Raw genomic sequence first — 56,547 nt, 5'->3', positions numbered from 1 at the left:
AGGGACGATGCGGGTCAGCCAGAGGGCGCTCATCGCCTGCTCCCTTCGCCGGTGGGCAGGGCCTGTTCCAGGTAGGCGGCCAGGCTGGTGAGGTAGTCGGTGCCGAGTCCGCCCCACTGTCCGGAGGGCGGGGTGAAGGTGCGCCGGTACAGGGGCCGTGCCTGATAGGTGCGCAGACGTGGGTGGAAAGTGGTGGGCTGATCGTTGATGCGTGCTGTCGGGTGGGCCGCCTCGGCCGGGTCGGAGGCGGCGGTGTCGGCAGGCAGGGGGAGCCTGTCGAGCGGCTGGTCGGCCAGGAACTCCACAACACGGGTGGGGCCGCCGGGGCGGGGGGCGGTGGCGGCGACAGGGAGCCGTACCAGGTGGTGGAGGGCGTCGTCGAAGAAGCTCAGCAGCAGGGGGCCGGTCGGGGGACAGGCGCGTCGGCCGAGGTAGAGCGGCCAACGCGGAGCACGTAAGGCTTCTGCGCACTCCTGGAGGAGGCCGACATGTGCGGGGGTGTCCGGCGAGGGCGTGAGGGCGACGGTGAACGCGGCGTCGGCGAGGTAGTGGCGGTGGGAGAGCAGAGTGGTGGTGTCTCCGGAGCGTTTTTTGCCCTGGGCCGTGGTCACGGTCCCGGAGGGCGGCAGGCCGCCGCCGACGGTGTGCAGGTCGCGCAGGACAACGCCCGGGCGGTCCACGCGGACGGTGATCCGCAGGTGGGCGAGACCGTCGATCGGCTCGGTCCGGCTGTGGCCCAGGGCCGCGGCAAGGAGGCCGATGATGCCGGAGCGGGTCGGGAACGCTGCGGTGTCACGCTGATTGAAGTGACTGTGGTGGCCCCAGGACTGCAACGGGCCGCTGCAGTGGAGCAGCAGCCCGGGGGCTGCGGCGGCGGGCTCGGCGTTCACTCGGCGGCCCCGGAGTCGCCGACGACGAACGCCGTCTCGATGGCGGCGGTGACCAGGGCGTTGAGGGCGGTATGACGGTCACCGAGGCCGGTGTGGTCCTTTGCGTCCAGGCCGGTCCAGCCGGCCAGCAGAATGCCGTCATCGCCCATGAACGTGTTTACGGCGTCCGCGTACTGGGCGAGAGCGTCGCGGGAGGCGGCGGCATATCCGCCGTCCTGGGCCATCTGGACGGGCTTCTCGAAGGCCGCGGCGAGGGAGAGCGGCCGGTCGGCGCGGACGGTGAGATGGATGAGGTCCGGCACGGTGTTGGGGGCGGTGGAGTTCTTCTTGGCCTGTGGCAGTGACGTGACGAAGGAGTGGAGGAAGGCTTCGGCCAGTTCCCGAGCCGCCTTCGTGTCCGCGCCGAGGTTGTCGGCGAGTTCTTCCAGGTCGATGGTGGCGTAGCGGTAGAACGTGCCGGCGCTGAACTCGGCGTGGCCCATGTGGCCGCTGCCGGTCGAGTCGTTCCAGTCGTCGGTGACGTCGTCGACGGCGGAGAAATAGTCGATTTCGATGTCGGTGGCGTGGGTGGTCATGACGTGGGCGACCTGGACGGCACCGTCGACGCCCGCGTTGTCGACCTCGGCGAGCATCCTTCCGAAGACGCTGATCACGCCGTTGCGGGTCCGCAGGACGGCGGTCACCCGATCCTTGGGCAGGATGCTCTTGTCGTTGGACTTCTTGATGTCCTTGGCCTTCTCCAGATCCGCCCGGTGCTCCTCTGCCAGGTCGGCGAGTTCGTCGACAGCGGTCTGCGGCACATACACCAGCGCGTTGCCGATGACCTTGTTGACCTGGACCTGCTTCTCCTTCTCCTCCAGTTCGAACTTGATCCCGCTGGCGACGGCCAAGTGCGCGCCGGCCCTGGCGGCCAGGTCCTCGGGCCAGCCGCGTTCTTCGGTCAGCAGGCGGGAAACACGCTCGCCGATCCGTCGGGTGCGCAGCGCGGTCTGCCCGATGCGCTGCTGGAAGTCGGTCCGCACCGCTCGCTTCCAGCACTGGCTGGAGACACGGGTGCGTAGGACGCCTCCGTACTGGACGGTCTTGACGGAGTTGGTGTCGTCGCGGTTGAGGTTGGCGAACGGCACGGTCTGCAGAACGTGGGCGCAGAGGAAACGGGCGGAAGGCTTCGCGGTCATGAGTGCTCCTTGCTGGACAACGCGGGTGGGTACCGGTGTGTGCGCCGCCATGTGCGGGGCGGGGCGAACAGGTCAGGCGTCAGTGGCGTCCGTCGGCTTGTGGGTGTCGTTCCTGTTTGCTTCGCGGCGGGCATCCTCCTGGCAGCGGCGATAGAAGTCCTGCAGCCAGCGGCGCGTGACGTGTCCGGAGCGCCGGTGCCAGTCGTCGAGGTCCTGGAGGAGCCGCGCCCAGTCGACGAGAACGTCCAGGGACCGCAGGTAGCGAACGGAGGCGGGGAGGTGTCGATGCAGGCCCGTGGTGCCCTGCTTGCAGAGGATGTTCAGACGGCTCTCCGCCGTGCCGCGCCGCATCTGGCGTTCCCGTCCGGGACTGTCGACTACGGCCAGGGCGAAGGAAGCTCCGAGGCTCGTGCCGTACTCTCGTACGCCGTCGTCGTTCTTCCCGGTGGGCGTCGGCGCTTTTGCCGGGGTCTCCTCGCCGCTGGGCTCGACAGCTTCGCTGCAGGTATCGTCGGCCGTTTCGTTGGTGGTGCCCCTTCTGCGGGCCTGTTCGGCGATCATGGCTGCGACGGCGTAGTACGCCCTCTCCGTAGCCGCACCGGCGTTCGCCGGGACAAGGTGGGCGATGATGCGGTGCATGCGCGGTACCGCATCGAGGTTCTTGCCCACGCCGGAGCGCAGAGCGGCGCGGGCACCCGGGTCGCTCTCGCACGTGCGCAGAACCGCAGCCGTGAACTTCTGGTAGTCGGCGAGCCGGGCGGTGGTACCAGCGGACCGCTGGGCGGGGACGGTCGCGGTCGGGTGTGAAACGGTGGTCACCGGTGAGTCTCCTTCGCTGTTGTGCAGCCTTATGCGGCGTCGGGGCGGACGGGCTTGCTACGGCGGTCGCCGAACAGTTCTATGCGGGCTTCCTCCACCGCTTTCGCGCCCCGCTGGGTACGGGCGGCTGAGGCCGTGACGTCGTCGAAGGCGCGCACGGCCAGCCGGAGGAACGCCGTCCGGGCTGCCGTAGCGTCGAGGCCGCCGTCGAGCGCGGTCCCTGTCCGGTCCAGCAGGCCGAACCGATCCCAGAACTCTCGTTCGGCGGCGGGCCAGTACCGGCCGGCTCCCTCCTGGGCCCAGGCGTGCGCGCTGTCCTTCGGATCATTCACATAGGTCCGCCAGGCCCGGCGCAGAGCCCGGTCCAGTCGGCTGCCGAACCGCTCTCCCAGCGCCCGCAGGCGTCCCACGGCGGGCTGAGTGCGAGCCGAGCGCTTTTCCACGAAGCCGAGCACAGGCGGCGTGACAGCGTCCACGAACTGGGTGTCCTTGGCCTGCCCGTCCTGCTCGAAGCCCAAGGCGTGAACCCGCAGTTCGGCCGAGACCTCGACGGCCCACTCGAAGACGGTGGGTCGCCGTGGCTGCGCGACGCCGGGCGGATCGATCAGCAGCAGTGCGTCCAGGTCCCGCCACAGCGCCCGGCCGGAGTCGGCGGGCCGAGGGTAGGCGTTGCCCTGCTTGCTGATCTGCCAGATCAGATAGTCGTCGTCCGGCCGGGTCTGACGCCCGGTGCGGTAGGCCCAGGTGATGTAAGCGTCCCGTACCCCCTCGCCGTCCTCCTCGGGGACGAGCAACAGGGCGTGCATGGAACCGGCCGTCAGCCGCGAGCACGGGCCCGTCAGGACGGGCGGGGGTCCATCAGGGTCGGGCAGGTCGTCCCACTCCCACGGACACAGGTCGCGCTCCGCGGCCACGTCACGCGTCGGCGGGACGAGGCCGGCCAGCAGGGTTTCGAAGAGCGTGTCCCCCTCCGGGTGATACGAGAGACTGGTACGCAGGGGTCCGGCCTTGGCGCTGGCAGTGGTGACGCCGTTCACCGTGCGGGACGAGCAACGGCCCGACGGCCCGTAGTAGTGCCATGTCAACAGGTTGAGAACGGCCTCCGACGCCGTCGACGCATCGGGGGAAGCGTCGCGGACGTGCCTGAACCAGGAGTGGTTGTTGCCCGAGGGCCGCGTCACCACCAGCTTGTTCACCCCGGCCGTGCTGGTCGGGTCGCACTGGTCGCTCAATCGTGGATCCTGCATCCAGGGCCGGCCGCCCGGTTCCGGATCGAACAGGAAGAAGCGCTCCCGGTGGCGGGCGAAATAGCGCTCGATGCCCTTCCAGGGAAGACAGCCGTCTGCCAGAACCTCATCACGCAGCAACTGCCAGTCGTCGGGGCCCTCCAGCGCCTCGTCCAGGCCGGTCACCCGTGCGGTCAGCGCGTACAGGATGCGAAGCAGAGCGGAATGCGCGGGTGCGTCCGGGACGGCGAGGCCCTCGATCTCGTGACTGCGCAGTAGCAGGTCGAGCAGGCCCACACGGGCTGACGGGCCGTCGGCGTGGTGCTCAGCCACCGGTGACCAGCTCACGGGAAACAGCGGTTCATAGAGGATGTTCACGGTGGCGGGCATGGATCTCCCGAGGAGGTACACAATGAATACGGGGTCCCTGCGTGAGCGGGGGTGTACCGGCTGCCGTTGTGAAATGGCCCAGGCAACCGACCCCCTGCCTGCGAAAGCAGGCGGTACTCCTCAAGTCCCCCCGGACTGGGTGTAGTTGCAAGCTAACAAAGGCTGCTGTTGTACAAATCGCATTTCGAGAAAACGGTCAAAATTGCTCAAGACCGACCTCAGATGTGACGATCATCCGATCACCGCAGCGACAGTTCCACCGGCCGTCGCCAGCCCTGGTCATCGACAGCACCACCAGATCCCGAAGCGCGGACTTCTTATCCCAGGCGGCAGGGGGCTCGCTTGTCCGGCTGTTTCTGACCCACTTGCCGGGGACTGGTGCCACACGGGCGACGATCCGGGCCACGGCGTCTTGGTTCAAGGGCTGTCCATCGGCACCGGGCAGGGGGAGAGAACCGACTGCGTCGAGAGTTTGCCGTCCGTCGCCCTGGACGTACACGCAGAGCACACGGCCCGTATCCGCGCCCAGCCGGGTGGTGAGCAGTTCCTCGGTGACGCCTTCGAGTTGTCGGCTGATGAGGTGCAGGTTGCCCTGGACGTCACCAGGTCCCTTGATCCCGACCATGTCGGCCAGGCTCGTCTCCGCCATGGTCGATGCCAGGCGCTCACCGTCCAGCAGCCGCAACTCCTGTTCGACGGCAGTATCGAGCCCGTCGACGAAATCGGGAGCGTAGACAGCGTCCACGAGCTCCTGCACGCCGTTCGGCACGACGATCCCGCTTTCGACATGCTCCTCCAGCAGGAGCGAGGTACGGATCAGCAGGCTGGTGTCGTAAACCGACCCCCAGCTGTGCGGCTTGTCCGCCTTCTGCGGACGCTGGAACGGATCGAGGACGACCAGCCTCGGCCGGTTCTCCGCCCGCGCCCACGCCGGACGCCCGCCCAGCCCCCTACGGTGGCGGCGGCCACGACCTGCACGCTGCAGCAGCTGCGCCAGCGGCGCGAGATCGCTGACGACCAGGTCGAAGTCGAGATCGAGGGATTGCTCGACCACTTGCGTGGCGACCAGGACCGACGCCTCACGCAGCCTCACGGGCTCCCCCTCTTGGGGCTTCCCGTACGCGGCCTCGCACTCCGCGGTGATCCGTTGCCGGGTCTCGGCAGGAAAACGGGAGTGCAGGAGACGTACCCCGCCGTCCCGGGCCGCCAGCTCGGGGAACGCGGCGCGCAGGTCACGGAAGGTGCTCTGCGCTTCGGTGACCGTTGTACAACACACCAGCGCCGTACCTCCCTCCTCCACCACGGGCCGCAGCTCCTCCCTCAGCACGGCCCGCCGCCCCCCAGGGCTCACAGCTGTCCCGGGGTCCGCCGACAGCACGTCCCACGCCACACGGCGCACGGCGACGTCCAGTGTGCGAGGCCGGCCGGTACTGGTCGTCCGCGGCAGTGACACCTCACCGTTTTCTGCGCTCGCATACAGCCAGCCCGGATAGCGGGGTGCGATGACGGCCGGCGCCACGAACCCGGCACCACGGCGGTAGGCGTTGACCAGGGACGCAGCGGTACTGCCGGTCAGCGTGGCCGACAACAGCGCCACCGGGGCGCGAAAGGCGCCGAGCCACTCCAACAGGGTCAACAACAGCTTGTGCATCCACGGCCCATAGGCGTGGGCCTCGTCGACCACGAAAACCTTCTCGAACAGGCCGAACAGGCGCAGCACGTTGTAGCGCAGTGGCAGGACGCCGCTCAGCACCTGGTCGATCGTGCCCACCGACAGCGGGGCGAGGAAACCGCGCTTCGGCCCGCGCAGCCAGGCGTCCGCCTCCACTGCCGTCACACCGTCAGTGCTGATCCCCGTCGTCGGCTGTTGCGGTTCGCCGTACGAGACTTCCTCCACGGACTGCCCGTACAGGGGATTGAGCCATGACATGGAGTGCAGCAGGGTCAGCGCACGTTCGCCGCCGAGAGCACGAGAGGCATACGTCCGGACCCGCCCGAACATCGCGTCCGCGGTCGCCATGGTCGGCAACGCCACATACACACCGCGTGTGCCGGCCGCCCTGCCGAGCACGGATGCCGCATACAGCGCGGCCTCCGTCTTCCCGTCCCCCGTCGGTGCCGTCACCAGCACGAGGCCTGGGCCATGCTCGGCCACCAGCCCAGGAAGATGTGCCACCACATCCGCCTGTAGCGGATTGGGTTCGAACGGGAACATCTCAGCGAAGTCCCCGGCCTCGAACCTGGCCCGTCCGAGCCGGGCCGCCGCCACCAGCCCCGGCGCGGCAGCCTGAGCGCGCTCGAAATGCGCGTCGATCTCCCCGGTTCTGCCCTGCCACGTGGTCGGGGGACGCACCCCCACAATCGCGTGCGTCTGGCTCGCCAGCCAGTCCGCAGTGATCACCAGCCCTGCCAGAACCACCGCAAGATCAGCGGACAGAGCACCCGTCGGCACCGCGCAGCCGCCTGTCACACGTCGCAGTTGCTCGAAGTGGACGCGACGCTGCTCATTCCACCCGTCCTCGCCGAGGCCCGCCTGGTACCGGTTCGGTTGGCGCATGTGAGAAACCGACAGTGCTGTCCCGAACAAGCCGTGATGACCACCGAGAAGCTGCGCCACCCAGTGCGCCAGAGGCGCTCCGGAGCCGCCCGACGACGACTTGATCCGCCGGTTCGGATACCCAACACCGGTCAGCAGCCCGGTAAGCGCCCAGTGCGTCGCCATCTCATGCCGAAATCCCCGGTCCCGCTCCGCCCCCGGCGCGAACACGTACGCGGGCTCGTCGCGCACCGCGTCGAACAGTTTGGGAATCTGAGCCTGGAATGCCGGTGTGATTTTTCCCAAGTCATGCAGCCCCGCCCAGAGGGACAAGACCGACCGGCAATCTTCCCCGTGCAGACCCAGCTGCTTGGCGAAACGCAGACGCGTCCGCTCGCCCAGCAACTCGTCCCATAGCGTCGTGAACGCCGCTGCCACATCCAGCAGGTGACACATCACTGGGTAGGGCTGGCTCAGCCCATGCTCCTTCCCCCACAGCCGAGGGTCAGGGCACGCGGGGACCGAGGGCACGCCTTGAGCTTCCGTCATGCACCCACTTGCTATCAGCAGCCACTGACAATGCCCCTGAACAGCAAGAACACCAACCGAATCGCAAGCGGGCGCCTTACACTGACCGCAAGAGCTAACCACCCGGGAAGTGTTGATGCCTGCCGTTGGCACGAGTAAAGAATTGGCAATGCCCCTATAGCAGTGCAGGTCGCAAAGGGTCCTCTCCGCGCGAGCGGAGGTGAACCGCCAGCCAGTGCTTGAGGACGGGGGCGGTGCGCGTCCTCTCCGCGCGAGCGGAGGTGAACCGAAGGGGGAGATCTGGCTGGTCGGCCACGGCCGGTCCTCTCCGCGCGAGCGGAGGTGAACCGTCCTCCACGTGAGTCTTCGGGATGACCAGCGTGTCCTCTCCGCGCGAGCGGAGGTGAACCGGTGTACAGCCCCGGCAGCAACTCCGGACGCCCGTCCTCTCCGCGCGAGCGGAGGTGAACCGTCTTCGACGTCAAAGAGTCGGTCGATGAGGCAGTCCTCTCCGCGCGAGCGGAGGTGAACCGGTCCGTCATCACCTGCCGTAGTTCCCGGGCGGGTCCTCTCCGCGCGAGCGGAGGTGAACCGCCACAGACGCGCGCGGGTGAGGCAGCGAAAGAGTCCTCTCCGCGCGAGCGGAGGTGAACCGAACTGGGCCGTCGTCGCCCGCATGGCACAGGGGTCCTCTCCGCGCGAGCGGAGGTGAACCGCAGGTGGCGGCATGAGCGCCCGCCCGCACGGTGTCCTCTCCGCGCGAGCGGAGGTGAACCGGAGGTGCGGGCGCCCGTCCGCGTGCAGGAGCTGTCCTCTCCGCGCGAGCGGAGGTGAACCGTTCTGCCGGGCTATCAGCGCGGTCGCGAAGAGGTCCTCTCAGCGCGAGCGGAGGTGAATTGGTGACGGTCTGGAAGCGCGAAGTGGATCAGCCTCGGAGTCTGGCGGAGTCTGTGCTGGTGGGGTGAGTTTTCAGGGCCTCGACGAAGGTGGTGAAAGCTCTGGTCGGGAAGGAGAGGGTTGCCTTGGCCAGAGCCTTGGAGTCGCGTATGGATACGTGGGTGGGTGACTTGGCGATCTCCACACAGTCGTTGCCGTCGCCGGGGCCCGAGTAGGAGGACTTTCGCCAGTTGCTGGGGGTGGCCATGGTCATGACGCCTCATAATTCCTTCGCCAGCCTGTGGATGAAGTCACGGGACTGGTCGGGTGGGAGCGATACGGCTTCCACTTTACGGAAGAGCGTTCGAAAGGCGTCCAGTTGATCCTCTGAGTCGATGAACGCGGTGCCGTGGGGTGCGTCTCGAACCACCGTGTCGAGCCTGGGCATCGCGCCGCCCGCGTATTTCATCGTGCTGGTGGCTCCGGCGAAGCCGTCCAGATCGAAGGGGATGACGCGCAGGGTGATGTGTTGTTCTTCGGAGAGTTCCAGGAGGCCGGCAAGCTGGGCCCGGGAGGTATTGCGGTCGCTGACTCTGATCCGCAGGGCCGTTTCGTGGATCACTGCTTCATAGGGAACTGGGGTAGGTTCCTTGAGGATCACCTTTCGCTGCATCCGGTGACGGACGCGCAACTCAAGCTCTGGCTTGGGGAGTTCGGGAACCCTGAAGGAGTAGACCGCGCGGGCGTAGTCCTCCGTCTGAAGCAAGCCGGGGATGTAGGGCAGTGCGACTTCTTGTAGGAACGTGGCGTGGTGTTCCAGCTCGGCGAGGTCGAGGAACGGCGCGGGCAGCAGCGTTCGGTACCCCGCCCACCAACCGCGTGTCCGGTCGGTCGCCATTGCTGCCAAGGCATCGATGAACGCGTCGTCCGTGCAGGCATAGTGCGCCGCAAGTCGGCGCAGCCGCTGCTCGCTCACGCCTGAGATGGCGGATTCGATTTGGCTCATCTGGACGGAACTCGCGCCGAGCAGGCTCGCAACCTCGGTCGCCTTGAGTCCTGCGGCCTCACGCAGCTTCCGCAGTTCAGTACCCAGGCGTCCCTGACGTGCGGTGGGGTGCCGTCTTGCTGGCACGGCGTCCTTCTTTCCTTCAACGTCCTTGCTCGGGCAACTCGTTCGGGGCCAGGTTATGGGATCAGCTTGCACGGACTGAAATTTATGGCCTACTTTCAGTGACGGAACAGGCACGGTACGAAAGTGCGCTGCTCCGTCTTGTTTCGACGGCTGTGGCGATGCCGCCGCGTGTCCGTAGCCTCCCACCTCGCTCGAACGGAGCTGACGCATGTCCGAAGACGTGAACGAACCTTGGGAGTACTGCCTCTACATTCCCAATGACCTTCGCGCGGTCACCATCAGCCGACGGACCCTCCGCCTCATCCTCGCCATGCACGGACTGACTTGCCTGGCTGATACCGCCGAACTGCTCGCTACTGAGCTGATCTCCAACGCCGTACGTCACACCAAGGGGCCAGCCGCGCTGCGCGTGCGCTGGTCGGCAGGGGTGCTGCGGATCGGAGCCTGGGACGCCGACCCCGAACCGCCGCAGCCGCCAGTGCCACCCGAGCGGGTCGCCGACGCGGAGGAGGGGCGGGGGCTCGGGCTGGTCCGGGCGTGCGCCGATCTGTGGGGTTGGCAGCCCTTGGCGAGAGGCGGAAATCGAGGGAAGGTCGTGTGGTGTGAGTTGGTCTCCGCTTGACTCCGGGTGTGATGGACGGAGGTGCTCCAGTGGCTGGGTGTAGGACTGGGCTTGGGGTTTGTCCGAAGGTGTGAGAGGGATTCTGCCGACCACCGATCGATGGCGGCTCCGTGGGGACTGGAGCGGTCGGAGGGAACAGTGGTGCCCGGGGAATCGAAAGGGTGGACGGAAACCCCACGAAGGAGTGAAGTAACGCAGGATTGCTGACCGTTCACTCTGGGTGCGTAATTCTTGCCGGGTCCCAAGCATTCCTTCTGGGGGTCCCACTTGAACGGCAACAACTTCCGTATGTCCGCGCGCCGTTGCGCCGCCGTCGCGCTGGCCGCCGGTCCGGTGACGCTGGCCGGCGCGGGCTCCGCGCAGGCGAGCGGTGCGCATGAGGGCCGAGCGAGCGCCTCCGTGCTGCGCACCGGGCTCGATGTGTCCCTGCTCAACAAGACCGTGAACGTCCCGCTCGCGGTCTCCCTCAACGAGGTCCAGGCGCCGCGGAGCGCCCACCAGACCGCGCTCAGTGCCCGCCTCGACGGTGTCGACCACGGGCGGCCCTTCAGCGTGCTCGCCGCGGACGTGGCCAAGGCCGACGCCACGACCTCGGAGGACAAGTCCGAGGGCACGGTCGAGCTGGCCCACGCCCGGATCCATGTCCCCGGCCTGCCCCTGCTGTCCCTGATCGAGGTCGAGCAGGTCACCTCCACCGCCACCTGCGAGGCGGGCGAGGCCCCGGTCGCCACCTCCAACGTCCTGGGCTCGGTGAAGGTGCTCGGCAAGCGGGTGTCGCTCACCGCCGGCGGCACCACCGACGTCAAGGTCCCGGGCGTCGGCGAGGTCCGGCTGGATCTGTCCAAGCGCGAGACCACGTCCACCACGGCCGCCGCCAGCGCCCTGGAGCTCAAGGTCTCCGTCAACCCGCTGAAGCTCAATGTGGCCGAGGTCGAGGGCACGGTGACCCTGGCCAGGGCGACCTGCGAGTCCCCGGCGGCCCCGACCACACCGGCGGACCAGGAGTCCCCGGAGGAGTCCGCGCCCGCCGCGCCCGCCGACGACACCCCGGCCGACACCGCGCCCAAGACCGAGGCGAAGGCCCAGGGTGCCCACGCGGAGTCCAACCTCGCGGAGACCGGGGGCAGTTCCCTGACGCCGTACATCGCGGCCGGCTCGGTGGTCCTGCTGGGAGCGGGCGGCGGAGCGCTGGTCCTGGCCCGACGGCGCCGGGGCTGACGCCCTCCCGCAGGAGACACGAAGGGGCCCAGGCCGGTGTGTGACCGGCCTGGGCCCCTGGTGGTGGGGAGTGACGGTTCAGGGCCGGACCGTCGCCTCGGGGTGGGTGCCGGTGACCGTGGGGGGCTTCCGGTAGCCGAGCCTGCCGCGGGTGGCGGTCAGGACGACGGCGGCCACGACGAGGGAGGCGACCAGGAAGGCCTGCACGGTGTCCTGCTGGGTCAGTTCGGGGAACATGCCCGCCGCGGCGAAGGAGAAGAAGTTGTTGACGCCGGTGTGCAGCAGCATCGCCAGCGGCAGGCTCTCGCCGGTGCGGTTGAACACCCAGGTCATCACGAAGCTGAAGGCGATCGCGGTGAGGATGAACTCCACCGGCTGCTCCCAGGTCACATGTGGGCCGCCCCACTCGGTCCAGAACAGCGGAAGGTGCCAGGCGCCCCACAGCGGGCCGACGATCAGGGTGCCGGCCAGCGGGCCGTAACGGCGCTGCACGATGGGCATGACGAAGTCGCGCCAGCCGGGCTCCTCGGCGATGCCGGTGGTGACCATCTGAAGGATCAGACCGGGCAGGAACGCGGCCAGCAGGGCGGCGCTCGGCGCGGCGGGGACGCTGCCGCCCAGCGCGGTCAGCGAGAGGGTGAGCACGGCTGGCACCCCGACGATGACCGCGACGTACCAGCGCCAGCTGACCCGCCACTTGGCCAGGCGGCCGGCCCACGCGCGGAGTCCGGGCCGGCCCTGGGCCGTCGCGGTCACCAGGAACGCGGAGAAGATCGGGCCGAGATAGGCGCCGGGCAGCACGCCCAGCAGCTGGGTGGTGCCCAGCAGGGAGGGGAAGCCGAAGTGCAGGATGCCCAGGCCGTTGTCGGACAGCACGTACGGGGTCCATGCCGCCCAGCTGAGCACATAGGCCAGGACGAAGAACCAGGTCAGCGGGCGGCGGCGGATACCGGCGCGCAGGCCGGTCGGTGCCGTCCGGTCGGTGGGGGCCGCCTGCGCGGTGTGCCGCGCCGGAGCGGTGTGGTCCTGCGGCGTGGTGCCGGTGCTGAGGGGGGAGTGCGGACTCACCGCGATGTCCCTTCGGTGGTGGCTGGTGGGATGTCTCGATCTCACCAGCCACGGCGCTCGGGATCATTGCCGCGCACACCCCGACCCCGGGTACAGCAGGCTGTACCGGATCCCCCCGACAGGCCCTACTGCCATGGGGGTTGATGCACGTCGGTGCGGATGGACACGCCGGGGGTACAGCCTCCTGTACCTCGAACCGGGCCGCTGACGGGATGGGGCGGAAGCGGCCCGCCCCCTAGCGTCTACGACAACAGCCCAGGCCGGGCGGCCAGTCGACCGCTACCGGCGAACCGAGTGGAGGACCTGCCCCATGACGAACTCCCGCACCACCGTCGCCCCCGCGTCCGCCGACGCCACCGCCTTCAGCGCTCCGGCCGCCGCCGGTGCCGTCGGCTCGTACGGGGAGCAGGCCCCGGCCGGCCGCACCGACGTCCTGCGCATCGTGCTGTGGACGGTGCTGGGCCTCAGCGCCACCGGCAATCTGGTGGCGTCGATCACCGGTGCCGGCACCGGACCCCACCTGCTCTTCGGCGTGGTCTCCGCACTGAGCGGAGTCACCCTGGGCGTCCGCTTCCTGCGGGCCCATCGGTAAGAGGTCGGGGTGTCTCCCGGTGCTCCCATCCCTCGGACGGGCCAAGCGGTGTGGCCAGCGCCGCCTCCAGCGCCGTCAGGAACCCCTCCGTGGTCTCCGGTCCCCGCACCGCCACCCGCAGCCATGCGTCCCCCAGCCCCGGGAACGTGTCCCCGCGCCGCACCGCATGGCCCAGGTCGCGCAACCGCCGCCGTATCCGGGCCGCCCCCTCCACCCGCAGCAGGACGAAGGGAGCCTCGGCCGGTCCGGCCACCCGCACCCCGGCCCCCGCGAAGGAGGCGAGGCCCGTCACCAGACGCGCCCGGTCCACGGCGATCCGCCGGGCAGCCGCCTCCGCCTCCGCCAGCGCCCGCGGCTCCATGCAGGCGACCGCCGCCGCCAGCGCGGGAGTGGACACCGGCCACAGCGGCTGGGCCCGCTCCAACTCGGCGATCACCTCGGGGGAGGAGAGCACATAGCCGATGCGCAGCCCCGCCAGCCCCCAGGTCTTGGTCAGGCTGCGCAGCACCACCAGGCCCGGCACATCCGTCCGCCCCGCCAGCGCCTCCCGCTCACCGGGCACCGCGTCCATGAAGGCCTCGTCGACCACCAGGGTCCGCCCTGGCCGGGCGAGCCGGCTGAGCACGGCGGCCGGATGCAGCACGGACGTCGGGTTGGTCGGATTGCCGACCACCACCAGGTCCGCGTCCTCGGGGACGGCCGCCGGGTCCAGCCGGAAGCCGTCCTCCTCCCGCAGCAGCACCCGGTCCACCGTGTGCCCGGCGTCCCGCAGCGCCGCCTCCGGCTCGGTGAACTGCGGATGCACCACGACCGGACGACGCACCTTCAGCGCCCGCGCCAGCAGCACGAACGCCTCCGCGGCGCCGGCCGTCAGCAGTACCCGTTCCACCGGCAGCCCATGGCGCGCGGCCACCGCCGCCCGCGCGGCCCGCCCGTCCGGGTAGGCCGCCAGAGCCCCGAGCGAGGCGGCGATCCGCTCCCGCAGCCACGGAGGCGGGGTGTCCTGCCGTACGTTCACGGCGAGATCCACCAGCGCCGCACCGCCGTCCCGCACCTCGGCGTCCCCGTGGTGCCGCAGATCGTGCGGTCCGCCGTCGGGTTCAGTGCGCATGGGAGTGCGCGTGCCCGCCGTGGTGATGACCGTGGTGGTGGTCGTCGTCGTCCGGGTGGAAGTGCGGTTGCTGCGGCAGCCCCACCTTGTCCTCGAAGCCGGGCAGCGCGATCCGGTACACACAGGAGTCGCAGTTCATCCGCAGATCGCCCTTGACGGCCTCCTCGTACCGCTCCATCACCAGGTCCAGCAGCTCCGGCTCAGGACCGATGACCTCCGCCGACCGCACCTCGGTCTCCGGGTGCGCCGCCGCCCAGTCCTCGGTCTGCCGCCGCACCCGCTCCGGCAGGATCCCCGTGAACAGGAAGTACGGCAGCACCACGATCCGGCGCGCCCCCAGCCTGACGCAGCGGTCGAGGCCGCTCGGCACATCGGGCGCCGCCAGCGACACGAACGCCGTCTCCACGCCCGCATACCCGCGGCCCTCCCACAGCAGCCGTGCCGCCCGGTGCACCTCGGCATTGGCGTCCGGGTCGGTCGAACCGCGCCCCACCAGCAGCACCGTCACCTCGGACCGGTCCACGGGCACACCGTCCGGCCCCGCCGCCCCCAGCGCCTCGTCCAGGCGCCGCTCCAGCACCCTCAGCAGCGCCGGGTGCGGGCCCAGCGGACGCCCATAGGCGTAGGAGATCCCCGGGTGCCGCTCCTTCTCCCGGGCCAGCGCCGCCGGGATGTCGCCCTTGGCGTGCCCGGCGGACACCAGCATCAGCGGGACGGCGGCGAAACGGCGCACACCGCGCTCCACCAGTTCGGCCACCGCCTCGCCCAGCGGCGGCGGTGACAGCTCGATGAAGCCGCCCGCGACGGGCAGTTCGGGGTGGCGGCGGCCCAACTCCCGTACGAAGTCGCGGAACGCCTCGGCTCCGGCCTCGTCCCGGGTGCCATGGCCGGCGATGAGCAGGGCGGGCGGCGGGGTGGTCACGCGGTCTCCTTCGAAGTGGGGTGGTACAGCAGGGCGTTGAGGGCGGCGGCGGCGACCGCCGAACCGCCCTTCTCGGACACGTTGCTCACGGCGGGCAGTCCGCTCTCGCGCAGCGCGGCCTTGGACTCGGCCGCGCCGACGAAGCCGACGGGCACACCGATCACCAGCGCGGGCGAGGCGTCCAGGGTCAGCAGTTCCTCCAGGGCGGTCGGGGCGCAGCCGATCACCCAGAGCGCGCCGGGGCCCACCTCCTGGTGGGCGAGCCGGACCGCCTGCGCGGAACGCGTCAGCCCGGGCCCTGATCCGGCGTCCTTCAGACGGCAGACCGTGGGGTGCCGGGTGATGCCGGCGGCCACCATCTCGACGTCCACGACCACCGGGGCCCCGGCGTGCAGCGCGGTGTGGGCCCGCTCCAGCTCGGCCTCGTCCATGACGAGGTCGTCCGCGTAGCCGAGGTCGGCGGAGGAGTGGACGACCCGCTCCACCACCGCCCGGGTCAGCGGGGGGAGACGCGAGGTGTCCAGACGGGCGCGCAGCCGCCGGAAGGACTCCTGCTCGATCGGATGGACCACACGGTTCACCGGGTCTCCTCCTGCCAGCGGTAGCCGCGCGGGGTCACCATGCGCCCCGCGATCTCACGGGTCGCCGTGTTGCCCACGGTCACCACCGTCATCATGTCCACCGTCGCCGGGTCCAGCGCGGCCAGTGCCGTCACCCGGCTGGACTCGTCGGGCCGGGACGCGTTGCGTACGACACCGACCGGCGTCGTCGGCTCCCGGTGTTCGGCGAGGATCGCGAGCGCCTTCGGCAGCTGCCAGTCCCGGCCCCGGCTGCGCGGGTTGTAGAAGGTCACCACGAGGTCCGCCTCGGCCGCGGCCCGCACCCGCCGCTCGATGACCTCCCAGGGGGTGTGCAGATCGGAGAGGCTGATCGAGACATGGTCATGGCCCAGGGGAGCGCCCAGCAGGGCACCCGCGGCGAGCGCGGCGGTGACCCCGGGGACCCCCACGACGTCGATGTCGTCCGAGGCCTCGGCCAGCGCGGGCGACGCCATGGCGTAGACACCGGCGTCCCCGCTGCCGATCAGCGCGACGGCGTGTCCGGCGCGCGCCTCGGCGACCGCGGTGCGGGCCCGCTCCTCCTCCGCGCCGAGCCCGGACTGAAGGATCCGGGTGCCGGGCCGCAGCAGATCCCGGATCTGGTCGACGTACTGGTCAAGGCCGACCAGCACGGAGGCGCGCCGCAGCTCCGCCTCGGCGCGCGGAGTCAGCAGGTCCCGGGCGCCGGGACCCAGCCCGACGACCGCGAGCCGCCCGCGCCCGGGACGGCGTACGACGGCACAGGTCGCCATCGCCGGACGCGCGGCCGACTTGCGCTTGGGCACCAGGAGTTCGCCCCCGCGCACCAGCGCCGCGGCCTCCGCCACGGACGGGGTGCCGACGGCGGCGAGCGGCGCCTCGGACGGGTTCGGTACCTCGATGCCCGCCAACTCCTCGGCGGAGTACGTCACCAGGGGCACCCCGAGCCGCTCCGCCGCCTCGACGATGCCCGGCTCACCGGCCTTGGCGTCCACGGTGGCCAGCTCGGCGAGCGACCGCACGGACAGTCCGGCGTCCGCCAGCGCGCCCTCCACCAGCCCGAGGATCTCCTCGGTCGGGGCGCCCCGGGAGGCGCCCACCCCGACCACCAGCGACGGCGGCCGCAGCACGGCCTCCCGCTCGGCGGGCTCGACCAGGGCGTCGGTGACCCGGAGGGTGTGGCGGCCCTCGCCGGTGACCTTCAGCGGCGGCAGCGGCCAGCTCACCTCCGCCTGCAGCGCGACCGGCTCCCCGTCCAGCAGCGCCCGCGACACCCCGGCGACATCGCCCTCCACGGGCAGCCCCAGCATGTCGAGGCCCGGCAGTCCCACGGAGTCCGTCGCGGTGGTCACCACGGGCTCCGCGCCCAGCACCTCGGCCACCGCGCGGGCGAGTTCATTGGCCCCGCCCGCGTGCCCGCCCACCAGGGACACCGCGAACCGCCCGCCCTCGTCGACACAGACCACACCGGGGTCGGACGCCTTGTCCCTCAGCAGCGGGGCCAGCAGCCGTACGACCGCGCCCGTCGCCAGAAAGCACACCAGCTGTTCGCACTCCGCGAAGGCGGTCCGTGCGGCCTCGCCGACGGGACCCTCGTACACCCGGGTGCGGTCCGGCCAGGCCGCGGCCAGCCGGTCCCGCGCCGCCGCCCCCGCCGCGGTGGCGGACATCAGGCCGATCACTGAGCAACTCCTTCACTGTGTGCCGGGGGCCGTGTGCCCCACAGCAGAAAGACCGGGTTGGTGGCCGCCAGCCGGTTCACATCCCCCGGCAGCGGCGCGAGCCGCGACGACTGCAACAGCACGCCGTCGCAGGAGAACCCCGCCGAGACCAGCGCGGCGCGTGCCGCGGGTACGCGGTCCAGGGCGGCCATCGCGATCACCACCGCCCGCCGCGCCCGGGCCGCACAGGCGCCCACGACGGCGGGCAGTTCCGCTCCGCCGCCGCCGACGAACACCGCGTCGGGGTCGTCGAGACCCTCCAGCGCGGCGGGCGCGGTTCCGTGCACCACCTGGACGTCCACCCCGTGCGCCGCCGCATTGGCCCGGATCCGGGCCACCCCGTCGGGCGCCTTCTCGACCGCGGTGACGGCGGCGCCCAGCCGCGCGCACTCCACGGCGAGGGACCCGGAGCCGGCACCCACGTCCCAGACCAGCTCGCCGAGCCGCGGCGCGAGCCGGGCCAGCGCCAGGGCGCGCACCTCGAACTTGGTGATCATCGAGTCGCGGTGCGCGAACGCGCTCTCCTCCAGGGCCCATCGGGACGGCCCGGCCGGCGGTCCGGCGACGGTACGCACCGGCCCCAGCGCCCGCGCCTCGTCCAGGCACAGCACCACGTTCACGGCCGTACCCCACTCACGCGCCGCCGCCTCGGCGGGCGTCACCCGCTCCACCCGCTCGCGCTCCGGGTCGCCGAGCGCGCTCGCCACCACCAGGACCCGCTCGGCCGACGCCCGGACCAGCGCCGCGCCCAGCTCGGCGGGGCCCGCGCCGGGCCCGGTCAGCACCGCGGCCTTCGGGTGCGCTCGGCACACGTTCACCGCGGTCCGCGGATCGCGCCCGTGCGCGCTCACCACCACCGCGTCCTCCCAGGGCAGCCCGACCCGGGCGAAGGCGGCGGCCACCGACGAGACACCCGGCCGGATGTCGAGCCGCTCGGACCCGAACCGCTCGGCCAGCGCCCGGGCGATCCCGAAGAACCCGGGGTCACCGGAGGCCAGCACCACCACCCGCCGCCCCGCCTCGACCTGCCGTTCGATCGCGTCGAGCGCCGGGGCCAGCGGCCCGAGGACGATCCGCTCCGTCCCCCGGGACAGCCGGGCGGCCTCCAGATGGCGACGTGCGCCCACCACCAGATCCGCGCCGTCCGTCGCCCCGGCCGGAAGCGGCGCCCCCGTACCGGTACCGACGAGTGTGATCATCCGCTCGCACCCTGGGTACGCAGGGCCTTGCGGGCCTCGGGGTCGGCCTTGCGAAAGCCGTGGAAATGACCGGGGTGATACAGATGCGAACGGGTGCCGTGCGCATCGAGCGCGGGACCGACCAGGAACAGCGTGTGCTTCCAGAGCCGGTGCTCCTTGACCGTCTCCTCCAGCGTGCCGACCGTGCACCTCACCACCAGCTCCTCGGGCCAGGTCGCCTGGTACGCCACCACGACCGGGGTGCTCGTCGGATAGCCGCCCTCCAGCAGCTCCCGCACCAGCTGACCGCTGCGGGCCGCGGACAGGAAGATCGCCATGGTGGTGCCGTGCCGGGCGAACTCCCGCACCTCCTCCCCGGGCGGCATCGGCGTCTTCCCGCCGCCGAGCCGGGTGAGCACCACCGACTGCGCGACCTCGGGGATCGTCAGCTCCCGCCCGGCCAGGGCGGCGACCGCCGAGAAGGACGAGACACCCGGCACGATCTCCGTCTCGATGCCGAGCGCAGCACACCGGTCCAGCTGCTCCTGGGTGCCGCCCCACAGGGCCGGGTCCCCGGAGTGGATCCGGGCGACCCTGAGTCCCTTCGCACGCGCCCGCTCGTACACCGCGACGACGTCCTCCAGGGACAGGGCCGCCGAGTCGAGGACCTCGGCGTCCGCCCGCGCATGCTCCAGGACCTCCGCCTGTACCAGGCTGGCCGCCCAGATCACCACATCGGCCTCGGCGATGGCTCGCGCGGCACGGAAGGTCAGCAGATCGGCGGCGCCGGGACCGGCACCGACGAAGGTCACCTTGCCGGTGGGGGCATCGGCCATGGGAATCTTTCCTCTCCTACGAAAGTTCGAGCAGTGCGGGACGCCGGTGCGTACACGGCCACCGGTCCCGGGCACACAGAGATCGATTGGACAGCAAGGGCATATGGCGGTCTTCGTGGCGCTCGGCGCGTTCCTGATGACGCTGGCGGGAGGCTGGACGGCACAGCGGGTGACCGACCGTCGCCATCTCGTCCTCGGACTGGCCGGGGGACTGATGCTCGGCGTCGTCGGCCTCGACCTGCTGCCGGAGGCGCTGCGGGTCGCGGGCGACGAGGTGTTCGGCGTACCGGCGGCGCTGCTGCTGTTCGTGGCCGGCTTTCTCCTCGCCCACCTGGTGGAACGCCTGCTGGCGGCGCGCCGGGCCGGCCACGGCGCCGACGAGCACCTCCACCGGGCGCCCGAGGTGGGCCTGACGGCGGCCGCGGCGATGGTCGGGCACAGCGCCATGGACGGGGTGGCGATCGGCGCCGCCTTCCAGGTGGGCGGTGGCATGGGCGCGTCCGTCGCGCTCGCCGTCATCGCCCATGACTTCGCGGACGGCTTCAACACCTACACCCTCACCAGCCTCTACGGGAACGCCCGCCGCAAGGCCGTCACCATGCTGGTGGCCGACGCGGCCGCACCCCTCGTCGGCGCCGCCTCCACCCTGGTGTTCAGCATCCCGGAGCAGCTGCTCGGCGGCTATCTCGGTCTCTTCGGCGGGGCGCTGCTGTATCTGGCCGCCGCCGAGATCCTCCCCGAGGCACACCATGCCCACCCCGCCCGGACGACCCTGCTGTGCACGGTCGCAGGCGCGGGCTTCATCTGGCTGGTGGTGGGCCTCGCGGGCTGATCCGCCGTCGGTCACAGCTTCCCGCCGCGGGTGCCGTCGCGCCGGGCGGGCGCGATCAGGGTGGACAGATAGGGCAGCGGACCCTCGTCGAGGTCGGCGGCCGGGCGGATCGACTCCTCCGGCAGCCCCAGCGCGGACCCCCACACCGCGTCCTCCAGCCGCCCGGTCTCCCGCAGCGCCCGCGCCACCTCCCGCGCCTGCCGCCCGAACTTGTAGGCGACGACGGTGCCGGGCCCGCCCAGCGCGTCCTCGAGCACGCCGGCCCCCGCCGTCACCGGGACCAGCGTGAGCGGCTCGGTGCCCTCGGTCAGCACGGCCCCCGAACGCGCGGCGAGATCCTGCATGGCGGTGATGCCCGGCACGGTCTCCACGACACAGCCCGGCACCAGCTCCCGCACGGTCTCCGCGAGATAGGTGAAGGTCGAATACACATTGGGGTCGCCGATGGTGGCGAAGGCGACCGAGGCGTGCCGCTCGAGCAGCCCGGCCACCCGCTGCCCGGCGGCGTCCCAGGCCGCCTCCCGACGGGCCCGGTCACTGCGCTCGTTGAGCGCGAACACCACCCGGACGATTTTCTCCGAGGGCACGTAGTGCAGCACGGTCGCCTCGGCGCGCCCCGGCTCCCCGCCGTCCCTGCCGTCGGCCCCGGCCATGACGGGTACGACGACGACATCGGCGGCCCGCAGCACGCCCACGCCCTTGACGGTCACCAGCTCGGGGTCGCCGGGGCCCATCCCCACTCCGATCAGCCTGCTGCTCATGACGTCCGGCACCTCTCCACGAACCGACGGGCCACCCCGGGCTCCGCGGCCCAGTGGGTGTGCAGATAACTGGCGTGCACCCCCCGGTGCACAAAACCTTCGACGCGCCGCGCAGGGGCGCGCACCCCCCAGGCGGGAGCCGGTCCCGCGTCGGGCTCGACCACGGTCCGGTGGAACTCATGGCCGCGCATCCGGGTCCCGGCCACCGCGAGCGCGCTGTCGCTCACGGCCACCGCGTCCCGGTAGCCCAGCGTGAGCCGTTCACTCATCCGGGCCTTCGCGTCCAGGACCCCGCACATCGGCAGCCCGTCCAGCTCCCGGCACAGATACAGCAGCCCGGCGCACTCGGCCGCCACCGGCGCACCGCTCCCGGCGAGCGCGGCGACCTCCCGGCGCAGCGGCTCGTTCGCCGACAGCTCGGCGGCATACACCTCCGGGAACCCGCCGCCGATCACCAGGGCGCCGGTCCCCTCCGGCAGCCGCTCGTCGCGCAGCGGGTCGAAGGAGACCACCTCGGCCCCGGCGGCGGACAGCAGTTCGGTGTGCTCGGCATAGGAGAAGGTGAACGCGGGGCCACCGGCGACCGCGACCACCCGACGCCCCGCCATGGGGACGACCGGAGGCTCCCAGGGCTCGCCCGCCGGTCTGCCCGCGCTCCGCGCCAGCGCCAGCAGCGCCTCCAGATCGCACCCCTCGCGCACCCGCGCGGCCATGGCGGCGACGGCCTCCACCGCCTCGGTCCGCCGCTCGGCGACCGGCACCAGGCCCAGATGACGGGACGGAGTGTCCAGCGCCCGCGCCCGCCGCAGCACACCGAGCACCGGCACCCCCGACTCGTCCATCGCCCGGCGCAGCAGCTCCTCGTGCCGGTCGGAGGCGACCTTGTTCAGGATCACGCCCCCGATCCGCACCTCCGGGTCCCAGGAGGCGAAGCCGTGCACCAGCGCCGCCACCGACCGCGACTGCGAGGAGGCGTCCACCACCAGCACCACCGGGGCCCTCAGCAGCTTCGCCACCTGCGCGGTGGAGGCCAGTTCACCCTCCCCGGCGGCCCCGTCGTACAGGCCCATCACACCCTCGACGACGGCGAGGTCACAGCCCCGCGCCCCGTGCAGAAACAGCGGAGCGACCATCTCGGGACCGCACAGATATGCATCGAGGTTCCGCCCCGTGCGCCCGGTCGCGAGCGCGTGATACCCGGGGTCGATGTAGTCGGGCCCCACCTTGTGCGGGGACACGGCGAGCCCCCGCCCGGCGAAGGCCGCCATCAGCCCCGTGGCCACGGTGGTCTTGCCGCTGCCCGAGGCGGGCGCGGCGACGACCAGCCGGGGGACGGACGAGGAGGACGTCACCACTCGATGCCCCGCTGGCCCTTCTGACCGGTGTCCATCGGGTGCTTGACCTTGGACATCTCGGTGACCAGATCGGCGAGGTCCACCAGCTCCGCGGGCGCGTTCCGCCCGGTGATCACCACATGCTGGGTGCCCGGCCGGTTCCGCAGCACGTCCACGACCTCGCCGGTGTCGACCCAGCCCCACTGCATCGGATACGCGAACTCGTCCAGCACATACAGCCGGTACGTCTCGGCGGCCAGATCGCGCTTGACCTGCTCCCAGCCCTCCCTGGCCTTCTGCTCGTTGTCCATCTGCGCGTCCCGCTGGACCCAGGACCAGCCCTCGCCCATCTTGTGCCAGTCCACGGTGCCGCCCTGCCCGGAGGCACCCAGCACCCGCAGCGCGTTCTCCTCGCCGACCTTCCACTTCGCCGACTTGACGAACTGGAACACCCCGATCGGCCAGCCCTGGTTCCAGGCGCGCAGCGCAAGACCGAAGGCCGCGGTCGACTTGCCCTTCCCGATCCCGGTGTGCACCACGACAAGCGGACGATTGCGCCGCTGACGGGTCGTCAGTCCGTCGTCCGGTACGACACTCGGCTGTCCCTGCGGCACTAGGCGGCCCTCCTCGTGGTCCCCTGGACCTCCCTGACAAGACCGGCGATGCTGTCTGCCCGCAACTCGTCCAACGTCACGGCCGTACCGCCCAGTTCACCGGCGAGCTGCCCGGCGAGCCCCAGCCGCACCGGCCCCGACTCGCAGTCCACGACCACGGACGCGGTCCCCTCGGCCGCGAACAGCCGCGCCGCACGCCCGGCGAGGGCGACGGGCTCGGTCCCACCCGTCGCCCGACCACCACCCCGGCCTGAGGCTCCCCCAGAGCTGAACGCCTGGGGGGACCCCCATCGCGCCGCCCCTTTGTCGGTGGCCCGTCCGTCCGTCACCACCACGACCAGCGCCCGCCGCGCGGGATCCCGCAGCCGCTCGATCCGCAGCACCTCGTGCGCCTTGAGCAGCCCGGCGGCGAGCGGGGTCCGCCCACCGGTCGGCAGCGACTCCAGGCGGGCCGCGGCGGCGTCGACGGACGAGGTCGGCGGCAGCGCGATCTGCGCGTCCTTGCCCCGGAAGGTCACCAGGCCCACCTTGTCGCGCCGCTGGTAGGCGTCGAGCAGCAGCGACAGCACGGCGCCCTTCACGGCGCTCATCCGCTGCCGGGCGGCCATCGACCCGGAGGCGTCGACCACGAAAAGAACGAGGTTCCCCTCGCGCCCCTCGCGGGTCGCCTGCCGAAGATCGTCCCGGCGGACCACCAGCCCCGGCCCGGACCGCCCGCGCGCCCGCTGATGCGGGGCGGCGGCCTGCACGGTGGCTGCCAGATGCAGCTTGGTCAGGGCACCCCGGGGCCGCCGGGACCCGATCGTGCGCCCGTGCTCGGTCCGCGCCCGCGAACGCCGCCCGGCGGCCCCCTCACCGAGTCCTGGCACGCTCAGCACCTTGGTGCGGAACGGTTCGGACGCCCGTACGGGGGACTGCTCGCCCGCCCCGCCGCCGGACGGCTGCGGCTCACCGCTGTCGCCGGCCTCGGGCTGCGCGGCGGTGTCATCGCCCTGCGGGCCACCGTCATCGGGCTCCGGCTGCCCGCCGCCATCGCCGGGGCCGCCGTCCGGATCGGAGTCGGGGTCGGGGTCGGGGCCGTCGTCCTCCGAGCCCCCGAACTCCTGGAGCGTTTCGTCGAGCTTGTCCTCGTCCAAGCCCGGCGCGTCGAAGGGGTTGCGCCGCCGTCGGTGGGGGAGAGCCAGCAGCGCGGCCTGCCGTACGTCCTCGGCGAGCACATCGGTCCGCCCGGCCCAGGCGGCGAGCGCGGTGGCGGTACGCGCCATCACGATGTCGGCGCGCATCCCGTCCACCTCGAAGGCCGCGCAGGTGGCCGCGATCTGCCGCAGCGCGCCATCGCCCAGCCGGACCTGCGGCAGCAGCTCCCGCGCGGCCACGATCCGCTGCCGTACGGCGGCTTCCTCCTCGGCCCAGCGCGCGGCGAAACCGTCCGGATCGTCGTCGTAGGCGAGCCTGCGCCGCACGACCTCCACCCGCTGGTCGGGCTCCCGCGAGGCCGCGACCTCGACGGTCAGGCCGAAGCGGTCGAGGAGCTGGGGCCGCAGCTCGCCCTCCTCCGGGTTCATGGTTCCGACGAGCAGGAACCGGGCGGCGTGCCGTACGGAGACGCCCTCGCGTTCGACGTAGGAGGCACCCATGGCGGCGGCGTCGAGCAGGAGGTCCACGAGGTGGTCGTGCAGCAGGTTGACCTCGTCGACGTAGAGGATTCCGCGGTGCGCGTCGGCGAGCAGGCCCGGCTCGAAGGCTTTCACCCCCTCCGAGAGCGCCCGCTCGATGTCGAGCGCGCCGACCAGCCGGTCCTCGGAGGCACCGACGGGGAGTTCGACCATCCGCGCCGGCCGCTCGGCACCGGCCCCCGGCTCGTGCGGCCCGTCCGGGCAGGCGGGGTCGGGCGCGCCGGGATCACAGGAGAAACGGCACCCGGGGACGACGTCCACCTCGGGCAGCAGTGCCGACAGCGCTCGTACCGCCGTGGACTTGGCGGTGCCTTTCTCGCCGCGTACGAGCACGCCGCCCACCCGCGGCGACACCGCGTTCAGCAGCAGCGCGAGCCGCAGGTCGTCCTGACCCACGACGGCAGTGAAAGGAAAGGGCGTGCTCACGCTTGGATCACTCCTTTGAGTGGCTGGTGCCGGACCAGGCCTGGCGAGGTGCTCCGCGACCGCAAGGTGAGCATGTGCTCCCTGCAACCACGGGGATGGTCCCTAGTCGTCGGCTTCGACGAGGTCCTGCTCGCTGTGCTCCCCACCAATGAGGGGTCTTGGGGAGAGATCACCCTTCTCCCTCCAGCTCTCCCTCGAGTTCGAGGTAGGTCGCCCGGAGCCGGTCCAGGGTCTCCTGGTCCGGCTCCGCCCAGAGCCCGCGGTCCGCTGCCTCCAGCAGGCGCTCCGTAATGCCCCGCAGCGCCCAAGGATTGGAGCGCTTCATGAACTCGCGGTTCTCCGGTGCGAAGACGTACTCGCTGGCCAGCTTCTCGTACATCCAGTCGTCGACCACGCCCGCCGTGGCGTCGTAGCCGAACAGGTAGTCCACGGTCGCGGCCATCTCGAAAGCACCCTTGTAGCCGTGGCGTCGCATGGCCGCCATCCAGCGGGGGTTGACCACCCGTGCCCGGAAGACACGGTGCGTCTCCTCGCCCAGTGTGCGGGTTTTGATCTGGTCCGGAACGGCGCTGTCGCCGACGTATGCCTCCGGGCTCGCCCCCGTCAGATGCCGGACCATCGCCACCATGCCGCCGTGGTACTGGAAGTAGTCGTCCGCGTCCGCGATGTCATGTTCACGCGTATCAACGTTCTTCGCCGCCACCGCGATCCGCCGGAACGCCGTCTCCATGTCCCCGCGCGCCGCCCGCCCGTCGAGCCCGCGGCCGTAGGCGTAGCCGCCCCAGACCGCGTACACCTCGGCGAGGTCCGCGTCCGAGCGCCAGTTGCGCGCGTCGATCAGCGGCAGCAGACCCGCGCCGTACGCGCCCGGCTTGGAGCCGAAGATGCGGGCCGTGGCGCGGCGCCGGTCGCCGTGCTCGGCGGTGTCCTCGTCGGCGTGGGCGCGGACGAAGTTCTGCTCGGCGGGTTCCTCCAGCTCCGCCACCGCCCGTACCGCGTCGTCGATCAGCCCCACGACATGCGGGAAGGCGTCCCGGAAGAAGCCCGAGATACGGACCGTGACATCGATGCGCGGCCGGCCCAGCTCCTCCAACCCGACCACCTCGAAACCGGTCACCCGGCGCGAGGCGTCGTCCCAGACCGGGCGGCAGCCCAGCAGCGCCAGGATCTCGGCGATGTCGTCGCCCTGGGTGCGCATCGCGGAGGTGCCCCAGACGGTCAGGCCGACCGACTTCGGGTACTCACCGGTGTCCTGGAGATAGCGCGCCACCAGCGAGTCCGCGAGCGACTGGCCGACCTCCCAACTCAGCCGGGACGGGATCGCCTTGGGGTCGACCGAGTAGAAGTTGCGGCCGGTCGGCAGGACGTTGACCAGGCCCCGGGTCGGGGAGCCGGACGGGCCGGCGGGGACGTAACCGCCGTCGAGCGCCCGCAGGATGTGCCCGATCTCGTCCGTCGTCCGGGCGAGCCGGGGCACGACCTCGGTGCAGGCGAACTCCAGCACGGCCGTCGCGTCCGCGAGTTCGGTGCCCAGCACCTCCCGTACCAGCGCCGGGGCCGCGCCGGCCGCCCAGCCGCGCTCCTCCATGCCCTCGGCGAACCGCCGGCACAGCTGCTCCAGCAGGTCGATGGCGTCGGCGGCCGTGCGCGAGGGCCCCTCGACCAGTTCCGTCAGCTCCACCGGCACCTTCACCGGCGCGCCCGGCTCGGCCAGCAACTCCTTCTCCACCAGGCCGAAGTGCTCCGCGAGACAGGCCCGCAGCCCCGGCAGCGCGTTCGCCTGTCCGCCCCACACCTGGGAGGCGCGCAGCACGGCCAGCACCAGGTTCACCCGGGGCTCACCGACGGGGCCGCCGCCGAGGATGTGCAGACCGTCCCTGATCTGCACATCCTTGATCTCGCACAGATAGCCGTCGATATGCATGACGAAGGAGTCGAAGTCGTCGTCCTCCGGCTGCTCGTCCACATGCAGGTCGTGGTGGAGCTCGGCGGCCTTGACCAGGGTCCAGATCTGGGCGCGCACGGCGGGCGCCTTCACCGGGTCCAGGTCGGAGACCAGCGCGTACTCGTCGAGGAGCTGCTCCAGCTTGGCCAGATCGCCATAGGTGTCCGCGCGCGCCATCGGCGGGACGAGGTGGTCGACGACCGTGGCGTGCCCGCGCCGCTTGGCCTGAGTGCCCTCGCCGGGGTCGTTGACGATGAAGGGGTAGATCAGCGGCAGATCGCCGAGGACCGCGTCCGGGGCGCAGCCTCCGCTCAGCCCCAGGCCCTTGCCCGGCAGCCACTCCATCGTGCCGTGCTTGCCCATGTGGACGATCGCGTCGGCGCCGAAAGAGTTCTCCAGCCAGCGGTAGGCCGCCAGGTAGTGGTGCGAGGGCGGCATGTCGGGGTCGTGGTAGATCGCGATCGGGTTCTCCCCGAAGCCGCGCGGCGGCTGGATCATCACCACGACGTTCCCGAACTGGAGGGAGGCGAGGACGATGTCGTCGCCGTCCACATACAGGTTGCCCGGCGGCTCGCCCCAGGCGTCCACCATGCCGCTCCGCAGCTCGGGGTCCAGGGTGTCGAACCATGCCCGGTAGTCCGCGAGCGGCACCCGTGCGGGCGCGGCGGCCAGCTGGTCCTCGGTGAGCCACTCGACGTCATGGCCGCCGGCCTCGATCAGCCGGTGGATCAACTCGTCGCCGCCGGAGGGGTATTCGGTGAGGGAGTACCCGGCGTCCCGGAGTGCGTCGAGTACCCGTACCGCCGAGGCGGGGGTGTCGAGGCCGACCGCGTTGCCGACCCGGGAGTGCTTGGTCGGATAGGCGGTGAAGACCAGTGCGAGCTTCTTCTCGGCGTTGGGCTTGTGCCTGAGCCGCGCGTGCCGTACGGCGATCCCGGCGACCCGGGCGGCCCGCTCGGGGTCGGCCCTGTACACCGGCACCTCGTCCGGGCCCTGCTCCTTGAAGGAGAACGGGACGGTGATCAGCCGCCCGTCGAACTCCGGGATGGCGACCTGCATGGCCGCGTCCATGGGGGACAGGGCGGCGTCGGACTCGTCCCAGGCGGCCCGGGAGGAGGTGAGGCAGAGGCCCTGCAGCACGGGGATGTCCAGGTCCGCGAGCGCCCCGATGTCCCAGGCCTCCTCGTCACCACCGGCCGACGCCTGCGAGGCATGCGTGCCCCCGGCCGCGAGGACGGTGGCGACCAGGGCGTCGGCGCGCCCGAGGATCTCGTACAGCCCGGCGTCCGCGCCGCGCAGCGAACCGCAGTAGACCGGAAGGGCGTTGGCCCCGTGTGCCTCGATCGCGTCGCACAGGGTGTCGACGAACGCGCTGTTGCCGCTCAGTTCATGGGCGCGGTAGAAGAGCACCCCCACGGTCGGGCGGCCCTCCCGGGCCGCACGGGAACCATGGACGCCGTACTCCGGCATCCTCCGCGGCCCCTCGAAGCCCTCGCCGGTCAGCAGCACCGTGTCGGAGAGGAACCGGGCGAGTTCCGCCAGGTTCTCCGGGCCGCCCTCGACGAGGTACTTCAGCGCCTCCGCCACGACTCCGGCCGGCACCGAGGACTCCGCCATCAGCTCGGCGTCCGGTACGGCCTCTCCGCCCAGCAGCACGGTCGGCACGCCCGATGCCTTCAGCGCGGCGAGCCCGTCCTCCCAGGCCCGCTTGCCGCCCAGCAGCCGTACGACGGCGATGTCCGCGCCGTCGAGCAGCCCCACAAGCTCCTCGCCGACGTCCACCCGGGTGGGGTTGCCGATCCGGTAGGAGGCGGCCGAGGCTCGGGCGGCGAGCAGATCGGTGTCGGCGGTCGACAACAACAACACTGTGCTCATGCGGGTGCTCCCGGTGGAATGAATGGCAGTCCTTGCGGCGCGCCCGACTCGATGAGCCGCCACAGCGCATCCGTGTCCGCGTGCTGTTCGATCAGATCGCCGAGCCGGTCGAGCTGCTCCTCGCGCAGCGCGGCGAACGAGGTGTCGGCGGCCGGCACGAAGCGGCGGCCCGCGGCGGCCGCCACCTCGCGCAGAAAGGCCCGCCGGAAACCGTCCGACTCCAGGGAGCCGTGCCAGTGGGTGCCCCAGACGGCCCCGACCCGGCAACCGTCCAGGCTGTGCCCCTCGCCATCGGAGATGAACCCTTCCCCGCCGGTGACGTCGGCGACCCCGTGGTGGATCTCGTACCCCTCGACCCGCTCACCGAGCGCCTCGCCGACGGGCCGGGTGAGGGTCTTCTCCCGGGCGAACCGGACGCGTACGGGCAGCACACCGAGCCCGTCCACCCGGCCGCGGCGGCTCTCGACCTCGTCCTCGATGTGCTCGCCGAGGATCTGGAAGCCCCCGCAGACACCGAGGACCGGACGTCCCTCGACGGCCCTGCGGACGATCTCCTCGGCCAGCCCCCGCTCCCGCAGCCAGTCCAGGGCCCGGACGGTGCCCCGGGTGCCCGGCAGTACGACGAGGTCGGCGTCGGCCAGCTCCTCGGGCCGGTCCACGAACCGCACGACGACGCCCGGTTCGGCGGCGAGCGCGTCCACATCGGTGAAGTTGGACATCAGCGGGACCGCGCAGACCGCGACCCGCAGCACGTCCGCACCGACGGGCGGAGCCACCACCGACTCCCGCACCGTGCCCCGCAGGGAGACCCGAAGTCCGTCCTCCTCGTCGATGCCGAGCCCGTGCCGGAACGGCAGCACACCATACGTACGCCGTCCGGTGAGCCCGTGCAGCATGTCGAGCCCGGGTTCGAGCAGCGAGACATCGCCGCGGAACTTGTTGACGAGGAACCCGGAGACGAGTTGCTGGTCCTCCGGCGACAGCAGGGCCACGGTGCCGAAGAAGGAGGCGAAGACGCCGCCGCGGTCGATGTCGCCCACGACGAGCACGGGGAGTCCCGCATTGCGCGCGATCCCCATGTTGACGATGTCGGTCCGCCGCAGATTGATCTCGGCGGGGCTGCCGGCCCCTTCACAGATCACCGCGTCATGGCTGCCCCGCAACTCGGCGAGGCAGTCCAGGACGGTGCCCAGAAGCTGCTGCTGCCGCCCGCCGTGGTACCCGCGCGCACTGAGTTCGCCCACCGCCCGGCCGAGCAGCACGACCTGACTGCTGCGCTCCCCGCCCGGCTTGAGCAGCACCGGGTTCATCAGCGCGGTCGGCTCGATGCGGCAGGCCTGGGCCTGCATGGCCTGCGCCCGCCCGATCTCGGCGCCCTCGCGTGTGACGAAGGAGTTCAGGGACATGTTCTGCGCCTTGAAGGGCGCCACCTTCACGCCCTGCCGCACCAGCCAGCGGCAGATCCCGGCGGTGACGACGCTCTTGCCGGCGTCCGAGGTGGTGCCGGCGACCAGCAGTCCGCCGCTCATGACCTGTGCCCCTTCGCGGGAATCCCAGCGGCGAGCATCCGTCCGGCGACGGTGACGCCCAGCGCGAGCATGCCCACCCGGCGCGACAGCCGTACCGCGCGCTCGATGTCCCGGAGGCCGACCGCGCGCCCCGGGCCGTTCAGCACCGGCCGGTGCTCGACGCGGCCGCCGTACGACAGGGTCCCGCCCAGCCGCACCCCGAGGGCCCCCGCGAACGAGGCCTCCACGGGACCGGCGTTGGGGCTCGGATGCCGGTGTGCGTCGGCGCGCCAGGCTCGTACCGCGCCCCGTGGATCCGGACCCGCCACCGCCGCGAGCACGGCGGTCAGCCGCGCCCCCGGCCAGCCCGCGAGGTCGTCCAGCCGGGCGGAGGCCCAGCCGTAGCGCCGGTACCGGGGCGACCGGTGACCGACCATGGCGTCCAGGGTGTTGACGGCGCGGAAGCCGGCCAGCCCGGGCACCCCGCCCACGGCCCCCCACACCAGCGCGCCCACCACGGCGTCCGAGGTGTTCTCGGCCACCGACTCCACCACGGCCCGCGCGATCCCGTCCGCGTCGAGGGCCTGCGGATCCCGCCCGCACAGATGCGGCAGCCGCGCCCGGGCGGCCTCGAGGTCGCCGGACTCCAGGGCATGCCCGACGGCCCGGGCCTCCCGGGTGAGCGAAGTGCCCCCGACGACCGCCCAGGTGGCGGCGGCGGTCAGGGCGACGGACGCGGTACGGGACGCATGGACGGCGGACCCGGCGAGCGCCGCCAGCGAGACGGCGCCGCCCACGCATACGGCGGTGTGCAGCGCGCCCCAGCCGCGGTGGTCCCGCCACAGCAGACGCTCCACGGCGCCCGCGGCCCGCCCGAAGGCGGCGACGGGGTGCCCGCGGCGGGGATCGCCGAGCAGTCGGTCACCGAGGATTCCGGCGGTGGCGCCGTACGCGAAGACCCGGTCAGCACCCATCGGCTCGGCCGACCGCGAGGTCGGTGAGGGCCGGGTCGTTGCATCTGCGTCGGCAGCCGCGCATGGCGATATGTCCTCACTCAGGGTGTCCACGCCCTGGTTCGACGAGACCGGCGGCGAGAGTTCCTGGCTCCCGGGGAGTCTCCTCCCCGGTGACAGTGGCGGGACCGCGCCGGAATCGCACCGGCTTCCTCTGCTGCCGCCGTAGTGGCCCCGGCAGTCCACCACGCCTCCGGAACACCCGTCAACCAGCACTTGACCTGGGACGCTGTGGTGTGCCGAGCCCCACACGCCTGAGGGGCCGTCAGCGACGGGAATCGGTGCTTTCCGCGGTCTTTCCGGGCCGGGAACCTGGGAAGACTAGGGACGGTACGACCGGTAGGACCAGAGCGGCATGACCGACTGATGAGCAGGAGGTCGGTGTGATCGGCAGGCAGTCCTCGGGGCCGATGTGGCGCAAGAGCGGTCACTCGGAGGGCGACGACAACGACTGTGTCGAGGTGGCGGTCGAGGGCGCGCACGTCCTGGTGCGTGACTCGAAACGGCGGGCCGGGCCGGTGCTCGTCTTCCGCCGTCCCGCCTGGTGTGGTTTGCTGGCCGGACTCGGGAACCCGGCGGCGGACGGCTGCTGACGATCCGTCCGGAGAGCGGGAGGCACCCGGGGCGGGGAGGGACCTCATGGGGGACAGGGCCGAGGAATTCCCAGCGCGTGCGGGCGGTCCACGGACCCCGCGCGGACCATGGGCGGCGGTCGCTCCGCTGGCACTTTTTTCCCTCACCACGGGCGTGTTCGCGGTGGTCGCGGGCGCACTGGCCGCACTGCTGGTGCCCGGCTCCACGGCGCGGGCCCTGGTCTGGCTGGTGGTGACGATCGTGGCGGCGGTCAGCGCCGGTCTGTGGTGGGGGCTCACCCCCGTCACGGAGCGTCTCCGCGTTCTGGACCGGGCCGTGGCGAGGCTTCGTCCACGAGGCTCCCGGGGCCGCTGATCCCGGGTGCGCGCACCGCCGCCGAGCGGCGCCGCAGGGCCCGGCCGACGCCCGCCGCGAGCGCGGTGACCAGGGCCGCGCCCAGCACCCCCAGCACCGTCAGGGTCAGCGGGGTCAGGGCGGCGGGACCGACGCCGGACGCGACGTGGGCGGACAGGGCGACGCCGAACAGCAGCACACTGCCGCCGGCCGTGCCCGGCAGCAGACGGCTCGTCGTCGTCCGTGCGGGCCCCGCGGCCCGGGAGCGGGCCGCCCCGGCCCGGGGCGCCGGCCGGTCCGGAGCGGAGCCGGGGGGATCGGCCGCCCCCAGAGAACGGAGCGCGCGCAGTTGCCTGCACCACTCGAGGAAACCGAGGACCGCCATGGGTCTCCCTCCCCGTTGTCCGCCCGGACCGTCCCCGCCGGGCCTCAGCCGTTGTCGAGACTCTCCTTGACCGCGTCGATCAGTTCGATCATCCGGTCGCCTTCGTACGCCTTGGTGCTGATGTCCTCGAAGCACTCCTGGTAGCGGGCCGTGAGGCCGAGGTCGTCACGGTTGGCCACGCTGCCCGTGGCGCCCTCGAGGTAGAGCAGGTCGTCCCCGTCCGTGAAGCCGAGCAGGGTGAAGGACGACCCCATGCTGTAGTGCGCCCCGGCCGTGAACGGCAGGACCCGCAGGGTGACCCGGGGATGCCGGGCCATCGTCTTGAGGTGCTCCAGCTGACGCCGCATCACCCCCGGGCCGCCGATGACCCGGCGCAGCGCCGCCTCGTCCAGCACGATGCTCACCGCCGGGCCGTGGTCCCCGTCGAAGAGCCGTTCCTGCCGGGTGGTGCGCAGCTCCGCGGAACGGCGGGTCAGACCTCCGTTCTCGCGCGGGGCGAGCTGGGCCATGGTGTAGTCCTCGATCTGGAGCAGCGCGTAGACGACGGAGGGGTGGTAGAAGCGGATCGAGGTGGCGGCGCTCTCATAGCCCAGGTACTGGGCGAACTGCGGTCGCACCATGTCGCTGTACGGCGCCCACCAGGACGGCCCCTTCGACCCCCGGGCGGCCTCTTCCAGATCGGTCACCCGGCCCGGCTCGGTGACCCCGTAGAGCTGGAGCAGTGCGCGCAGATCCGTGACGCTCAGGCTGACCGTCCCGGCCTCCAGGCGGATCAGTTTGGACAGGGACCACTCCAGCGCGTCGGCGGCCTCCCGCTGGGTGAGGCCGGCTCCTTCGCGTGCCTTGCGCAACTCGATGCGGAGCCTGCGTCGATTGAGGCTCGGATCGATGTCCCTGGCCATGTCGCTCCCTGCCACACGTCGTCTTCGACTGGTCGGGCGGCCGACGTCGAGCAGCAACTATCGATCAGACTAGGTGAGTCGGGCGTGGGCGGCCAGACGTCTGCCGACAGCCACCTGTCTTTTCGACGTGGTCGCGTGCGGTGGGGAATGTAGCAAACCGTCGTATATCCCAACGGGACGTCGGTAAATGACAGGGCGTCAGGGTGTCGGCGGGGGGCGGTGGAGACGCCGAACCCCCGCAGCGAAAGCTCACTGCGGGGGTTCGAGGCGCATCCTGGACGGGCGGAAGGCCCCTGTGGTCAGGACATGATCAGGAAGATGCCGTACGCCACCGCCGCCGCGCACGCCGCGAAGCAGGCGTATGCGCCGGTGGCCGCCAGGCCGGCGGCGGCGCCCCGGGCCGACTCCTTCTTCGTCAGACCCACGACGCCCAGGGTGAACAGGGTCACCAGGGCCACGGTGATCACAAGGCTGACGCCGAAGACGGAGCCGAGGGCTGCCCAGTCGATGTTCATGAGAGGTGCTCCCTTGTTCCGCTATACCGTCGCGGGGCGGGTCGGCTCGGAGGGGCCCGGGCCCGGGGCCGGGATGGTGGCCTTCAGGCCGGTGGCGGTGCCGGCGTCCGCCGGGGCGGCGTCCGTGGTGAGCGGGCCTGCCGGCGGCGGGATCACCGCGGCGATCGCCGCCGTGACGACGCCCGCGGGCTCCGCAGTGTCGTCGTTGACGTTGTGGACCGTGACCGGGGTGCGGCGGGACAGGGTCCAGATGACGCCGGCGCCGGCGAGCAGCAGCACACCGGTGGCCACGGTGCCCCAGGTGCCCTGCTTGGTGAGCAGTTCGGCGCCCGCGCCGACCAGGCCGGCGGCCGGGAGCGTCAGGCCCCAGGCGACGACCATCCGGGTCGCGGTGGACCAGCGGACCACGCCGCCCTTGCGGCCGAGGCCCGCGCCCATCACGGCGCCGGAGCAGACCTGGGTGGTGGAGAGGGAGAAGCCGAGGTGGGAGGAGGTGAGAATGGCGGCCGCCGCGCTGGTCTGGGCGGCGAACCCCTGCTGCGGCGCCAGATCGGTGAGGCCCTTGCCCAGGGTGCGGATGATGCGCCAGCCGCCCAGATAGGTGCCGAGCGCGATGGCCAGACCGGCCGACACGATGACCCAGGTGGGAGGGTTCGAGCCGGGGGCGAGGGCGCCTCCGGTGACCAGGGCCAGGGTGATGATGCCCATCGTCTTCTGGGCGTCGTTGGTGCCGTGTGCCAGGGAGACCAGCCCGGCCGAGGCGATCGATCCGGCGCGGTAGCCCTTCGAGGCGGCCTTGTCGTCGGCGCGGCTGCCGATGACGTACGACAGACGCGTCGCGAGCATCGCGGCGAGCCCGGCCACGACCGGCGCGGCGACCGCGGGGATCAGCACCTTGGTGACGATCGTCGAGCCGTTCACCGCGGACCAGCCGGCCGAGGACACGGCGGCGCCGATCAGACCGCCGAAGAGCGCGTGGGAGGAGCTGGAGGGCAGGCCCAGCAGCCAGGTCAGCAGATTCCAGAGGATGGCGCCCACCAGGGCCGCGAAGATCACTTCGACGCGTATGCCCTGTTCGTTGATGATGCCGCCGGAGATCGTCTTGGCGACCTCCACCGAGAGGAAGGCCCCGACGAGGTTCAGCACGGCGGACATCGCCACCGCCGCCTTCGGCCTCAGGGCGCCGGTCGAGATGGTGGTCGCCATCGCGTTGGCTGTGTCGTGGAAACCGTTCGTGAAATCGAACACGAGAGCGGTCACGATCACGATTCCAAGAAGGAGCGTGATGTGTTCCATTTCCCCAGGCTTCTGTGGGAGGTCAGTGGCCCGTTGAACGTAGGCAACCTGGGTGAACGGAAGATGAACTGAGACGGTCCGGGGGGTGTACCGATCGGGCCGCCGTCGCTCCGCATGACGCACGCCTCACGGACCCCCCTCCCGGCCCCCGGCTGGCAGGATCGCGGCATGGCCGAACAGCGACATGGTGAACGGGATGTGACGCGGGACGCGTGGGAAGGCGGGGGCGCTCCCGGGTCCGGCGCGCGGGACCCGGCGGGCGAGGTGGCGCGGGCCTGGGACGAACTCGTCGCGACGGCCCGCCGTACCGTCGCCGACGGCCTGGTCGTCGGCACCTCCGGCAATGTCTCCGTGCGGGTGGGCGGCACCGTGCTGGTCACGCCCACGGGGGTGCCCTATGAGCGGCTGACGCCCGGCGACGCGGTCGGGGTCGACCTCGACGGACGGCAGGTGCTCGGCTCGCTGCGCCCGACGAGCGAGCTTCCGATGCATCTGGCGGTCTACCGCACGACCGGGGCGCGCGCCGTCGTCCACACCCATGCCGTGCACGCGACGGCAGTCTCCACCCTGGTACGGGAGCTGCCGCTGATCCACTACATGGCCGCCGCGCTCGGCGGTGCGGTGCGGGTCGCCCCGTACGCCCCCTACGGCACGCCGGAGTTGGCCGAGAGCATGCTGGGCGCGCTGACGGACCGCACCGCCTGCCTCCTCCAGAACCACGGCACGGTCGCGCACGGGGCGACACCGGCCGAGGCGTACGACCGCACGGCCCAGCTCGAGTGGATGTGCCGGGTGTGGCTGACCGCGTCGTCGGTGCCGGGCCGGTCGCCTACCCTGCTCACCCACGAGCAGGTGGCCGAGGTGGGGGAGCGGCTGCGGGGGTACGGACAGCGTCCGGAGCGGTAGGGCGTGCTTCGAAAGTGCCGTCCCTCGGTGCCCCCGGTGGATCAGCCCGCTGGCCGGGGCCGGGCCGCGCCGTGAGACTGGAGGGGTGCGCACTGTCAGAGCGGCGGCGGCAGCCGTCACGGTAGCCATCGCGGCGGGCGCGGCCGGTATCGCCGCGGGCCGCTTCGCCAGTGACGCCGCGCTCAAGGCGGCCCCCGGCCGTCCGCTGCCCACGGATCCGCGGCTGACCGTGCACTCCCTGGCCGCCGGACGGATCGTGCTCACCCGCGATCTGGCCTCCGGGCGGCCCGGCGTCTACGGGCTGTCCGGCAGCGGCTCGCACGCGGTGGTGGGCCCGGTCCTGGACACCGCCCCCCACTCCGCCGACACCGTCGTACGCCGTCTGGAACGCGTCACCCGGGGCACCTTCGAACCCGGCGACAAGGCCTGGCTCACCCCCCAGCTGCACATCGGCGACCCCCGCACGGCCCTCGGCCTGGAGCACTCCGCCGTCGAGGTGCCCGGCGAACTGGGGCCCCTGCCCGCCTGGTTCGTGCCCGGGGCCCGCGACACCTGGGTGATCACGGTGCACGGGCTCGGCGCGACCCGGGAACACCCCCTGAACGTCATGGAGTTCCTCAGCCGCCGCCAGGTCCCGGTCCTCGACATCGCCTACCGGGGCGACACCGGGGCACCCCGTCCCCCGGACGGCCTGAACCATCTCGGCCAGACGGAGTGGCGCGACGTGGACGCCGCCATCCGCTACGCCGTGCGCCACGGCGCCGGACGCGTGGTCCTGCACGGCTGGTCCACCGGGGCCACCATGGCGCTGCGTGCCGCCGCGTACTCGTCGCTGCGCGAGCGGATCTCCGGCCTCGTGCTGGACTCGCCCGTGCTCGACTGGCAGGCCACCCTGCGGGCCCTCGCCGCGGCCCGCCGCACCCCCGGGGTGCTGCTGCCCCTGGCCGTCCGCGCCGCCCAGGGCCGCACCGGACTGCACGGCGACCGCACCGAGGACATCACGGCCCCGGACCGACTTCAGGTGCCGGTCCTGCTCTTCCACGGCCCCGACGACGCCGTCGCCCCCTGGGCACCCTCCCGCCGCCTCGCCCGGCGCCGCGCGGATCTGGTCACCCTCCGCACCGTCCGCAACGCCGCCCATGGCGCGATGTGGAACGTGGACCCCGGGGAGTACGAGGAGTCCATGCGGCGCTTTCTGATACCGCTGATGTGACGTCGGCCGCGGGGGGAGTCAAGGCCGCCCGGTGGGGTGCGGGAGCCCCTTCCGTTCAGGGTTCCGACCCGGACTGTTCCCGTGCCCCGGGGCACGCCCTTTTCCCCGGTGTGACCCCATTCCGGAACCCGGGGACCGGCCGGTCAGGTCGCCCGTCGTTCCGTTCCGTTTGGGTTTTCGGACCGTCAACCGGAAGACTGCACCCGTGACGTCCCGTACCCCGCGCGACTCCAGGCTCCGACTTGTCCGCCCCCGGCCCCTGGCCGCCGCTCCCCGAGCGGTCGCCCAGCATCGTTCGCGTCGCCCCGCACCCCGGCCGCCGGAGGGGACACCCCCGCGCGCGGAGCTGGCCGCCATGGCCCGCGCCCGGCTCGCCGACGCCGCCCGTGTCGCCCGCTGGGCCGACGCCGCACTCCGGCCGGGCCGCGACGGCGCGACCTCCGACGGCGGACGGGGCACCCTCTCCGACGCCACCGCCGAGCGGGCCGCCGCCGATCTCGGTCTGCCCGCCGCCCAGGTCCGTGCCGACTGGGACACCGCCCGCCTGGCCGGCCTGGTCGAGGTGCACGCCGACAGCGCCCGCCCCGGCTGGCGGCTGCGCGCCTGGAACCGCGACGACACCGCCGTACTGCGCGGCTGGGTCGCCCTCTTCGACGCCTGGTCGCTCGCCTACCCCGAACCCGACGACCTCGACCACGCCACCGTCGCCGAAGTCGTCTCGGCCATGCCCCAGGTGCTGTCCTTTCTCCAGCTCTCGGCGGGTCCCGTCCCCGTCGACCAACTGCTCGACCTCCTGGTGCAGCGGGTCACCGAACTGCGCACCGAGCGGTGCGAGATCCGCTACGTCCCACCCCCCGCGGACAGAGATGACGGGGACGACGCGGACGACGGGGCATCTCACGCCGCCGCTCCCGAGACGGAGCCCGAATCGGTTCCCGAGCCCGCTCCCACCGCCGTCGAGGCGCCGGTCGTCCGGGACGCCGCCGAGGAGGCCGAGCTCGCCGCCCCGCTCGACTGGGCCCTGGACGCGCTCGCCTCTGTCGGCGCCCTCACCTGCGCCGAGCAGCAGGCCACCCTCACCCCGCTCGGCAGCTGGGCGGTCTGGGTCAAGCTGGAGCAGATCTGCGTCGCCGCGCAGAGCCCCGCCGGGAACATCGAGCAGAACGCGGAGGACATGCTCCGCGGCTGTGTGGGACTCCGCCCGAACGCGGCCCGCGCCGAGTACCGCGCCTGGCTCGCGGCCCGCCCGGTCGGCGGCGCCGTCACCGAACTCCTGGACGCCGCCCGCGGCGAGGACGCCTTTCTGCGGGGCCTCGCCTTCGAGGCGCTGCGCGTGGTCGGGGCCCCCGCCGAACCCGAGGTGCGCACCGCCCTGGACGAGACCACGCTGCGCCCCTACGCCCTGCTCTGGCTCGCCGAGCACGACGGCGCCGACCCCGACGACGCCCATGGGGTGCTCACCCGTCAGGAGGCCACCTGGCTGTGGGTCGACACCGCCGCCGCCGTCGCCGACCACGGCGAGGCCCCGCTGCTGGTGCGCCACCTGGAGTCCGCCATACAGCCCACCGTGCCCGCGCTGCTCGACGAGGTGCGCGCGGTGGGGCACCCCCGCACCGTGCAGGTGCTGGTCGCGCTGGCCGCCGCCCACCCCGACCCGGCGCTGGCCAAGGCCCTGCGCCGCGCCGCGTTCCAGGTCCACACCGGAGGAAGCTGACCACCGGTCGCCCTTGTCCCGGGGCCCGCGCGCCGGGACACCGGACGCCCGCCCCGACGACCCGCGCAGGGCAGGGCCCGCACCGGGCCCCGCATCCGGCCCGGCCCGGGCACACGGGAAAAGGCCTTGCACAGCCCCGTTAGACTGGCCCCATGGCCGTTCTCCTCGCGCATTAGACGGCGGGTACGCCCTCAGCCGCCCATCCCGCCCCTTCCCCCGCCCTGGAGTCTGTCCGTGATCTCCGCCTCCGGTATCGAGCTGCGCGCCGGTGCCCGCGTCCTCATCGAGAACGCCACGTTCCGTGTCGCCAAGGGCGACCGCATCGGCCTGGTCGGCCGCAACGGCGCCGGCAAGACCACCCTCACCAAGGTCCTCGCAGGCGAGGGCATCCCCGCCGCGGGCACCGTCACCCGCTCCGGTGAGGTCGGCTATCTCCCGCAGGACCCGCGCACCGGCGACCTGGACGTGCTGGCCCGCGACCGCGTGCTGTCCGCCCGCGGCCTGGACGTCCTGATCCGCAAGATGCGCGAGAACGAGCAGCGCATCGCCTCCGGCAAGGGCTCCACCCGCGAGAAGGCGCTCAAGCAGTACGAGCGCCAGGAGACCGAGTTCCTCACCAAGGGCGGGTACGCCGCCGAGGCCGAGGCCGCCACCATCGCCGCCGCGCTCAATCTGCCCGACCGGGTCCTCGGCCAGCCGCTGCACACGCTCTCCGGCGGTCAGCGCCGCCGTATCGAGCTGGCGCGCATCCTCTTCTCGGACGCGGACACGCTGCTGCTCGACGAGCCGACCAACCACCTGGACGCCGACTCGATCATCTGGCTGCGGGACTACCTCAAGACCTACCGCGGCGGCTTCATCGTGATCTCGCACGACGTGGACCTGGTGGAGACGGTCGTCAACAAGGTGTTCTACCTGGACGCCAACCGCGCCGGGATCGACGTCTACAACATGGGCTGGAAGCTCTACCAGCAGCAGCGCGAGGCCGACGAGAAGCGTCGCAAGCGGGAGCGGGCCAACGCCGAGAAGAAGGCCGCCGCGCTCAACGCCCAGGCGGACAAGATGCGCGCCAAGGCCACCAAGACGGTCGCCGCGCAGAACATGGCCCGCCGCGCCGAGAAGCTGCTGTCCGGCCTCGACGAGGTCCGCCAGTCCGACAAGGTCGCCAAGCTGCGCTTCCCGGAGCCGGCGCCCTGCGGCAAGACCCCGCTGATGGCCGAGGGCCTGTCCAAGTCGTACGGCTCCCTGGAGATTTTCACCGATGTCGACCTGGCCGTCGACAAGGGCTCCCGGGTCGTCATCCTCGGCCTCAACGGCGCCGGCAAGACCACCCTGCTGCGGCTGCTGGCGGGCGTGGAACAGCCGGACACCGGCATGGTCGTCCCCGGTCACGGTCTCAAGCTCGGCTACTACGCCCAGGAGCACGAGACCCTCGACGCCGACCGCACGGTCCTGGAGAACATGCGCTCCGCCGCGCCCGACATGGACCTGGTCGAGGTCCGCAAGGTGCTCGGCTCGTTCCTGTTCTCCGGCGACGACGTGGACAAGCCCGCCGGTGTGCTCTCCGGCGGCGAGAAGACCCGTCTCGCCCTCGCCACCCTCGTGGTGTCGTCCGCCAATGTGCTGCTGCTCGACGAGCCCACCAACAACCTCGACCCGGCCAGCCGCGAGGAGATCCTCGGCGCGCTGCGCACCTACAAGGGTTCGGTCGTGCTCGTCACCCACGACGAGGGCGCGGTCCAGGCGCTCCAGCCGGAGCGGATCATCCTGCTGCCGGACGGCGTAGAGGACCTGTGGGGCGCGGACTACGCGGACCTGGTCGCCCTCGCCTGACCCCACCGGGCGGAACCGCCCGGTGCCCCGACCCGACCGCCGTGCCGGTGCTTCGACCGGCACCCGGCGGCGGTCGGAGCGTCCGGACACCCTTCGACGGAGCCATTACGCAGGGCCACCCCGTGCGTCTTGGCGGGGCTCCGGCGTATCCGGACACCCCGTGCCGGGGTGTGCCGTGTCACCCGATCGCCGGGGTTGATCCACTACGTATGGATCATTCGGCCGATCCGAGATCCATCATCTGTGTGAGATCTCCTCATACCGGGGCGTGTCTTCCCGCCCTGGCGCGGCCGAGCCCTTGTGCCCCAAGGGTTCGGCCGCCACGCGCCGCTGACCTGCCGCTTCCCGGATGAACCCGTTCGGGCGTACGGATATGACCGGGTGGAATCCCGGATTCCACTCGTGGGGATGTGTTCCTGTCGTCAAAACCGTGTCTCACGGACCTTGCCGAATGGGTGGCCATCACGCCCCCGAGGGGTGATCATGAGGAGACCAGAGCGCACTTCCCATGAGGAGGCACGGGTGGCCGAGACTCTGAAGAAGGGCAGCCGGGTGACCGGCGCCGCGCGCGACAAGCTCGCGGCAGACCTGAAGAAGAAGTACGACTCCGGTGCGAGCATCCGGGCGCTGGCCGAGGAGACCGGCCGCTCGTATGGCTTCGTTCACCGGATGCTCAGCGAATCGGGAGTCACGCTGCGTGGGCGTGGCGGGGCGACGCGGGGCAAGAAGGCTCCATCGGCCTGACGCCGGGCGGCCCCATCGCCTTCGGTGGTGGCCACCCGGTCGGTCGGGTGACCGGCCGGGTGGTTACTGTGCAGTCACTTCGCGGATGTCCCGTGGGGCGTCCGCGCCCGACCGCATGCATCGGAGGCGCCCCATGGCTTCGCTCGACCCGGTACTCGACAAGGACGGCGTGCGGCTCACCGTCGACGACACGATCGCCACGGTGACGCTGACCAACCCGGCCAAGCGCAACGTGCAGAGCCCCGCTCTGTGGCGGGCGCTGGCGGAGGCCGGACGCGTTCTCCCCGGTTCCGTGCGGGTGGTCGTGCTGCGCGCCGAGGGCAAGTCGTTCTCGGCGGGGCTCGACCGGCAGATGCTCACGCCCGAGGGGATCGAAGGGGAACCGACCTTCGCCGACCTCGCGCGCGGCGGCGACAAGGAGCTGGACGCGTCCATCGCCGGGTTCCAGGAGGCGTTCAGCTGGTTGCGGCGCAACGACCTGGTGTCCGTCGCGGCCGTCCAGGGCCATGCGATCGGCGCCGGGTTCCAGCTCGCCCTCGCCTGTGATCTGCGTGTCGTCGCGGACGACGCCCAGTTCGCCATGCGGGAGACGAGCCTGGGCCTGGTCCCCGACCTCACCGGCACCCATCCGCTGGTGAGTGCGGTCGGCTATGCCCGTGCGCTGGAGATCTGTGTGACGGGCCGCTTCGTCCTGGCCGAGGAGGCCGTGACCATGGGGCTCGCCAACCTCGCCGTGCCGCGCGAACAACTCGACGACACCGTGCGGGACCTGACCTCCGCGCTGCTCGCCGCGCCCCGGGACGCCGTCGTCGAGACCAAGGCGCTGCTGCGCGGCGCACAGCAGCGGACCTACGAGGAGCAGCGCGCCGCCGAGCGGGCGGCCCAGGCCCGTCGGCTCCGGGACCTGGCCGGCATCGGCGACTAGCTCGTCGAGCCGCATGGCACCGGGGTCGCACGGCACCGGGGCGGGCGTCGGAGGCGGGACGTCAGAAAGGGACACGGCGATGACCGAGATGCCGGAGCGGAACCGGCCGGAGACGACCATCGAGGGCGCCGCGGAGGGAACCGGCACCCGCAGGCCCACCCGGCGGGGCGGCGGCGATCCCGCCACCCGCGGACGGACCACCATCGCCGACGGCGTGGTGGAGAAGATCGCCGGTCTCGCGGCCCGCGATGTGCCCGGGGTGCACGCCCTGGGCAGCAGCCTCAGCCGCACCTTCGGCGCCGTGCGGGACCGGGTGCCCGGCGGCTCCCGGGCCACCCGGGGAGTGAAGGCCGAGGTCGGCGAGGTGCAGACGGCGCTGGACCTGGAGATCGTCGTCGACTACGGGGTGGCCATCGCCCAACTGGCACGCGAGGTGCGGGAGAACGTGATCGCGGCGGTCGAACGCATGACCGGGCTCGAGGTGGTCGAGGCCAATATCGCGGTCGTCGACGTCAAGCTGCCCGACGAGGAGGACCTGGAACTGGAGTCGCGGCTCCAGTAGCCGAGGAGGGCCGGTGACCACCGAGCTGAGGAGCACCGCATGAGCGTGGCCGTGATCGGCATGATCGCCGGAATGGCCCTGGGCTTCGCCGGGTACTTCGGCGGCTTCGGGGCGTTCCTGCTGGTGGCGGCCCTCGGTGCGGTCGGCTTTGTGGTCGGCCGCTTTCTGGAGGGGGACCTGGACCCCGGCGAGTTCTTCCGCCCCCGCGACGACCGGCGGCGGTGACCTGTGCCAGGACCGCCCGTCGAGGACGCACCGAGCCGTGCGGAGCGGCCGGACCCGGTGCCGGCCGCCGAGCGCGGCTCCACCGTCGTCGCCGACCTGGTCGTCGCCAAGATCGCCGCGCGGGCGGCGCACGAGGCGCTCGCCCCGCTGCCGCCGGGCGTCCTGCCGCCGGAGGCCACCGCCGTCGTTCTGCTGCCCCCGGCGCGCGAGGTCCGGGCGGGGGAGAACCCGGCCGGGACGGCACGGATCCAGGTCGGCGTCGAGCTCGGCTACCCCACCGACATCGGCGGCCGGTGCGCCGCCGTGCGTCGCCGGGTCGCCGAGCGGGTAGGCGCGTTGACGGGGATGGCGGTGCATCGCCGTCCAGGTGGAACGGCTGCATCCGTCCCCGGCACACGGGAGGACGCAATGAGCGAGCCCCAGGACCACGACAGCACACGGAAACTCCCGGTCGTCGAGAAGACCGGGGACGCCGAACTCGGCCAGTCCTCGTCCGCCTCCGCCTATGAACCGGTGGCCGGCACCGCCGGCGGGGGCCACCGCTTCTGGTCGGTCCGCCAGGTCCCCGCGGGCGTCGTCGCGCTGCTGCTCCTGGTCGCGGCGGGCCTGTTGCTGTACGACCTGGTGGCCGTCCGCGCCGGCCGGCCCGCGATGCACTGGCGCCGGGCCCTGGCCCATCGGCTGGCCCAGCAGCCCCTGGACTCCCCATGGGTGCTGGCCGGGGCGAGCGTGATCGTGCTCCTCGGCGTCTGGCTGCTGGTGCTCGCCGTCACCCCCGGACTGCGCCAGGTGCTCCCGATGCGCCCGACGCACGACGATCTGCGGGCCGGACTGCACCGGGACGCCGCCGCGACCGTGCTGCGCGACCGGGCCCTGGAGGTCTCCGGGGTGCGGTCGGTACGCGTCCGCATGGGGCGCCGGAGAGCGGAGGTGCGGGCGGTGTCGCATTTCCGGGATCTCGACGAGGTGCGGGCCGACCTGGACACCGCACTCGCCGACGCCGTCCGGGACCTGGGGCTCCACCGGCACCCCGCGCTGTCGGTGCATGTACGGCGGGCCGACCGGAAGAGGTGAGGCGACCATGCTGCGGATCGTCAACCGAGTACTGACCGGGCTGCTCGGCCTGGCGCTGCTCGCCCTCGGCGGCCCCGTGCTCGCCGTGGGCCTGGGGGTGAGACCGCCCTCCTGGTGGATCCATCAGGGCCCGCACGACGTGCTGCTCAGCGATGCCGAGCGCACCAGGTGGCGGGAGGCGGGCTGGTGGTGGCCGACCGTGCTGGCCGCGCTCACGGTCCTGGCACTGCTCGCCCTGTGGTGGCTGTGGGCGCTGCTGCGTCCGCGCCGGCTCGCCGAGGTGCTCGTCGACACCGGCGACGGTTCGGGCGCCCTGCTGCGCGGGCCGGCCCTGGAGACCGTGCTCGCCGACGAGGCCGGGCAGCTGGACGGCGTCCAGGGGGCCCGGGCGCTGCTGACCGGGCGGCGCGCCGCGCCCGAGGCCCAGCTGTGGCTGCTGCTGGAACCGAACGGGGACCCCGGGGAGGTGCTGCGGCAGCTGACCACCGGGACGCTGGCGCACGCCCGTGAATCCACCGGCCTCACGGCGCTGCCCGCCGAGGTGCGGCTGCGCGGGGCCGGCCACCGGGCGCAACGGGTGAGCTGAGGCCCGGAGCGGGGTGCCGGCCCCGGTCCGGTCGCACCCCGGCATCCGGGACCGGGCCGCTCAGAACCCGTGCAGGGCCCCGCCGTCGACCGGGATCATGACGCCCGTCAGATACGACGCCGCCGGCGACAGCAGAAACGCGGCCGTGCGGCCGAACTCCTCCGGGGCGCCGTAGCGGCGCAGCGGAATACGGGACTGCTGGGCCGCGCGGGCCGCCACGGGGTCGGCCGAGAGGGCGTCCAGTTCCCGTACCCGGTCCGTGTCGATACGGCCGGGGACCAGGCCGACGACCCGGATGCCGCGCGGTCCCAGCTCGTCGGCGAGGGACTTGGCGAAGCCGGCCAGACCGGGGCGCAGACCGTTGGAGATGGTCAGACCCGGGATCGGCTCGTACACGGAACCGGACAGCACAAAGCCGATGACGCCGCCCTCGGTGAGCTCCGCGGCGGCCGCACGGGCCATTCGCACCGCACCCAGGAACACCGACTCGAACGCGGCCGTCCACTGCTCGTCCGTGTTGTCGGCCAGATGGCCCGGCGGCGGACCTCCGACACTGATCAGGATGCCGTCGACACCGCCCAGCTCACGGGCCGCGGCGATCACCCGGGCCGGTGCCCCGGGGTCGGCGTTGTCGACGGCCGTGCCCAGCGCGTTCGCGCCCAGCGCCGCCGCGGCCTCGGCGGTCCGCCGCTTGTCGCGGCCCGTGACCACCACCTTGGCGCCGTCGGCCACCAGTTCCCGTGCCGCCGCGTTGCCCAGCCCGCGGGTGGCGCCGGTGACCACGTACACCCGGTCCTTCAGTCCAAGATCCATGGTCCTATCCTGCCGTCTCGTCCCCGTAGAGGGCGAGGGCCGTGCCCACCAGGCCGAGATGGCTGAAGGCCTGCGGGAAGTTGCCGAGCTGACGGCCGTTCACGGGGTCGTACTCCTCGGCGAGCAGTCCGAGGTCGTTGCTGATCCCCACCAGCCGTTCGAACAGTTCGCGGGCCTCCTGGATGCGGCCGCACTGGTGCAGGGCCTGGGCGAGCCAGAACGAGCAGACGATGAAGGCGCCCTCGCCGCCGGGCAGCGGGTCCACCTCGGAGTCCTCCGTGCTGTAGCGCCGCAGGAAACCGTGGTGCGCCAGGTCCGCGCAGACCGCGTCGATGGTGCCCCGCACCCGGTGGTCGTCCGGCGGCAGAAAACCGACCCGGGGGATCAGCAGCAGCGAGGCGTCGAGCGAGCGTGAGCCGTAGTACTGGGTGAAGGTGTTCCGCTCGGCGTCGTAGCCGCGCTCGCACACCTCCCGGTGCACCTCGTCGCGCATCGCCCGCCACCCCTTCAGATCGCCCTCGAGCCGGGGGTTGCCCTCCAGCGCGCGGACCGCACGGTCGGCCGCCACCCAGGCCATCACCTTGGAGTAGACGAAGTGCCGGGGCGTACCGCGCACCTCCCACAGCCCCTGGTCCGGCTGCCGCCAGGCGGTGCGCAGGAACTCCATCAGCGCGCACTGCACCCGCCACATGTGCGGCTTGGCGGGCAGACCGGAACGCTGGGCCAGCGTGAGCGAGTCGATGACCTCGCCGTACACATCCAGCTGGAGCTGCTTGACGGCCTCGTTGCCGACCCGGACCGGCGCCGAGCCGTGGAAGCCGGGCAGCCAGGACAGCTCGTACTCGGGCAGCCGCCGCTCACCCGACAGCCCGTACATGATCTGGAGGTCCGCCGGGTCGCCGGCGACCGCGCGCAGCAGCCAGTCGCGCCAGGACTCGGCCTCCTCCAGATAGCCGGCGGCCAGCAGCGCCCCCAGGGTGAGCGTGGAGTCGCGCAGCCAGCTGTAGCGGTAGTCCCAGTTGCGGACGCCGCCCATCAGCTCCGGGAGTGAGGTGGTGGGGGCGGCGACGATGCCGCCGGTGGGCGCGTAGGTGAGGGCCTTCAGGGTGATCAGGGAGCGGACCACGGCGTCCCGGTGCGGCCCGCGGTAGCGGCACCGTGCCGCCCAGGCGCGCCAGTCCTCCACGCTGGCGTCCAGTGCCTCGAACGGGTCGATGAGATCGGGGCGGGGCTGGTGCGAGGGGTACCAGGTGAGGACGAAGGCGACCTTTTCGCCCTTGTCGACGGTGAACTCGGAGTGGGTGGCGAAGTCCTTGCCCCAGGTGCGCACCGGGGGGTGGCTGCGCAGCCACACCGCGTCGGGCCCCGCGACGGCCACCCGGTGGCCGTTCGTGCGGCGCACCCAGGGCACGATCGAGCCGTAGTCGAAGCGCAGCCGGAGTTCCCCGCGCACGATGACCCGGCCGTCCAGGCCTTCGACGATCCGTACCAAGTCGGGGGCCTGGTCGCGCTGCGGCATGAAGTCGGTGACACGGACCGTGCCCTCCGGGGTGTCCCACTCGGAGTCGAGGACCAGGGTGTCGGTGCGGTAGGCGCGGCGGGTGCACAGCCGGGCGCCCCGGGGAGCGATCCGCCAGTGGCCGTTCTCCTGGCCGCCGAGCAGTCTGGCGAAGCAGGCGGGCGAGTCGAAGCGGGGCAGGCACAGCCAGTCGACGGAGCCGTCCCGGCCGACCAGGCCCGCGGTCTGCTCGTCGCCGATGAGCGCGTAGTCCTCGATGTGCGGGTACACGGAGTTCCCGCTTCCCGGTGGGCGGGGGAGGCAATCAGGGGAGCGGCCGGGGGAGTGAGCCGTGCCCGGCGGGCCTCGCGGAGCCGGTGGCCGCGGGCGGCGGCGGTCGCGGGGGCCGGGCGGCTCAGACCGCGACGGGTGCCGGTTCCCCGCTCGTCCGCTTCTCCTCCTCGGTGCGGTCGCGTGCCTCACGGCGGGCCAGGACGAACCAGCCGACCGGGACGCCCGCGGAGAACAGCCACCACTGGATCGCGTACGCCATGTGCGGGCCGATGTCGCTGTGTCCGGGGTCGGGGATCAGCTCGGGGCTGTCGCCCCGGGGCGCGGGAGAGGTCAGCTCGACATAGCCGCCGAGGACCTCCTTGCCGAGGCGCTTCGCCTGCTCCGCGCCGCTGATCAGCATGACCTGGCGGTCCGGCAGTCCCTGCACGTTCTTGATGCCGCTCCGCGCGGTCGTCTCGTCGGGCATCAGCCGGCCGGTGACCGTGATCTCGCCCCGGGCGGGTGCCGGGATCTCGGGGAAGGCGGTCTGGGCGCCGTCGGCGGGGACCCAGCCCCGGTTGACCATGAGGATCCGGCCGTCGGTGAGGACGAAGGGGGTCAGCACGTGATAGCCGACGTTGCCGTCCGCGTTGGTGCGGCGCCGCACCACGACCTCGTGCGCGGTGTCGAAGGAGCCCACGGCCGTCACCCGGTGGTACAGGTCCTGGTGGGGGATCGTCGCCCCGGGCGAGGTGAGCGACTCGACCGGCACCGGCTTCGCCGCGAGCGAGTCACCGATCACCTTGTTCAGCGCGACCTTGTGCTCATGGCGGTGCAGCTGCCAGAAGCCCAGCTCGATCATCGTCGGGATGAGCGCGAGGGCGACAAGGGTGAGGATCACCCATTGCCGGGACAACAGGAAGCGGTACACCCCACGACCGTACATCTCGGTACGTGGGGTGCGGTGAGGGGGGTGGCCTCAGACCCGGTCGACGATTCCGGTCCTCCCCTCGGCGCGGGCGCAGTGGGCTCCGCAGTACCAGTGGCCCTCGACCTCGACGCCCTGGCCGATGATCTGCACCCGGCAGTGTTCGCACACGGGGGCCATGCGGTGGATGGCGCAGGAGAAGCAGTCGAAGACGTGCACCGCGCCCTGCGCATGCACCTCGAAGGTCATTCCGTAGTCGTTGCCGCAGACTTCGCATCTCGCCATGCGCCACAGGGTGGGCCGTCGCCGTCGCGCGGGGCGAGCGGGTGCCGGGCGAGTCGCCCGGCAATCACCCGTACGTCGGTCAGCGCCGCTCCGGCGCCGGTGCCGCCGCTCCCGGCTGCCCGGCGGCCGGCTCCACGTCCCTCAGCAGTTGCCCGAACGCCGCCTCGTCGACCACCGGCGTCCCGAACTGCCGGGCCTTGACCGTCTTGGAGGTGCCCGAGTCGGGATCATTGGTGACCAGCAGGCTGGTGAGCCGGGACAGGCTCGTCGCCACATGGAGTCCCGCCTCGACGGCCCGGTCCTCCAGCAGGTCCCGCTCGGTGGAGGTGTCACCGGAGAAGGCGATCCGCATGCCCTGTTTGAGGGGTTTGCCCTCCTGGTAGCGTCCCGGGTTGGGGTAGGGGCAGGCGGGGCGCTTGCGGGACGGGCGCCAGGCGGCGGCCCCCCGGTAGCCCCCGGTGGACTGCCGCCCGATCGTGGGGGAGGCGGACCACTCGGTCAGCGGGCGGCACTCCAGCAGTGGAAGGCGTACGCCGTCCCGCGCGGCGGCCCGCAGACTCGGCCGGAACGCCTCGGCCAGCACCCGGGCGTCGTCCAGCGCGTGGTGCGCCCGCTGCTGGACGACGCCGAAGTGCGCGGCCAGCGTCTCCAGCTTGTGGTTGGCCAGCGGCAGGCCCAGCTCCTTGGAGAGCGCGATGGTGCACAGCCGCTGACGGACCGGGGCCTCACGCTCCGCGCGTGCGTACTCCCGGGCGATCATCGACCAGTCGAAGACCGCGTTGTGGGCGACCAGTACACGGCCGGAGAGCCGGGCGGCGAACTCCTCGGCGATGTCACGGAAGAGCGGCGCCCCGGCGAGCGTCTCGCTCGTCAGACCGTGGATCCAGACGGGTCCCGGGTCGCGCTCCGGGTTGACCAGCGTGTACCAGTGGTCCTCGACCTCGCCGCGTGCGTCCAGCCGGTAGACGGCGGCCGAGATGATCCGGTCGTCCCGGGCGAGTCCGGTGGTCTCCACGTCGACGACCGCATACCCCTCGGGGTACGCGGTCGGCCAGCCGCCCGGGTGCGCTGTGGTCGTACGGTCTTCGAGCATGGTCACTGAGGATACGGGCCCCGCCTGACACCCCCGCACATACCCGCACCCCGAGGCCCGTCGACGCCGCCCCTTCTCCCGGGCCATGCACAACGGCGCGACACCCCCGCCGAGTTCACCACCGCTTCCACGCGGCACGCCTTGTCGACACGTCAAGGTCCCCGCACACGCCACCCGTTGGAGCCGCGGTGCGGTGGCCGCGGGGCGTTGCTGTCACCGGCCCGAGGTGCCGCGGGGCGGGTCGGTGCGGTGACGGTGCCGTCCGGGGTGCCATTCTCCCGGTGTGACGGAATCAGCGACGCATGACGAGGCACACGGGGGTGCGCTCGGGGAGCGGCTGAACTGGCTGCGGGCCGCGGTCCTCGGCGCCAACGACGGGATCGTCTCCACCGCCGGCCTGGTGGTCGGTGTCGCGGGCGCGACGACGGAGCGCTCCACCCTGCTGGCGGCGGGTCTCGCCGGGCTGCTGGCCGGCTCCATGTCCATGGCCACGGGCGAGTTCGTGTCGGTGTCGACCCAGCGGGACTCCGAGAAGGCGGCACTGGCCATGGAGCGGCAGGAGTTGCGGGAGCAGCCGGAGGCCGAGCTCCAGGAGCTGACCGGGCTGCTGATGGACCGGGGGCTGTCCCGGAGGGTGGCCCGGGAGGCGGCGATCCAGCTGACGGAGCGGGACGCGCTGCGCGCCCACGCCAGCGTGGAGCTCGGCATCAACCCCGATGCGCTGACCAACCCGTGGCACGCGGCCTGGGCGAGTTTTCTGGCCTTCACGGCGGGCGCGCTGCTGCCCCTGCTGGCGATCGTCCTCCCACCCCAGACCGTGCGGCTCCCGGTGACGGTGGCCTCCGTCCTGGCCGCCCTGGTCGTCACCGGCTGGACCAGCGCCCGCCTGGGAGCGGCGAAGCCGGCGCGCGCGGTACTACGGAACGTGGCCGGCGGGGCGCTGGCGATGGGGATCACCTATGCGGCCGGGACGCTGTTGCGGACGGTCGGGGCGTGAGGACGTAAACGTATCGATGCTCACATCCGCTTACCGAACTTGATCAACTGATGTCCGTTTCAATCCTGTTGACCGTCCGTTCGTCCATGGGCCTTAGTTACGGAAGACAACTGTGAAGGCGCTGTGGATGGGGTGGGGCAGGAATGAGGACCGGATTGCCGGGTGGGGGCAGAGCCGTCGGGGCGCTGCTGAGCGTGCTGCTGGCCGCGGGAGCGGTTCCGGCCCTGGGGAGTGGTGAGGCTGCGGCCGCTGTGCCGGTCGCGGTGAGGTCGGCGCAGTCCGACCAGCCGCCGCCGCAGATCACGATGTCGCAGCTGACGATGGAGTACGGCGGCACCTGCACGGGTCCGTCGGACCCTGCGTATGTGCGCAGCCTGGGCCAGATCTCCGCGAACGACGTCACCGACCCGGACGGTGACAGGGTCGCGGTCGAGTTCCAGGCATCGTGGGATTCCGGGGACGGCAAGGGGGTGATCCCGCGGTGGAAGCCGGCACTGACCTCGTACAGGATGTCCGGGTCCAGCTTCTCGATGAACCTGCCCGCCGATGTGCCGAAGAACCAGCAGATCCACTGGCGCGCCCGCGCCTATGACGGGACCCGGTACTCGCCGTGGTCGTCCTCGGGTGAGCAGACGGCCTGTTACTTCTCCTACGACACCCAGGCTCCGAAGGCACCGGTGATCTCGTCGGAGGACTACCCGGCCTCTGATCCGAAGGATCCTGAGGACCCGTGGTACGACGGAGTGGGCAGGCCCGGCACCTTCACCATCCAGGGCGCCGACAGCGATGTGACCACGTACTGGTACGGCATCAACAGCGCCCCCACCCCCAAGAACACGATCACGACGTCGGCCGGTGCCGCCAGGGACATCCAGATCGTGCCGGAGAAGTCCGGGCCGAACTTCATCACCGCCCAGGCGTTCGACCGGGCGGGCAACGCCAGTGGGGTCAGCACGTACCAGTTCCGGGTGAAGTCCGGGCCTGAGCCTGAGCCCGAGCCCGGGCGCACGGTCGAGGTCGAGGGCCGCTGGATGTTCGAGGAGACCGACGGGACCGGCCCGGTGACCACTCCGAACGACGTGCCCGGAGGCAGCGCGCTCACGCTGAACGGCGGCGCCAGGCAGTCGGATGCCGCGTTCATCGACTTCGGCAGCCTGGAACTGGACGGCGTCGACGGCTACGCGGCCACGACGTCCGTACCGATCGACACCAGTGGCAGCTACACCGTCACCGCCTGGGCACAGGCCTCCGCGCTGCCGCAGAACAGTGTCGCGCTGGTCAGCGCCGAGGGCGCCGTCCAGAGCGCCTTCACGGTGCGCTTCGTGCCGGACCTCGCGAACCCGGGGAGCGGCCGCTGGGAGTTGGCGGTGCCGGACAGGGACGACGCGGACGCGACGGTCGTCCGGGTGACGAACAGCGAGTTCTACGACGTCCGGGACTGGACCCACCTGGCCGTCGTCTACGACGGACCTGCCGAGCAGGCCCGCCTGTATGTCAACGGAATACTTCAGGACCAGGCCTCCCGGGCCGAGAACACGCACGCCTTCGAGGCGACCGGGTCCTTCCAGATCGGCCGCGCCAAGACCGACGGGATCTGGGGCGAGTACTTCCCCGGCCTGATCGACGACGTCTGGGCCTTCCGGGGTGCGCTGACCGATGAGCAGGTCGGGAAGCTGGCCATCAGCTGGTTCGGCCTGCCCACCAAGGTGCCCGGCCTCGACTGACCCGGTGGGCGGCCCGGGGAGCCCGGGCCGCCCTAAGAGCTCCGAACAAAAGTGGGGCCCGGCGGGCGGCGCCCGGCACGCACGCTCGCCGCGTTGCCGGAAGGCCCTGGTAGCTCCGCTACAAGGACCTTCCGGCGCCTTGCGATCGCATGCACCGGACACCGCCCGCTGATCGGACCCCACTTTTGTTCGGAGCTCTAAGCCCGTGCGGGTTCGTCCTCGGCGAGCACGGGGCGCAGAGCCTGTATGAAAGATGCACGTCAGAGCGGCGGCCCCGGCCGGGAAGCGCCATCGTCCGGCTCCCACCGTGCCGGGTCCTGGCCCCAGCGTCCCGGTGGCCGGGTCCAGTCGGTGGGGCCGGAGGTGAAACGGACCGGGGGCAGCGCGTACCGCAGCCGGCCCAGTGGGCTGTCGGTCTCCGTGAGCCAGGGGGCGGCGAGTCGGGGGTCAGTGGGCTGCGGGCCGTCGCCGGCCGGTTCGGTGTCGCCGGTCAGCCAGTGTGCCGTCCGTGCCAGGGCCAGCCGTGCGACCCGGCTGCCGCCCTCCCGCGCCTGGTCGGTCAGCGCCCTCAGGACCGCCGCCGCCAGCAGGAACCCGGTGCCGTGATCGAGGGCCTGCGCGGGCAGCGCGCCCGGCCGCTCCGCCGAACCCTCGGTGACCGCGATACCGGTGGCCACCTGCACCAGGCTGTCGAAGGCCCGTCGCCCGCCCCAGGGTCCGTAGGCGCCCCAGGCGGACAGCTGCGCCACCACGAGGCCGGGCCGCCGCTCGGCCAGCAGTTCGGGGGAGAGCCCCCAGCGGTCCAGCGCCCCGGGCCGGTAGCCGGTGACGACGACATCCGTCCGGGCCAGCAGCTCCTCGAAGGTGCGCCGGTCCCCGGCCGTCGACAGATCCAGCGTGGTGGACCGCTTGCCGAAGTCCATGTCGGCGTGGTGGTCGGGGAGTTCGGGCAGGAGGGGGCTGTCGATCCGCAGGACGTCCGCGCCGAGCAGCGCCAGCGCGCGGGTGGCCTCCGGGCCGGCGATGACCCGGGTCAGATCGAGCACCCGCAGTCCGGCGGCGGGCAGCAGAGGAGCGGTCTCGACGGGCGTGTGCACCCGCGCCGGTGCACTGTCCAGCCGTTCCCGTTCGACCAGCGGACGGGCGGCCACCGCGATGCCCTGCCCATGTGCGGCCCACTCCTCAGGGGTGCGCAGCGCGACGGCGAGGCCCCCGGCCGCGTACACGGTCTCCTCGACCTCGGCGGCCGGCCGTTCCGCGAGTACGGCGGCCACCGTCTCCACGGAGGTGTCCGCCGTCAGGGAGAGGGCGCGCAGCAGCCGCTCCCGGTGGTGCGGGTAGTTGGCGTGGGTGCGCACCCAGCCGTCCGCCGTGCGCCAGAACCGCGACAGCGGGGCGAAGGTGACGGGTTCGCGGCCGTCGACCCGCAGATGCCGTTCACTGTGGAAGGCGGCGGCCACGGCCCCGTCGTCCACCCGGACCTCCGGCACCTCGGCGAGCCCCGCCCGCAGCGCCCCCAGCTCGGCGGCGGCCAGTGCGCAGGCGCCCACACAGGTGCGGGCCAGTTTCCGTACGGGAAGGCGCGCCGGAAGCACGCCTTCCCGTACCACGGTGGTGATCCGCGGGAGAAGGGCGGCATCGCCGCCCAGCGCGGACCACGCGAAAGCGATGTCGGTCATGAGCGCACTGTGCGTCAGCGGACCGCATCGATCAAGACCGCATCGATCAAGAGGAGAGCTACTTCTTCACGGCGTTCAGGGCGTTGGCGATGCCCGCGCCGTAGAAGGAGTTCTGGCCCTTGCCGCCCTTGCACACGGCGTCGATCTGACCGTCGCCGTTGATGTCGTACGGGGTCGTGCAGGCCGTCTTGTCGGCACCCTTGGTCAGCAGCGACTTGATCTGGCCGGGCTTGGCGTTCGGGTGGGTCGACTTGATGAGCGCGGCGACCGCGGCGACGTGCGGCGAGGCCATCGAGGTGCCGGCCATGTAGCCGTACTGGCCGCCCGGCAGCGTGCCGAGGATCAGACCGCTGGTGGCGGGGGCGTCGGGCCGCTGGTAGGAGGTCGAGTCACCGCCGGGCGCGGCGATGTCGACGACGTTCTGGCCGTAGTTGGAGAACGACGACTTGATGCCCTTGGCGCCGACCGAGGAGACCGTGACGGTGCCCGGCAGCATCGCCGGGATGTCCAGGCACTTCTTCGGGTCGATCACCCGGTCGCCGGGGGTGGAGTCGTTGGGGCTGCCCGGGTCCAGGATCGTCTTGCCACCGAGGTCCCAGTTGTCGTTGCCGGCGGCCGCGACATTGACCGTGCCCTTCTTCTCCGCGTACTTGGTGGCCCGCGACACGGCCTCCACCAGGGCCTTCTGGTCGAGGTCGTCCTTGCAGTTGAAGTTCCACGGGTCGGTGTAGTAGCTGTTGTTGGTGATGTCCACACCGTGCTCGGCGGCCCAGATGAAGCCGCACACCACGGCCTCGGTGTAGAACCAGCCCTCGGGCGTCGACACCTTGATGCCGGACACCTTCACGCCGGGGGCGACGCCGACCATGCCGATGCCGTTCTTCGCGGCGGCGATCTCACCGGCGACATGCGTGCCGTGCGGGCTCTCGCCCGCGTTCGGCCGCCAGGCGCCGTCGGCCGTGTTCGGCTTGCCCGACACACAGTTCACGGACGCCTTGCGGTCGAAGTTGGCGGCGAGGTCCGGGTGGGTGTCGTCCACACCGGTGTCGATCACGCCGACCGTGACCTTGGAGCTGCCCAGGGTGACCTGGTGCGCCTTGTCGGCCTTGATCATCGGCAGGTCCCACTGCAGCCCCTGCAGCGGCTCCTGGTCGTCGGCGGAGGCCGCGGTCGCGGCCTTCAGCTCGGCGCCGGTGAGCACCTCCGGCGCCCACATCTCGGTGGTCGACTGCGGGGACAGCGGAGCGGTCCGGGTGGCGCCGGCCGACTGGACCCCCTTGTCCTTGCGTATCTTCTTGGCGAAGTCGGCCTTCGAGGAGTGGACGACGATGACGCCGATCTGGTCGTACGCGATGACGACCGAGCCGCCGGCCTTGGTGATCGCCTTCTTCACGGACGCGGAGCTGTGCCCGGGGCGGACGTTGACGACATAGCTCAGCGCGTCCCCGTCGGTGGTGGCGCTCTTCGCGGCGGACACCTGCGGAGCGGCCTCGGTGGCGGACGCCACGTTCGGCAGGAAGGCGAGAGCGGAGGCGACGGCCATTCCGAGCGGAATGGTGACGGTGCGCCGGCTGAGGCGTGCGCTCATGAGAACTCCAGTGTGTTGAGCCATTGCGTGACGGCATGCGCGAGGGCATGCGAGGCGTGGGGGGAGCCTGTGGAAGTGACGGGAAAGGAAGGTCACTTGACCGCGCGGAGCGCGTTGACGATGCCGGGGCCGTAGAAGTCGGTGATCGCACGCTGGACGTCGGAGATCGTGCGCCGGTCGGTCCTGGTGTTCACGACATACGTGAGAGTGGACGAGCCCTCGGCCTGCCTGGCCCCCGCCGCAAGGGGCGCCGCGGACGTCGCCGCGGGCACGAAGCCGGGCGACGCGGTCGGCGACAGCACAACCGGAGCGGCACGCGTGAGACGGCGTCCGGAACGCAGATGAGCCATGGGGTCTCCACAACATCCGGGTACGTGAACCGGCCATGGCGCGGTGGCGCCCGGCAGGTACATGGCGGGTGGTGCAGGCCGAAACTATCTGGCGAACCACCTGGTCA

Annotated in this window: 51 protein-coding genes, 1 CRISPR repeat array and 1 riboswitch (1 of these 53 running past the window's edge); of the genes, 17 read left to right on the top strand and 34 right to left on the bottom strand. The window is 72.0% G+C overall.

Annotated features, from left to right (window positions below):
- The 8 genes from cas6e to CP978_RS08950 form a co-directional block, all read right to left on the bottom strand.
- On the bottom strand, positions 1 to 33 hold the 5' portion of the coding sequence (gene cas6e / locus CP978_RS08985) for a type I-E CRISPR-associated protein Cas6/Cse3/CasE (RefSeq protein ID WP_043439199.1). 639 nt of this gene lie to the left of the window's left edge; 33 of the gene's 672 nt are visible here — the first part of the coding sequence; its start codon is at positions 31 to 33; its stop codon lies off the left edge, out of view.
- Entirely contained in the window at positions 30 to 890 is an 861-nt protein-coding gene (gene cas5e, locus CP978_RS08980; protein ID WP_043439196.1) for a type I-E CRISPR-associated protein Cas5/CasD, read from the bottom strand. The genes cas6e and cas5e overlap by 4 nt, the downstream gene beginning before the upstream one ends.
- Positions 887 to 2,068, bottom strand: coding sequence for a type I-E CRISPR-associated protein Cas7/Cse4/CasC (gene cas7e / locus CP978_RS08975; RefSeq protein ID WP_150478172.1), 1,182 nt, complete (start codon positions 2,066 to 2,068; stop codon positions 887 to 889). Before cas7e ends, cas5e begins: the two co-directional genes overlap by 4 nt.
- A gap of 72 nt (positions 2,069 to 2,140) precedes the next feature.
- On the bottom strand, positions 2,141 to 2,887 hold the full coding sequence (gene casB / locus CP978_RS08970; RefSeq protein WP_242647120.1) for a type I-E CRISPR-associated protein Cse2/CasB: 747 nt from the start codon (positions 2,885 to 2,887) through the stop codon (positions 2,141 to 2,143).
- Between the two features lie 29 nt (positions 2,888 to 2,916).
- A complete protein-coding gene (gene casA / locus CP978_RS08965) occupies positions 2,917 to 4,503 on the bottom strand; it encodes a type I-E CRISPR-associated protein Cse1/CasA (protein ID WP_043439194.1) in 1,587 nt (528 codons plus the stop codon).
- A 196-nt stretch (positions 4,504 to 4,699) separates the two neighbouring features.
- Positions 4,700 to 7,588 carry a CRISPR-associated endonuclease Cas3'' gene (locus CP978_RS08960; RefSeq protein ID WP_043439191.1) on the bottom strand — a complete coding sequence of 963 codons (2,889 nt, stop codon included), beginning with the start codon at positions 7,586 to 7,588 and terminating at the stop codon, positions 4,700 to 4,702.
- A 178-nt stretch (positions 7,589 to 7,766) separates the two neighbouring features.
- A CRISPR array of direct repeats spans positions 7,767 to 8,466; the repeat unit is 29 nt; unit sequence GTCCTCTCCGCGCGAGCGGAGGTGAACCG.
- A gap of 26 nt (positions 8,467 to 8,492) precedes the next feature.
- Positions 8,493 to 8,711, bottom strand: coding sequence for a DUF397 domain-containing protein (locus tag CP978_RS08955; protein WP_043448308.1), 219 nt, complete (start codon positions 8,709 to 8,711; stop codon positions 8,493 to 8,495).
- A 12-nt stretch (positions 8,712 to 8,723) separates the two neighbouring features.
- On the bottom strand, positions 8,724 to 9,575 hold the full coding sequence (locus tag CP978_RS08950) for a helix-turn-helix domain-containing protein (protein ID WP_043439189.1): 852 nt from the start codon (positions 9,573 to 9,575) through the stop codon (positions 8,724 to 8,726).
- A gap of 208 nt (positions 9,576 to 9,783) precedes the next feature.
- Between CP978_RS08950 and CP978_RS08945 the strand changes: the two genes are divergently transcribed.
- Together CP978_RS08945 and CP978_RS08940 are read left to right on the top strand one after the other, a co-directional pair.
- Entirely contained in the window at positions 9,784 to 10,197 is a 414-nt protein-coding gene (locus CP978_RS08945) for an ATP-binding protein (RefSeq protein ID WP_043439187.1), read from the top strand.
- 267 nt (positions 10,198 to 10,464) lie between these two features.
- Entirely contained in the window at positions 10,465 to 11,415 is a 951-nt protein-coding gene (locus tag CP978_RS08940) for an SCO1860 family LAETG-anchored protein (RefSeq protein ID WP_043448306.1), read from the top strand.
- Between the two features lie 78 nt (positions 11,416 to 11,493).
- Here CP978_RS08940 and CP978_RS08935 read toward each other — a convergent pair whose 3' ends face one another.
- Entirely contained in the window at positions 11,494 to 12,375 is an 882-nt protein-coding gene (locus CP978_RS08935; RefSeq protein WP_221501228.1) for a CPBP family intramembrane glutamic endopeptidase, read from the bottom strand.
- 418 nt (positions 12,376 to 12,793) lie between these two features.
- Between CP978_RS08935 and CP978_RS08930 the strand changes: the two genes are divergently transcribed.
- Positions 12,794 to 13,075 (top strand): hypothetical protein, encoded by a 282-nt coding sequence (locus CP978_RS08930; RefSeq protein ID WP_043439185.1) that lies wholly within the window; start codon positions 12,794 to 12,796, stop codon positions 13,073 to 13,075.
- Here the strand turns inward: CP978_RS08930 and cobC are convergent.
- The 6 genes from cobC to cobM are packed head-to-tail and all read right to left on the bottom strand — an operon-like array spanning position 13,038 to position 19,421.
- The gene (gene cobC / locus CP978_RS08925) at positions 13,038 to 14,186 is read right to left on the bottom strand and encodes an Rv2231c family histidinol phosphate aminotransferase CobC (RefSeq protein ID WP_079162064.1); all 1,149 of its coding nucleotides are present in this window, start codon (positions 14,184 to 14,186) and stop codon (positions 13,038 to 13,040) included. The two genes, CP978_RS08930 and cobC, sit on opposite strands and share 38 nt — an antisense overlap.
- Complete coding sequence (locus CP978_RS08920) at positions 14,176 to 15,108, bottom strand: sirohydrochlorin chelatase (RefSeq protein WP_043439183.1); 933 nt, start codon at positions 15,106 to 15,108, stop codon at positions 14,176 to 14,178. The genes cobC and CP978_RS08920 overlap by 11 nt, the downstream gene beginning before the upstream one ends.
- Positions 15,105 to 15,689, bottom strand: coding sequence for a precorrin-8X methylmutase (locus CP978_RS08915; RefSeq protein ID WP_043439181.1), 585 nt, complete (start codon positions 15,687 to 15,689; stop codon positions 15,105 to 15,107). Before CP978_RS08915 ends, CP978_RS08920 begins: the two co-directional genes overlap by 4 nt.
- Complete coding sequence (cobJ, locus tag CP978_RS08910; protein ID WP_043439179.1) at positions 15,686 to 17,368, bottom strand: precorrin-3B C(17)-methyltransferase; 1,683 nt, start codon at positions 17,366 to 17,368, stop codon at positions 15,686 to 15,688. Before cobJ ends, CP978_RS08915 begins: the two co-directional genes overlap by 4 nt.
- Entirely contained in the window at positions 17,365 to 18,606 is a 1,242-nt protein-coding gene (locus CP978_RS08905) for a bifunctional cobalt-precorrin-7 (C(5))-methyltransferase/cobalt-precorrin-6B (C(15))-methyltransferase (RefSeq protein ID WP_043439177.1), read from the bottom strand. The genes cobJ and CP978_RS08905 overlap by 4 nt, the downstream gene beginning before the upstream one ends.
- Entirely contained in the window at positions 18,603 to 19,421 is an 819-nt protein-coding gene (cobM, locus tag CP978_RS08900) for a precorrin-4 C(11)-methyltransferase (RefSeq protein WP_043439175.1), read from the bottom strand. The genes CP978_RS08905 and cobM overlap by 4 nt, the downstream gene beginning before the upstream one ends.
- Before the next feature lie 103 nt (positions 19,422 to 19,524).
- Between cobM and CP978_RS08895 the strand changes: the two genes are divergently transcribed.
- Entirely contained in the window at positions 19,525 to 20,253 is a 729-nt protein-coding gene (locus CP978_RS08895; protein ID WP_043439170.1) for a ZIP family metal transporter, read from the top strand.
- Between the two features lie 11 nt (positions 20,254 to 20,264).
- Here the strand turns inward: CP978_RS08895 and cobI are convergent, their stop codons facing one another.
- The 7 genes from cobI to CP978_RS08860 all read right to left on the bottom strand — a co-directional run bounded on the left by cobI (position 20,265) and on the right by CP978_RS08860 (position 31,366).
- A complete protein-coding gene (gene cobI, locus CP978_RS08890; protein WP_043448304.1) occupies positions 20,265 to 21,014 on the bottom strand; it encodes a precorrin-2 C(20)-methyltransferase in 750 nt (249 codons plus the stop codon).
- Complete coding sequence (locus tag CP978_RS08885) at positions 21,011 to 22,366, bottom strand: cobyrinic acid a,c-diamide synthase CobB (protein ID WP_043448303.1); 1,356 nt, start codon at positions 22,364 to 22,366, stop codon at positions 21,011 to 21,013. Before CP978_RS08885 ends, cobI begins: the two co-directional genes overlap by 4 nt.
- The gene (gene cobO, locus CP978_RS08880) at positions 22,363 to 22,962 is read right to left on the bottom strand and encodes a cob(I)yrinic acid a,c-diamide adenosyltransferase (protein WP_043439169.1); all 600 of its coding nucleotides are present in this window, start codon (positions 22,960 to 22,962) and stop codon (positions 22,363 to 22,365) included. The genes CP978_RS08885 and cobO overlap by 4 nt, the downstream gene beginning before the upstream one ends.
- Positions 22,962 to 25,064, bottom strand: coding sequence for a putative cobaltochelatase (locus tag CP978_RS08875; protein WP_043439168.1), 2,103 nt, complete (start codon positions 25,062 to 25,064; stop codon positions 22,962 to 22,964). The genes cobO and CP978_RS08875 overlap by 1 nt, the downstream gene beginning before the upstream one ends.
- A gap of 169 nt (positions 25,065 to 25,233) precedes the next feature.
- Positions 25,234 to 28,884, bottom strand: coding sequence for a cobaltochelatase subunit CobN (gene cobN, locus CP978_RS08870; RefSeq protein WP_043439166.1), 3,651 nt, complete (start codon positions 28,882 to 28,884; stop codon positions 25,234 to 25,236).
- Complete coding sequence (locus CP978_RS08865) at positions 28,881 to 30,413, bottom strand: cobyric acid synthase (RefSeq protein ID WP_043439165.1); 1,533 nt, start codon at positions 30,411 to 30,413, stop codon at positions 28,881 to 28,883. Before CP978_RS08865 ends, cobN begins: the two co-directional genes overlap by 4 nt.
- Complete coding sequence (locus tag CP978_RS08860) at positions 30,410 to 31,366, bottom strand: cobalamin biosynthesis protein (RefSeq protein WP_043439164.1); 957 nt, start codon at positions 31,364 to 31,366, stop codon at positions 30,410 to 30,412. Before CP978_RS08860 ends, CP978_RS08865 begins: the two co-directional genes overlap by 4 nt.
- Positions 31,367 to 31,484: 118 nt before the next feature.
- Positions 31,485 to 31,599, bottom strand: a riboswitch (cobalamin riboswitch).
- 189 nt (positions 31,600 to 31,788) lie between these two features.
- Here CP978_RS08860 and CP978_RS08855 point away from each other — a divergent pair.
- The gene (locus tag CP978_RS08855; protein ID WP_227745341.1) at positions 31,789 to 31,998 is read left to right on the top strand and encodes a DUF397 domain-containing protein; all 210 of its coding nucleotides are present in this window, start codon (positions 31,789 to 31,791) and stop codon (positions 31,996 to 31,998) included.
- Between the two features lie 284 nt (positions 31,999 to 32,282).
- Here CP978_RS08855 and CP978_RS08845 read toward each other — a convergent pair whose 3' ends face one another.
- The 4 genes from CP978_RS08845 to CP978_RS08830 all read right to left on the bottom strand — a co-directional run bounded on the left by CP978_RS08845 (position 32,283) and on the right by CP978_RS08830 (position 35,430).
- Complete coding sequence (locus CP978_RS08845) at positions 32,283 to 32,717, bottom strand: hypothetical protein (protein WP_150478171.1); 435 nt, start codon at positions 32,715 to 32,717, stop codon at positions 32,283 to 32,285.
- Between the two features lie 44 nt (positions 32,718 to 32,761).
- On the bottom strand, positions 32,762 to 33,619 hold the full coding sequence (locus tag CP978_RS08840) for a helix-turn-helix domain-containing protein (RefSeq protein ID WP_043439161.1): 858 nt from the start codon (positions 33,617 to 33,619) through the stop codon (positions 32,762 to 32,764).
- Positions 33,620 to 33,918: 299 nt separating this feature from the next.
- Entirely contained in the window at positions 33,919 to 34,134 is a 216-nt protein-coding gene (locus CP978_RS08835; protein ID WP_043439159.1) for a hypothetical protein, read from the bottom strand.
- 21 nt (positions 34,135 to 34,155) lie between these two features.
- Entirely contained in the window at positions 34,156 to 35,430 is a 1,275-nt protein-coding gene (locus tag CP978_RS08830) for an inorganic phosphate transporter (RefSeq protein ID WP_043439156.1), read from the bottom strand.
- Between the two features lie 168 nt (positions 35,431 to 35,598).
- On the opposite strand from CP978_RS08830, the gene CP978_RS08825 reads away from it, so the two are divergent.
- From CP978_RS08825 to amaP, 10 genes are all read left to right on the top strand, one after another.
- The gene (locus CP978_RS08825) at positions 35,599 to 36,336 is read left to right on the top strand and encodes a class II aldolase/adducin family protein (protein ID WP_043439155.1); all 738 of its coding nucleotides are present in this window, start codon (positions 35,599 to 35,601) and stop codon (positions 36,334 to 36,336) included.
- Positions 36,337 to 36,421: 85 nt separating this feature from the next.
- Positions 36,422 to 37,549 (top strand): alpha/beta hydrolase family protein, encoded by a 1,128-nt coding sequence (locus CP978_RS08820; protein WP_043439152.1) that lies wholly within the window; start codon positions 36,422 to 36,424, stop codon positions 37,547 to 37,549.
- A 205-nt stretch (positions 37,550 to 37,754) separates the two neighbouring features.
- The gene (locus tag CP978_RS08815) at positions 37,755 to 39,263 is read left to right on the top strand and encodes a hypothetical protein (protein WP_170307426.1); all 1,509 of its coding nucleotides are present in this window, start codon (positions 37,755 to 37,757) and stop codon (positions 39,261 to 39,263) included.
- Between the two features lie 234 nt (positions 39,264 to 39,497).
- Complete coding sequence (locus CP978_RS08810) at positions 39,498 to 41,096, top strand: ABC-F family ATP-binding cassette domain-containing protein (protein ID WP_043439150.1); 1,599 nt, start codon at positions 39,498 to 39,500, stop codon at positions 41,094 to 41,096.
- 522 nt (positions 41,097 to 41,618) lie between these two features.
- The gene (locus tag CP978_RS08805) at positions 41,619 to 41,840 is read left to right on the top strand and encodes a helix-turn-helix domain-containing protein (RefSeq protein ID WP_043439149.1); all 222 of its coding nucleotides are present in this window, start codon (positions 41,619 to 41,621) and stop codon (positions 41,838 to 41,840) included.
- 133 nt (positions 41,841 to 41,973) lie between these two features.
- Positions 41,974 to 42,765, top strand: coding sequence for an enoyl-CoA hydratase/isomerase family protein (locus tag CP978_RS08800; protein ID WP_043439147.1), 792 nt, complete (start codon positions 41,974 to 41,976; stop codon positions 42,763 to 42,765).
- A 79-nt stretch (positions 42,766 to 42,844) separates the two neighbouring features.
- Positions 42,845 to 43,327: an Asp23/Gls24 family envelope stress response protein gene (locus CP978_RS08795; RefSeq protein ID WP_043439145.1), complete on the top strand. Its 483-nt coding sequence runs from the start codon at positions 42,845 to 42,847 to the stop codon at positions 43,325 to 43,327.
- 39 nt (positions 43,328 to 43,366) lie between these two features.
- Positions 43,367 to 43,552 (top strand): hypothetical protein, encoded by a 186-nt coding sequence (locus CP978_RS08790; protein ID WP_043439143.1) that lies wholly within the window; start codon positions 43,367 to 43,369, stop codon positions 43,550 to 43,552.
- A gap of 408 nt (positions 43,553 to 43,960) precedes the next feature.
- Positions 43,961 to 44,626, top strand: a complete 666-nt coding sequence (locus tag CP978_RS08785; protein ID WP_043448298.1) for a DUF6286 domain-containing protein — start codon at positions 43,961 to 43,963, stop codon at positions 44,624 to 44,626.
- A 7-nt stretch (positions 44,627 to 44,633) separates the two neighbouring features.
- Positions 44,634 to 45,212 (top strand): alkaline shock response membrane anchor protein AmaP, encoded by a 579-nt coding sequence (amaP, locus tag CP978_RS08780; RefSeq protein ID WP_043439140.1) that lies wholly within the window; start codon positions 44,634 to 44,636, stop codon positions 45,210 to 45,212.
- Positions 45,213 to 45,272: 60 nt separating this feature from the next.
- Here the strand turns inward: amaP and CP978_RS08775 are convergent, their stop codons facing one another.
- The 5 genes from CP978_RS08775 to CP978_RS08755 form a co-directional block, all read right to left on the bottom strand.
- The gene (locus CP978_RS08775; RefSeq protein ID WP_043439138.1) at positions 45,273 to 46,025 is read right to left on the bottom strand and encodes an SDR family oxidoreductase; all 753 of its coding nucleotides are present in this window, start codon (positions 46,023 to 46,025) and stop codon (positions 45,273 to 45,275) included.
- 4 nt (positions 46,026 to 46,029) lie between these two features.
- Positions 46,030 to 47,814, bottom strand: a complete 1,785-nt coding sequence (locus CP978_RS08770) for a glycoside hydrolase family 15 protein (protein ID WP_043439137.1) — start codon at positions 47,812 to 47,814, stop codon at positions 46,030 to 46,032.
- 124 nt (positions 47,815 to 47,938) lie between these two features.
- Entirely contained in the window at positions 47,939 to 48,727 is a 789-nt protein-coding gene (locus CP978_RS08765; RefSeq protein ID WP_043439133.1) for an SURF1 family cytochrome oxidase biogenesis protein, read from the bottom strand.
- A gap of 48 nt (positions 48,728 to 48,775) precedes the next feature.
- Positions 48,776 to 49,009, bottom strand: a complete 234-nt coding sequence (locus CP978_RS08760; RefSeq protein WP_079162063.1) for a hypothetical protein — start codon at positions 49,007 to 49,009, stop codon at positions 48,776 to 48,778.
- A 79-nt stretch (positions 49,010 to 49,088) separates the two neighbouring features.
- A complete protein-coding gene (locus CP978_RS08755; protein ID WP_043439129.1) occupies positions 49,089 to 50,102 on the bottom strand; it encodes a DEDDh family exonuclease in 1,014 nt (337 codons plus the stop codon).
- Between the two features lie 283 nt (positions 50,103 to 50,385).
- On the opposite strand from CP978_RS08755, the gene CP978_RS08750 reads away from it, so the two are divergent.
- Positions 50,386 to 51,099: a VIT1/CCC1 transporter family protein gene (locus CP978_RS08750; RefSeq protein ID WP_043439126.1), complete on the top strand. Its 714-nt coding sequence runs from the start codon at positions 50,386 to 50,388 to the stop codon at positions 51,097 to 51,099.
- Positions 51,100 to 51,242: 143 nt separating this feature from the next.
- Positions 51,243 to 52,823, top strand: coding sequence for a LamG domain-containing protein (locus CP978_RS08745; protein ID WP_079162062.1), 1,581 nt, complete (start codon positions 51,243 to 51,245; stop codon positions 52,821 to 52,823).
- A 260-nt stretch (positions 52,824 to 53,083) separates the two neighbouring features.
- Here CP978_RS08745 and CP978_RS08740 read toward each other — a convergent pair whose 3' ends face one another.
- The 3 genes from CP978_RS08740 to CP978_RS08730 form a co-directional block, all read right to left on the bottom strand.
- A complete protein-coding gene (locus tag CP978_RS08740; protein WP_052454062.1) occupies positions 53,084 to 54,502 on the bottom strand; it encodes a CoA transferase in 1,419 nt (472 codons plus the stop codon).
- Between the two features lie 58 nt (positions 54,503 to 54,560).
- Positions 54,561 to 56,090, bottom strand: a complete 1,530-nt coding sequence (locus CP978_RS08735; RefSeq protein ID WP_043439121.1) for a S8 family peptidase — start codon at positions 56,088 to 56,090, stop codon at positions 54,561 to 54,563.
- Positions 56,091 to 56,182: 92 nt separating this feature from the next.
- A complete protein-coding gene (locus tag CP978_RS08730) occupies positions 56,183 to 56,440 on the bottom strand; it encodes a hypothetical protein (protein ID WP_043439119.1) in 258 nt (85 codons plus the stop codon).
- Between the last annotated feature and the right edge of the window lie 107 nt (positions 56,441 to 56,547).

The sequence above is a fragment of the Streptomyces nodosus genome (assembly GCF_008704995.1).
GTDB classification, from domain to species: domain Bacteria; phylum Actinomycetota; class Actinomycetes; order Streptomycetales; family Streptomycetaceae; genus Streptomyces; species Streptomyces nodosus.
Note: the sequence above shows the minus strand (reverse complement) of the source record. Positions and strands in the feature narration are given on the sequence as shown.

What these genes read in the sequence shown, in the direction of transcription:
- cas7e (WP_150478172.1), bottom strand. Translation starts at nt 2,068, where the DNA reads ATGACCGCGAAGCCTTCCGCCCGTTTCCTCTGCGCCCACGTTCTGCAG.
- casA (WP_043439194.1), bottom strand. Translation starts at nt 4,503, where the DNA reads ATGCCCGCCACCGTGAACATCCTCTATGAACCGCTGTTTCCCGTGAGC.
- CP978_RS08960 (WP_043439191.1), bottom strand. Translation starts at nt 7,588, where the DNA reads ATGACGGAAGCTCAAGGCGTGCCCTCGGTCCCCGCGTGCCCTGACCCT.
- CP978_RS08955 (WP_043448308.1), bottom strand. Translation starts at nt 8,711, where the DNA reads ATGGCCACCCCCAGCAACTGGCGAAAGTCCTCCTACTCGGGCCCCGGC.
- CP978_RS08945 (WP_043439187.1), top strand. Translation starts at nt 9,784, where the DNA reads ATGTCCGAAGACGTGAACGAACCTTGGGAGTACTGCCTCTACATTCCC.
- CP978_RS08930 (WP_043439185.1), top strand. Translation starts at nt 12,794, where the DNA reads ATGACGAACTCCCGCACCACCGTCGCCCCCGCGTCCGCCGACGCCACC.
- cobC (WP_079162064.1), bottom strand. Translation starts at nt 14,186, where the DNA reads ATGCGCACTGAACCCGACGGCGGACCGCACGATCTGCGGCACCACGGG.
- CP978_RS08905 (WP_043439177.1), bottom strand. Translation starts at nt 18,606, where the DNA reads ATGATCACACTCGTCGGTACCGGTACGGGGGCGCCGCTTCCGGCCGGG.
- cobM (WP_043439175.1), bottom strand. Translation starts at nt 19,421, where the DNA reads ATGGCCGATGCCCCCACCGGCAAGGTGACCTTCGTCGGTGCCGGTCCC.
- CP978_RS08895 (WP_043439170.1), top strand. Translation starts at nt 19,525, where the DNA reads ATGGCGGTCTTCGTGGCGCTCGGCGCGTTCCTGATGACGCTGGCGGGA.
- cobI (WP_043448304.1), bottom strand. Translation starts at nt 21,014, where the DNA reads ATGAGCAGCAGGCTGATCGGAGTGGGGATGGGCCCCGGCGACCCCGAG.
- cobN (WP_043439166.1), bottom strand. Translation starts at nt 28,884, where the DNA reads ATGAGCACAGTGTTGTTGTTGTCGACCGCCGACACCGATCTGCTCGCC.
- CP978_RS08865 (WP_043439165.1), bottom strand. Translation starts at nt 30,413, where the DNA reads ATGAGCGGCGGACTGCTGGTCGCCGGCACCACCTCGGACGCCGGCAAG.
- CP978_RS08860 (WP_043439164.1), bottom strand. Translation starts at nt 31,366, where the DNA reads ATGGGTGCTGACCGGGTCTTCGCGTACGGCGCCACCGCCGGAATCCTC.
- CP978_RS08845 (WP_150478171.1), bottom strand. Translation starts at nt 32,717, where the DNA reads ATGGCGGTCCTCGGTTTCCTCGAGTGGTGCAGGCAACTGCGCGCGCTC.
- CP978_RS08840 (WP_043439161.1), bottom strand. Translation starts at nt 33,619, where the DNA reads ATGGCCAGGGACATCGATCCGAGCCTCAATCGACGCAGGCTCCGCATC.
- CP978_RS08835 (WP_043439159.1), bottom strand. Translation starts at nt 34,134, where the DNA reads ATGAACATCGACTGGGCAGCCCTCGGCTCCGTCTTCGGCGTCAGCCTT.
- CP978_RS08830 (WP_043439156.1), bottom strand. Translation starts at nt 35,430, where the DNA reads ATGGAACACATCACGCTCCTTCTTGGAATCGTGATCGTGACCGCTCTC.
- CP978_RS08825 (WP_043439155.1), top strand. Translation starts at nt 35,599, where the DNA reads ATGGCCGAACAGCGACATGGTGAACGGGATGTGACGCGGGACGCGTGG.
- CP978_RS08800 (WP_043439147.1), top strand. Translation starts at nt 41,974, where the DNA reads ATGGCTTCGCTCGACCCGGTACTCGACAAGGACGGCGTGCGGCTCACC.
- CP978_RS08795 (WP_043439145.1), top strand. Translation starts at nt 42,845, where the DNA reads ATGACCGAGATGCCGGAGCGGAACCGGCCGGAGACGACCATCGAGGGC.
- CP978_RS08790 (WP_043439143.1), top strand. Translation starts at nt 43,367, where the DNA reads ATGAGCGTGGCCGTGATCGGCATGATCGCCGGAATGGCCCTGGGCTTC.
- CP978_RS08785 (WP_043448298.1), top strand. Translation starts at nt 43,961, where the DNA reads ATGAGCGAGCCCCAGGACCACGACAGCACACGGAAACTCCCGGTCGTC.
- amaP (WP_043439140.1), top strand. Translation starts at nt 44,634, where the DNA reads ATGCTGCGGATCGTCAACCGAGTACTGACCGGGCTGCTCGGCCTGGCG.
- CP978_RS08775 (WP_043439138.1), bottom strand. Translation starts at nt 46,025, where the DNA reads ATGGATCTTGGACTGAAGGACCGGGTGTACGTGGTCACCGGCGCCACC.
- CP978_RS08760 (WP_079162063.1), bottom strand. Translation starts at nt 49,009, where the DNA reads ATGGCGAGATGCGAAGTCTGCGGCAACGACTACGGAATGACCTTCGAG.
- CP978_RS08755 (WP_043439129.1), bottom strand. Translation starts at nt 50,102, where the DNA reads ATGCTCGAAGACCGTACGACCACAGCGCACCCGGGCGGCTGGCCGACC.
- CP978_RS08745 (WP_079162062.1), top strand. Translation starts at nt 51,243, where the DNA reads ATGAGGACCGGATTGCCGGGTGGGGGCAGAGCCGTCGGGGCGCTGCTG.
- CP978_RS08740 (WP_052454062.1), bottom strand. Translation starts at nt 54,502, where the DNA reads ATGACCGACATCGCTTTCGCGTGGTCCGCGCTGGGCGGCGATGCCGCC.
- CP978_RS08735 (WP_043439121.1), bottom strand. Translation starts at nt 56,090, where the DNA reads ATGAGCGCACGCCTCAGCCGGCGCACCGTCACCATTCCGCTCGGAATG.
- CP978_RS08730 (WP_043439119.1), bottom strand. Translation starts at nt 56,440, where the DNA reads ATGGCTCATCTGCGTTCCGGACGCCGTCTCACGCGTGCCGCTCCGGTT.